Consider the following 54,182-nt stretch of genomic DNA (forward strand, 5'->3'; position numbering starts at 1 on the left):
CGGTTATGTCTGGCGGCCATAGCGATTTGGACCCACCCCTTCCCATCTCGAACAGGGCCGTGAAACGAATCTGCGCCAATGATAGTGTGCTTCTCGCATGCGAAAGTAGGTCACCGCCAGGCTCTTATATGCAATCAAGCCTCTTGTAAAAGAGGCTTTTTTGTTTGAATGTACAAAAGAGGGATGTTGTCTGCACCAGTGCAGATTCAGTAGTCGGGTCAGTCGAACTGAAACCTTGCTGTGCTAACATCATCCAGGGGCATGTTCCCTGGGATTTCAAAAGCCCTCACTAGAGGGCTTTTGCATTTGCAATATCAATTCGTTGACTGGATTGATATAATAACGGCACTGTTTTAAGCATGGATGGGCGTCAAGCCCATTTTTTGTTTCTGCCATTTGTTGAGGATGTCGTCGTATGCAGGATTTGCACACACTACTGGAGCGGTCAGTAAGCCAGCTGGGTTTCGAGCTGGTTGATATGGAGCTGTCCAATCGTGGCAAATTGATTCGCTTGTTCGTAGATAAGCCAGAAGGCATCACGATTGATGACTGTGTGCTGGTCAGCAACCATTTGAGTAATCTGCTCGCGGTTGAGACCAGCGTCGATTACGACAGGCTGGAAGTGTCTTCGCCTGGTATCGATCGGGTGTTGAAGAAAATAGATGATTTTGAACGGTTTTCCGGTCAGCGCGCGCAAATAAAAGTGCGTATGGCCATGCAGTTGCCAGATGCCAAAGAGCCCAGGAAAAAATTTCTCGGTTTGTTGCGTGGCGTCGAACAGGGTGACGTGCTGATCGAATGTGAAGAGGTGCACTATCGCATCGCCTTTTCCAATATCGACAAGGCACGTTTGGCCCCAGAGTTTTAAGCACTGAATATTAGGCGGAGATTACAATGAGTCGTGAAATCTTGTTATTGGTAGATGCGCTGGCGCATGAGAAAAGCGTGGCCAAAGAGGTCATCTTCACAGCGCTGGAGCTGGCACTGGCTTCTGCCAGCAAGAAACGCTTCACCGAAGAAGCGGACGTGCGCGTCGCCATCGATCGTGATAGTGGTGAATACCAGTCTTTCCGTCGCTGGCAAGTGCTGGCGGACGAAGCGGTTGAGAATCCGGCTGCCCAGATCGCCCTCAGTGATGAGCGTGCACAAGGTCTGGCAGAAGGCGAGTTCATTGAAGAACCGCTGGAATCGATCGAATTCGGCCGTATCGGTGCACAGGCTGCAAAGCAGGTCATTCTGCAAAAAGTGCGTGAAGCCGAGCGCGAGCAGATCCTCGAAGACTTCCTGGCACGCAAAGAACATCTGGTCACTGGCGTGATCAAGCGCATGGAAAAGGGCAGTGCCATCATTGAAGTAGGTCGTCTGGAATCCCTGTTGCCGCGCGAACACATGATCGCCAAGGAAAACCTGCGCGTGGGCGACCGCGTGCGTGCTTATCTGTCGCGTATCGAGCGTGGTGGCCGCGGCCCACAACTCATCCTGTCGCGTATCGCGCCAGAGTTCCTGATCAAGTTGTTCGAACTGGAAGTGCCCGAGATCGAAGAAGGTCTGCTGGAGATCCGCGCGGCAGCCCGCGATCCCGGTTTGCGTTCCAAGATCGCAGTCAAGTCCAACGACCAGCGTCTTGACCCGGTCGGTACCTGTGTAGGGATGCGCGGTTCACGCGTACAGGCGGTCACCGGTGAACTGGCTGGCGAACGCGTCGACATCGTGCTGTGGTCCATGGAGCCAGCGCAATTCGTCATCAACGCCATGGCACCTGCGGAAGTTTCCAGCATCGTGGTCGATGAAGATGCGCACAGCATGGACGTGGTGGTCGCCGAAGACCAACTGGCGCAAGCCATTGGCCGTAGCGGCCAGAACGTACGCCTGGCTTCGGAACTCACCGGCTGGACCTTGAACATCCTCACCGAAGAAGAAGCTGCGCAGAAGCACGAAGAGGAATACACCACCACCCGTCAGCTGTTCATGGAAAAGCTGGATGTGGATGAAGAAGTCGCCGATATCCTGGTGGAAGAGGGCTTCAGCACACTGGAAGAGATCGCCTACGTGCCGCTGGCGGAAATGTCCGAGATCGACGCGTTCGATGAAGACACTATCAACGAGTTGCGCAAGCGCGCACGTGCAGCCTTGCTGACCGAAGCGATCGCCAAGGAAGAAAAGGTGGAAGAAGCCTCCGAAGACCTGCTGACGATGGAAGGCATGGACGATGCCACCGCACATCAGCTGGCCGCCAAGGGCGTTTCCAGCATGGAAGACCTGGCCGATCTCGCGGTCGATGACCTGGTCGACCTGACCGGCATGGACACAGAACGCGCCAAACAACTGATCATGACGGCGCGTGCGCCTTGGTTTGCCTGAGTTTTACAGGCAGAAGCAGATTATCAGCAGGTGCATTAAGTAAAGAATACGGAGCAACACCATGGGACAAACGAGCGTAGCACAATTTGCCGGCGAACTAGGCTTGCCGGCAGAACTCTTGCTTGAGCAACTCAAGAGCGCAGGCGTGGGTAAGAGTGCGCTGACAGACCAGCTTAGCGAGCAGGACAAAACGTCGCTGCTGGAATATCTGCGCCGTGAACATGGTGCACAGGCCCCCAAGGAAAAGATCACCCTGATGCGCAAGCAAGTGACCGAGATCCGCAAATCCGATAGCACCGGCAAAGCACGCACCATACAGGTGGAAGTGCGTAAAAAACGTGTGCTGATGCGGCGCGACCCCAGCCTGCCTGGCAACGAACTCCCTAACGATGAGCTGCCTGAATCCATTGAGGCAGAGTTGACGCCAGAAGCCACCATTGAAGAGACGCCAGTTATCGAAACGGTGATCGAGACTCCAGTGGTAGAAGAGGTGGTGCTTGCCGAGCCTGTGGTCGAAATCGCGGAGCCTGTTGCTGCAGTCGCACCTGCTCCAGCACCGGTCGAAGAGGCCCCGGCTGTCGTCGTGCCTCAGGAAAGAACCATACGCAAAAGTGTGCTGAGTGCAGACGAAATGGCGCTGCGCGAACACGAAGCACGTCGCCATGCAGCGCTGGCTGCGGCACAAGCCGAAGACTTGCGCAAAAAGCAGGCGCTGGTACAAAAGCGCCTGGATGACGAAGCAAAGCGCGTCGCGGCAGCGGCCGCCGCCGCAGCAGCACCGACCAAGTTGTCTGAAGGCACGCTGCACAAGCCAGCGGCCAAGGAAAGCGCCCGTACCGATGACAAGGATGCCAAGAAGGGCGCCAAGAATCGTGAATGGGCGGATGCCGAGAATAAGAAGCGCGGGATCAAGGGACGCACCGATGCGCCAGTCGCTCAGGGCTGGCGCGCTCACAAGGGTAAAGGTAAAGCGAGCAAGGAGTCTGCCGAGCAGCACGCTTTCAATGCGCCGACCGAGCCTATCGTGCATGAAGTGCTGGTCCCTGAAACCGTCAGTGTGGCCGATCTTGCCCACAAGATGGCAGTGAAGGCCAGCGAAGTCATCAAGGCGCTCATGAAAATGGGCATGATGGTCACCATCAACCAGGTGCTGGATCAGGAAACGGCCATGATTGTGGTCGAGGAAATGGGCCACGTTGCCAAGGCAGCGGCGGCTAACGATCCGGAATCCTTCCTGGACGACACCGAACATGCAGAAGCCATTATGGAAACGCGTCCTCCGGTCGTGACCGTGATGGGTCACGTTGACCACGGCAAGACCTCCTTGCTGGATTACATCCGCCGCAGCCGTGTGGCTTCAGGCGAAGCCGGCGGCATCACCCAGCACATCGGCGCCTATCACGTGGAAACTCCGCGTGGCATGGTGACTTTCCTGGATACGCCGGGCCACGAGGCGTTCACCGCCATGCGTGCCCGTGGTGCCAAGGCGACCGACGTGGTGATCCTGGTGGTGGCGGCCGATGACGGCGTGATGCCGCAAACCATTGAAGCCATCCACCATGCCAAGGCCGGTAACGTGCCGCTGGTGGTGGCCGTGAACAAGATCGACAAGCCAAGCGCCGCACCTGAGCGTGTCAAGATGGAGCTGGTTGCCCAGGAAGTGGTGCCTGAAGATTTTGGTGGCGAAACCATGTTCGTCGAAGTCTCCGCCAAGACCGGCCAGGGCATAGACGCCTTGCTGGAAGCGGTGCTGTTGCAGGCGGAAGTGCTGGAATTGACCGCCGCCAAGAATACGCCAGCCAAGGGGCTGGTCATTGAAGGCCGTCTGGACAAAGGCCGTGGCCCGGTGACCACGGTACTGGTGCAATCCGGTACGCTCAAGCGCGGCGACATGCTGCTGGCAGGCACGGCTTATGGCCGCGTGCGCGCCATGCTGGATGAAGCAGGCAATGAAGTGAAGGAAGCCGGACCATCCATCCCGGTCGAGATCCTGGGTTTGTCCGATGTGCCGAATGCTGGCGACGAAGTCATCGTGTTGAACGACGAGCGCAAGGCGCGCGAGATCGCCCTGTTCCGTCAGGGCAAGTTCCGTGACGTGAAGTTGGCCAAGCAGCAGGCTGCCAAGCTGGAGAACATGTTCGAGCAGATGGGCGAGGGCGAAGTGAAGACTTTGCAACTGATCATCAAGTCGGATGTACAGGGTTCTTACGAAGCACTGGCGACCTCGTTGCAGAAGCTGTCCACCAGTGAAGTGAAGGTCAACATCATCCACACTGGCGTGGGCGCGATCAGCGAATCCGACGTCAACCTGGCGTCTGCTTCCAAGGCCGTGGTGATCGGCTTCAACGTGCGTGCCGATGCCGGTGCGCGCAAGCTGACCGAAAGCGCGGGCGTGGACGTGCGCTACTACAACATCATCTATGAAGCCGTAGATGAAGTGAAGGCGGCGCTGAGCGGCATGCTGGCACCAGAACAAAAGGAAAGCATCATCGGCATGGTCGAGATCCGCGAGGTGTACCGCATCTCCAAGGTGGGCTCGGTGGCGGGTTGTTACGTGCAGGACGGTATCATCAAGCGTGGTTCCAGCGTACGCGTGCTGCGCAACAACGTGGTGATCCATACCGGCGATCTGGATTCGCTCAAGCGCTTCAAGGACGACGTCAAGGAAGTCAAATCCAACTTCGAATGCGGCTTGTCGCTGAAGAACTTCAATGAGATTGAAGTAGGTGACTTGCTGGAAGTGTTCGAAGTGGTTGAAGTGGCGAGAACCCTGGCGTAAGGCATGGCAAAGACTTTTTCCCGCAGCGACCGTATTGCCGAGCAGATCCAGCGTGAGCTGGCAGATCTGCTGCAGTTCGAAGTGAAAGATCCGCGCGTCGGCATGGTGACGGTGACTGAAGTCGAGGTCAGCGGCGACATGGCGCATGCCAAGATCTTCTACAGCGCCAAGCAGGGTACTGCCGCTATCCAGCAAGGGCTGGAGAAAGCGGCAGGCTACCTGCGCACCCAGTTGGCCAAGCGCCTGTTGCTCAGAACGGTACCGCAACTGCATTTTGTCTACGACGTTTCGATCGATCGCGGTACGCATCTGTCGCGCCTGATTGATGATGCCATCGCCAATGATCAGCCGGCGAACAAGCCTGGCGACGCTAACTGAGTCTTTTTTATCGTGCAGTTCAAGCGAGTCAAACGCCCGGTCCACGGCGTGCTATTGCTGGATAAACCGTTCGGCTATTCTTCAAACCAGGCCCTGCAAAAAGTCAGATGGCTGTTTCAGGCCGCCAAGGCGGGACATACCGGCAGCCTGGACCCGATGGCCACTGGTCTGTTGCCGCTGTGCCTGGGCGAGGCCACCAAGTTTTCACACTTCATGCTGGATGCAGACAAGTGTTATCGCGCCAATATCCGGCTCGGCAGCACCACCACAACCGGTGATGCAGAAGGGGAAGTGCTGCGTACCCGGCCGGTAGAGGTTACTACAGAGCAGCTGGAACGCGTACTGGCGCAACTGACCGGCGAGATCGATCAGGTGCCGCCCATGTACTCCGCGCTCAAGCACGCCGGTAAAGCCTTGTACGAGTATGCACGTGCCGGCATCGACATCCCGCGCGAAAGCCGCCGTATCAGCATCTATCGCATGATGCTGGAGCAGTTCGAGGCGGACCATATTCAACTGGTGGTGGAGTGCAGCAAGGGTACTTACATACGCACTCTGGCTGAAGATATAGGCGAAGCGCTGGGCTGCGGTGCACATCTGATTGGCCTGCGTCGCCTGTTCTCCGGTCACTTGCATCTGCGCGACGCGGTGACCATCGAGCAGTTGGAAGCGCTGACATTGGAGGCGCGTGATCAGGCATTACTGCCTGTGGAAGCCACCATCCAGCACTTGCCAGCGCTGGAGCTGGATGCAGATAGCAGTTTTTACCTGCAACAAGGCCAGGCGGTATGGAAATCCGGTCTCACTGAAGCAGGCCCGTTTCGCCTCTACAGCCCGGCCGGTGAGTTCATCGGCACGGGCGTACAAACCGAGGATGGCAAGCTGGCACCCAAGCGCTTGCTGGTACGGGACCACTAAACTTTAACAAAAACATATTGTTAATCACGGGCGTTTGAGGTTAAAATACTCGGCTCAAAACGACTAGAGCGTATACAGGATATTACATGGCAACTACCACCGCTGAAAAAGCCGCAATTGTTGGCGATTATCAACAAGCCCAGAACGACACTGGCTCCCCTGAAGTACAAGTAGCGCTGCTGAGCAACCGCATCAGCTACCTGACCGAACATTTCAAGACCAATGCCAAGGATCACCATTCCCGCCGTGGTCTGCTCAAACTGGTAAGCCAGCGCCGCAAGCTGCTGGACTACCTCAAGCGCAAGAACGCTGGCCGCTATCAAACCCTGATCAGCCGCCTGGGTCTGCGTAAATAAATTTGCAAAAGCGCTTTACGCTCCTGAACCAGCGCTTTTGTGAATACCTGATAAGCCGAAAGCTGCGCTTCTAGCGTCGCTTCGGCTTTTTTATTGGCGTTTGTCCTAGAACAGCAAGGGCAAACCTTAAGAGTGAAGAGGATGATTATGTTTAACAAAGTGAAGAAAAGCATACAGTACGGTGCGCACGAGCTGGTTCTGGAAACCGGCGAGATTGCCCGTCAGGCCGATGGTGCCGTGATGGTGAGCTACGGTGACACCGTGGTACTGGTAAGTGTGGTCGGCAAGACCGAAGTCAAAGCTGGTCAGGATTTTTTCCCACTGACCGTGGATTATCAGGAAAAGACCTACGCCGCTGGCAAGATCCCTGGCGGCTTCTTCAAGCGTGAAGGCCGCCCTTCCGAGAAGGAGACCCTGACCTGTCGTTTGATCGACCGTCCGCTGCGCCCCCTGTTCCCGGATGCGTTCTACAATGAAGTACAGATCGTGGCGACCGTGATGTCGTCCGACAGCGAGATCGATTCCGACATCCCGGCCATCATCGGTGCATCTGCTGCACTGGCCATCTCCGGTATCCCGTTCTACGGCCCGATCGGTGCTGCACGCGTTGGTTACATCGAGGGTGAGTATGTGCTCAACCCGAGTGCCACCCAGCTCAAGGATAGCGAGCTGGATCTGGTCGTTGCGGCGACCGACAAGGCCGTGCTGATGGTGGAATCCGAAGCCAAAGAGCTGCCGGAAGACGTGATGCTGGGTGCCGTTGTGTACGGTCACGAGCAATTGCAGGCAGTGGTTGCCATGATCAATGAGCTGGCGGCTGAAGCGGCTAAGGATCCATGGGACTGGACGCCACCAGCCGTCAACACCGAGCTGGTTGCCAAGGTGGAAGCCCTGGCTGGTGCTGACATCAATGAAGCCTACAAGATCAAGGCCAAGGGTGCCCGTTCCACCAAGCTGGACGAGATCAAGAGCCGCGTACTGGGTGAGTTGATCACCGAAAACACCTCGACCTCCGAAGCCAACGAGATCAAGAACAGCCTGTTCAACCTGGAAGCCAAGCTGGTGCGTAGCCAGATCCTGAACGGCGAGCCACGTATCGATGGCCGTGACACGCGTACCGTGCGTCCGATCAGCATCCGTACGGGTGTACTACCACGTACCCATGGTTCTGCGCTGTTCACGCGCGGTGAAACCCAGGCACTGGTAGTGGCCACGCTGGGCACCGGCCGTGATGAACAGATCATCGATGCGCTGCAAGGCGAATACGCTGACCGTTTCATGCTGCACTACAACATGCCTCCGTACGCCACTGGCGAAACCGGTCGCGTAGGTACGCCCAAGCGCCGTGAGATCGGTCATGGCCGTCTGGCCAAGCGTGCACTGATCGCAGCGTTGCCTAGCCAGGAAGAGTTCGGCTACACCATTCGTGTGGTGTCCGAGATCACCGAATCCAACGGTTCCAGCTCCATGGCTTCCGTGTGTGGCGGTTGTCTGGCACTGATGGATGCTGGCGTACCGGTCAAGGCACATGTGGCAGGTATCGCCATGGGCCTGATCAAGGAAGGTAACCGCGTTGCGGTGCTGACCGACATTCTGGGTGACGAAGATCACCTGGGCGATATGGACTTCAAGGTAGCCGGTACCGATGCTGGCATCACCGCGCTGCAGATGGACATCAAGATCACTGGCATCACTGCCGAGATCATGCAGGTTGCCCTGTCCCAGGCCAAGGAAGGCCGTCTGCACATCCTCGGTATCATGAAGGATGCGGTTGAAGGTACCCGCCAGGAGCTGTCGGCATTCGCACCACGCATCATCAGCATGAAGATCAATCCGGAAAAGATCCGTGATGTGATCGGCAAGGGCGGTGCGGTGATCCGTGCGCTGACCGAAGAAACCGGTACCACCATCGACATCGAAGATGACGGCACCATTAAGATCGGTTGCGTCAATGCGGATGCGGGTGAAGAAGCCAAGCGTCGTATCGAAGCCATCACTGCAGAAGTAGAGATCGGCCAGACCTACGAAGGTACCGTGCTGAAGTTGCTGGATTTCGGCGCGATCGTATCGTTACTGCCCGGCAAGGACGGTCTGCTGCATATCTCGCAGATCGCGCATCAGCGTGTGAACGCAGTGGCTGACTTCCTCAAGGAAGGTCAGGTCGTGAAGGTCAAGGTCGTCGAAGCTGATGAAAAGGGCCGTGTACGACTGAGCATGAAGGCGCTGATCGAAGCGCCAGCAGCAGAAGAGAAGAGCGAAGCGGCGGAGTAATCGCTGACTTCAGGGCGGCAACGCCCAATAAAAAAGCCGGAAGCGATTCCGGCTTTTTTATTGTCTGCGCAGCGTGAAGCTGGCAGCTTATGGTTTTGCAGCGAAGCTTATTTAGCGACTTGACGCTCGCGCAGTTCGTCCAGCGTTTTGCAGTCTATGCATTGCGTGGCGGTTGGACGTGCTTCCAGGCGCTTGAGGCCGATCTCCACGCCGCAGCTGTTGCAATAGCCATAGTCGTCGTGGTCGATCTTGTTCAGCGTCTCGTCGATCTTCTTGATCAACTTGCGTTCGCGGTCGCGGTTGCGCAGTTCCAGCGCCATGTCGGATTCCTGGCTGGCTCTATCGTTGGGGTCCGCAAACATGGTGACTTCGTCCTGCATGGTGTGTACCGTGCGGTCGATATCGTGACTAAGCTCGGATTTCCATTCGTTCAGAATCTTGCGGAAATGGTCGAGCTGTTTGGGGTTCATATACTCCTCATCTGCGCTGGGCAGATAAGGAACGAAGTGTCTGGTTGTTACGTCAGCCATGGCTACCTTCAGTAGTGTTTCACTAACAGAAAATTAAAGCAGGCGCAAGTTTACACCGAATGCCACGGGCATGCAAAAGACGGCGTTGAATAAGTTCAGCGCAGTGAGTTTGTTTTAGTGCAGGCTAGCGCTTAAGCGCCTACATGCTGGCGAAAAGCCTGCAAGGTGTTGCGCATCAGTGTCGCGACCGTCATCGGCCCCACGCCACCTGGCACGGGGGTGATCCAGCCGGCACGCGTGCTGGCGACGGCATAGTCCACATCGCCACACAAACCGCCATCGGCCATGCGGTTGATGCCAATGTCCACGACGATGGCGCCTAGCTTGATCCATTCCCCTTTGATCAGGCCTGCTTTGCCGGCAGCAGCAACGACTAAATCCGCACGGGCAATATTGGCCGCCAGGTCTTTGGTGTGACGATGACAAGCAGTGACGGTACAGCCTGCCAGCAATAGCTCCAGCACCATGGGACGGCCTACGTGATTGGAAACACCGACTACGACAGCGTCCAATCCCTTCAGCTCTATATTGCAATGCCTTAATAAATGGATCACGCCAAACGGTGTGCACGAGCGCAGCGTGGGCTCACGCACGGCCAGGCGGCCGATATTGTAAGGATGGAAGCCATCCACGTCTTTGCTGGCGTCGATCTGCGCGATGACGGCAGCTTCTTCGATCTGTTCTGGCAGCGGTGATTGCACCAGAATGCCATCTACCGTGTCATCCTGGTTGAGCTGCGCGATCAAGGCCAACAACTCAGCTTGTGTCGTCGTGTCAGGCAAGTTGTACGACAGTGAACGAATGCCGACCTGCTCGCAGGCGCGGCGCTTGTTGCGTACATAAATGGCGGAAGCGGGGTCTTCGCCTAAAAGAATCACTGCCAGAGTAGGCGGGCGCTGATGGATGGTTTGCAAGCTGACAAGCTCTTGCTTGATTTCCAGCAGCAACGTCTCTGCGATCTGCTTGCCATTGATGATTTTTGCTGACATGAGAGGATACTGATGAAAATAATCTGACATTTTAACAGGCAATTTCAAAATGGGAATTGACCACATATCGGGTTTGCGCTATATTTCACGCCCTCGGGGTGTAGCGTAGTCTGGTAGCGCGCCTGCTTTGGGAGCAGGATGTCGGGAGTTCAAATCTCTCCACCCCGACCAGTTTATAAATCCATCAAGATTGCCCGACAATCTGCCCGTAGCTCAACCGGATAGAGCACCAGCCTTCTAAGCTGGGGGTTACAGGTTCGATTCCTGTCGGGCAGGCCAGTGTGCTGGTATCGATCAGTTCAGTGGTGGCTGTAGCTCAGTTGGTAGAGCCCTGGATTGTGATTCCAGTTGTCGTGGGTTCGAGCCCCATCAGCCACCCCAATTTTACGAATGTCATGCTTATGACATTCCGCAAGCAAGTTGCTATAATGCGCGACTTATAAATGGCTAGGTAGCTCAGTTGGTAGAGCAGCGGATTGAAAATCCGCGTGTCGGCAGTTCGATTCTGCCCCTGGCCACCAAAATTCAGCGCCCAACTGTTCTCAGTTGGGCGTTTTCATTTGTGCTTCCCGCATGACACGCGGGGTTCCCGCACATTCTGCGTGTGCGACCGGGGTCCAATGGCCTGGCAGAAACATCCCCGGTTGCCCTCTGTTCCGCCCTCTCTTCTCTCGGAATCGGCGCTAACTTCTTCGCCGTGGCACACGCAGACAGCGGTGTTCATCAACCACTTGTGCGCGCGCCGATGCGAATGGTTGGCTCGCGGGTTTGCATGGGCAAAGCAGAAGGGCAAACCCGCGAGGCGTGCTTCCATGTCAGCCCTTGGGCGGGAATGGATCGTCACCGTAGCTGTTGCGCTCACGGATCTGGCCGTTCCGCCCTTGGATGAGCATTTCGCTCTGCTGGTTGATGGCGATGCCCCGCGCACGGTCAATCGCCTGTTGCTGCGTGCCATGGATGGAGGTAAGGCGGTCGTTGCCTTCTCCCCGAACACCCCACTGATCACCGCCGTTGATGGGTACGACCCATTGGTTTTTTCCGCTCATTTCAATCTCTCCAAAAAATGAAAAAGTCAGGCTCTTGAAGTCGGCGCGAGCCGGGCGCTTCTGTGCTGAATTCATGTCATGACGGTCGCCCCCTTTCCAGTTGCCGCACACGGCATCGCATACAGTCCAGCGCGTTGCTGCGTGACGACGAGTGCCCCGTAGGCTGCCAGTCGAGCCTCGTGCTCCGGCTTGCCCTTGTCCTTCGACTTGATCTTGAACAAATCAATCGGCTTGTCGCTCTTCTGACCAGCGCGCTGCATGATCCTTTCGCCGTCCACCTCGGCCCCCTTGAACGACCAGAGCGCTTCGAACACCTTGGCCTGACCTTGGGTGAATCGGATTGGTGTGGACTGCACATCCGGCAGCGTTGCCCACTTGAAGTCGGCCGAGAACGGTCCGTTCACCGGCGCGGCCGGATCGGCCTCTGCTGGCGCTGCAGACGGTGCCGAAGGGATGAACGAGATCCCGCCGCCATAGAACGTGAACCGTTCTTCCAGTGCCAGCCATTCCACACCGGAGCCGAAGGGTGATCCACGCGTCGTGCGCGGCCTGGGAGTGATGACCCGGATGTTGCTTCCCGCCACCCGAATACGATCCAGCAAGGTCGGCTCATGCAGCACTCTCGTCAGATCTCGGGCCAGCACGACCGGAGAACTGCGGGCATTACCGAGCCGCCAAGCACCGTCGCCCAAGTCATCGATGTCGTCGCGGCTCTCAATGTCGAGGGAGAGGCGCATTTTCTGCCGCAGCCAGTCTTCATCCAGGGCCAACGCCGCACCGTCGCTTGCCTCCACGGGCACCTGGCCACACTCCGGGCACCGGCAGATCCGACCGCCCCGTCCATCGCCCCAGACCTGTGCCCGATGCTGCTGACAGTGGGGGCAGAGCACAAAAGATTGATCCACCACTGTTGGCCTGACGGCTTTGCCGAGCACAGACAAAGCAGATACCTCGCGTGGCGAGAGCGTGGCCCGCAGCACCGGCGTGCCGCCTGCGAACAGTCGGCAAACCAGGGCCCAGGCATCGTGCGTCGTCATTGGTCAGTCCTCGAAAGCGGATGAAGAACTGACTGGGTCGGTCTCCGGCGGCAACTCCTGGGCGCTGAGGGTCTGGCCCTTCTGCAAGATGCCCACCGCAACCAAGTAGCCTTCCAGCTGCGCCTGCATCTTGGCGTCGAACTTGTGCAGGTTCAGCCGCCCTTTGCTGGTCACTTCGATGGTGACCACCTTGGGGCGAGTCCTGCCCGGCTCGGGTGGGTAGTAGAGATTTACCTGCGCCGCTGTCACCGCCCACTGCCCCTCCAGCGGGCCCGGCAGCTTCTCCTTCAGCAAATCGTGCACCGAGCGTTGCTGGCTGGATTGCATCGCCGTGCATTCGATCTTCAGCGTCGTGTCAGGGCTGAGCAGGGTGAGTGCCTTCAACTGAACCATCGAGAAGCCGTCCTCGAACGCATCCGGCACATCGAACCCGGTGCGCAGCATCGACAGATCCAGCGTCGGCGACTTGATCTTGTGAGCGCTTGCTTTCACGCCCAGCACATGCTCCGCGAAGGCCTCGACCAGCATTTGCTGATACTTTGCGCCGCCGCGCACCAGCGTGCGTACCACACCGGTGGACTTGGCGTACTCCAGCACCATGTGGATGTTGGGGTTGCCGACCCGGCGCTTCAGGGTTGCGCCCTCGAACTCCAGACGCAGCATCGCCATGTCCTTGACATGGACCGACAGCAGGAACACGCCCGGGCTGCGCTCGACCAAGTGCGCCACGCTGCCGTCTCCGCATTGGAGTTCGCGCTTGTAGAAGGCTGAGATGGCGTGACGCAACGCAGTCAGATTGGCATCCGAACCGTTCGGCTGGCGCTTCAAGCCGAGATCGTATTGCTGCGTCTGTTGCCCATGCTGCTCCCAAAAGCTGAAGTCATAGGCACGCTCGAACAGTGCCGGGTGGTGGACGTAGAGCCAGAAGGAACGGTGGATGTCGCTTGCACACAGCGCCAAACCCGCAAGCGCAGCACCATCGGCCACGGCCGCCTCAAACATCGCCTGCTTACCAGCCGCATCGCCCAACTGAACGCTGGCCATGAGGTTGGCCGTCATCCGGTCGCGGGCAGCAATGTCGGGCCAGACTTTGACCGCTTCGACCAGAAACTGGCTGGTCTCCGGTGTGTCATCCCAGGCAAAGCCATCGGGCACAGGCAGGCTGTGGGTTGTCAGGAAGTCGCGCAGCGTGGCGTCCACCGGCAGCTCGAGCATCACGTCGACAAAGGTCTTCTTCATCTTGATCGTCCTTTCTGGATCGGCGTCGAAGGTCTGCGACCGATGTACGGACTGCACTGGCCAGCGACTAGGTTACTGAACACGCACCTCGCACAAGTAAAGCAGCGAGATACAAGCGCGATTCTGAACCTCAGATTTCCGCTTGTCAATCAAAGCGGCACATCTAGACCTCATTTGTATCTCGCGGCTATACTGGCGGTCTTGTTTTTGTTAACTGACTGTTTTCCCCTACAGGAGCATCGCTATGGCTTCAGCGTTCGGAGCACGCCTGCGACGCTTACGCGAGGCAAAGAAATTGACCTTGCAACAGGTCGCCGACGAAGTCGGCTGTACCAAGGCGTACATATGGGAACTGGAAATGAAGGACGGTCAGCGTCCCTCTGCTGAACGGGTCCAGGCCCTGGCCAGGGTGCTGGGCGTGACGATGGAGGACATCATGGGCGAGCCCATTGAACAGGTTCCTCAGGCCAGTCCAGAAGATGTGGCCTTCTTCCGCGAGTACGCTGGAATGACGGACGAGGAGAAGGATCGCTACCGTCAGGCACTCAAAATCATGTTCCCTGACAAGAACTAAGGCGGTCTGACAATTGAGCTCATCCCAGCCCCTAACCGGTTCCATCGTGGCCAGCACCGTCTTGAGATGGTTGCGGGCGTGGCACGCCGACGGCATGCCGGATGCCGTGGATCTGGAAGTCGTCCGGCAAATGCTTCCAGAGACGCCTTACGGCAAAGGGGTGCGGGAGATCAAGGCCCCGATGGTGCTGGACATCAATAGCTGCGAAGGCATGCTGGTGCGCAACCCACAGGACACCGCAGAGTGGGGCATCTTCTATAACGGCAAGGCAAACCCCGAGCGCCAGCGTTTCACCATCGCTCACGAACTGGGCCACTTCATCCTTCACCGCGATCAGCGGCAAAGTTTCAACTGCGACAAGGAAAGCGTGTACTCCGGCGCTGACACTATCCGTGTCATCGAACGTGAGGCGGACGACTTTGCCAGCAACCTGCTGATGCCTGGCGACTTGCTGCGCGAGTGGATCTCGAACCAGCGCATCGACTTGCATGTCCTGAGCGCCCTTGCCAAACGGTTCCAGGTGTCGTTCGAGGCGCTGTGCATTCGGTTCATCAAATTCACCACGCAGCGGGCAATCCTTGTCTATTGGGACAACGGTTTCGTGAAGTACGAATGGCGCAGCAGCAGCGCGGTCAAGACGCGCGCCCGCATTCGGCGCACTGACGATCCGCAGGAACCATTACCCGGCACCCTGGCTGCTGATTCCACCGTTGAGCAGGAGTGGGATGGCACGGAGATGTCTGCCGCGATCTGGTGCCCGGAGGAGGCACCACACATGAAGTTGCGCGAGTTCAAGCACAGCTACACCACAGGAGATCGCGTCCTGACCCTTCTGCTACTGGAAAGTGCTGAACCACGGTCATGGGATCGGTCTTGGCAAGACGGCGAGAGCTTTGACAGCTTCGATCAGTTCATTTCAAACGGCCAGATGCCCGTTCGCTGATTCAGAGTCGTATACCCCCAGCAGTTCAACTATTCGTTCAAAGTCGCTTCGAGTTCCGATAGCCCGCGCTTTTTGCTCCCGCATGAAGGTACGCCACGACTCATGGTTTTCAAGTAGTTCTTTAGCCATGACGATCGGAGTATGTCCAAAAACATTCCTCACTCCGACCAGCCCGGGAAATTCATCCAATAGAAGGCGCAAACCATCCACCCAGCCAAAACGTACCGCAGTATGCGCTGCCGTATTCTCTTCCCCATGGCTTACTCGCATAACATCGGGATTCAATGCCAGCACTGCTGCAAGGCAGTCCAAGGAGCGTCCCGCTACAGCGGCATGCAACGAAGTCCGACCAAGATAGTCTTGCACGTCAATTTCAGACAGCGGGAGCAACAGCTCAACCAGATGAAAGTCGGCATGGTTCGCCGCCATCATCAATGGTGTCTGCCCCTTGAAATCGACAAGTTTGGCTTGCTCTGGCCACGCATCAAGGAGCAGGCGAATTGAGTGTCTTCTGTTCCGAAGATGCTGTTCAATCTTGAATATCTCGCCCTGCAGCTCGGACGGTGTCATCGCGCGAAGTGAGGGTAGTTTGTCCTCAAATTCATAAAGCCATTTCAACGATTGCATAAGGGCGCTGCTTCGCCGCACATCTTTGAAATCGCTATGCCGAAGACAATTACCATTCTTGCTGAGCCAACGGTTGAAACCATCCCAGTCGGCTTTTTCGATCAGCCCGAACGTATCCTTGAATGCGCTATATAGGCCTTTTCGAGAGGCGTCAGCGAGAGAATCCAGCCCTGGATACGGGTGATAAAGCGTTCCCCAGAAAAACTCCTCAACCTCCGTTGCAGCATCCTCAAACGATGGGACACCATTTTCAAATTCGATGAAATGAACCATGTTTCGATAGTACGGTTCATGGTTTTTCCGATTGAGCGCAGATCGGGTAATCGAAACGGCAAATCCATCGCGGGCAATTTCGCCACGCAGACCACCAAAGGCGCGCTCTGAGCACGCGGCGAGTGCAGACTTAAAAAGCTTCTCAGCGTCATCAAACCGGTTTTCAAAAAGGGCATGCTTGGCTTTGAAGCGTAGAAATGGCGCTTTCCACTGTTCCCATGCTTCCTTATCCTCTTCGGCCGCAGCCAGTTTTTCTTTTACTATCGAGCAAATATCTGATGGCCAGGCAGATGGATTGCCGTTTAGCAAATTATTAAACTCAATTAATCGTAGAGTGCCTCGATCAAGGGCGTTCGACGCAACCTCGGCCATGCGATTCCATGCCATTTGCCGGATTTTCTCACTCAAGCCATTTGATTGGGCAAAACGCTCAAGTACAAAAAAATTTGCCTCGCTCTGTAGTGCGCGGTAGGGCGATGATCCCTTTACCCGCTGGCAAAGTGCCTGCGCCCGTTTGTCCTCGTCAAACTCGATTTGAATACGCTCAAGCCTGGGGCGCAACACGGCAGCTAGATCCTCCGCGCTCACTGGCAGGATGCTCTCAAGCTCTTGTTCTGGATCGAGTGAAAAGAAAAGACGGGTCAAGCGCTCCGCTAATAGCCGAACCCTGTCCTCCCAATTGATGGAGGACATAATCGCCAGCAACAGGTCGTAACGGTCCCATGGTGCGAACTGCTTTTCAAACCAAGCATCCTGCTCTGCCTCGGAGTGCCCGTGATGCCACGCCTGAATTGTCTTGTTGTAAATCGTTTCAAAGAGTGCAATCAACTGCAGAACCTTGTTCCGCTGTGGGTCATTCGCTTCTTCAGGCTTCAATTCTGGGCAAAGGAAACCGACAAGGTCTTGATAACCTGCCTGCGTCAGGCGTGCCACCCTCAGCCGTTGCCGAATATTAGCCATTGATGGCGCTGCGTATCGGGAGCCCACGTGCCGAACGAACGTCGACTTTTCTTCTTCGCTGGCAGTTTTCTCGAAAATTGGCAGCAGCCGTTCTGGCGTCATGGGGATTTGATTGCTCAATTGAGTAATCCCCAGCTTGCGATTAAGCACAAATGTCAGTGCGGAATCGAATTGCGCTTCTGGAGAGTCCTCGACATCAAGCTCAAATGCACCGCTAAACACCAGCTTAGCGTCATCCGAAAAAATCTCGCCGATCTTGCTGTCGCTTTTTGGAATGCCGCCAGATAGCCAATTGCGTAAGGTTCGAACCACGGCATCGTTGCCACCTTCCATTTCGCGCAGTCGCGCACTGCCAAGAGCATCACGCAGTGTTTCAAGGGAGGGCTCACCAAGTAAGTCCAGCAGCCAGTGCAGCACTTTTGGAACTGGTAAATAAACCTCACCTGTACTTTCGTTTCCGGTGGGCAAAAACCAGAATTCACCACCGGGCATACCAGCGTCGATTGGCGGTAAATCGTGCTCAACGTTTGCCAACGACCAGAACGCCACATTCCGCGCCCAAACTGGCACATGTAGGCAAATCAACAGATGCCAGAGGACTTGCTTCTGGTTGGCATTCCCTGTCCACGTGCGAAGTTCCAGCGCTTTCAGTATTCCTGCCAGTTTTTCTATGAGATGTGTCGCATCCCGACGAGCACGCTCATCCAGTTCGAGCGCATCAAAAATACCCAGAAGCAACTGCCCGAGCCGGTCAACGTGGCCATCAACCTCCAGTTCATAGCCGGTGAACCGGCCCTTGTTGGGCAATGCTTTGAGTCCAAAGCGGGAGTGGACTTCAGTGAGGATCTCCTCGAAGGAGGGGAGATGGGCCATGGCTTTCTCGGTGTTGTGCGTGGTGGGCAGATTAGACCAACTTGGGGACTCAGACGCCAAGGAAAGATCACGAACACACCTTTTGTCTCGTACCTGTGAGCGGGGAATCGGTGTGTTCGTGATCTTTCCGTGGCCAATTCTCTCGTCGCTTTGATACTGCTCGACATCGAAGGCAAATCGCCTCGATACCGCAGAGGCGCCCCCAGGCCTGGTGCGGGAAACATCGGGGACTACACAGGAGAAGCATCATGAGCAACAGCAACCCGAACTGGCCAAGCAAAACCGGCAACCCTTCAGGCGGCGGTCGCGGCAATAACCCGCCAGCGCCCAAGAAGTAATCGTTAAGGCAACTGACGGCTTGCACTAGCTGCAAGCCGTCTAAATTATTCAGGCTATCGGAGTGTGAAATGAGAAGACATATTGCCATGCTTGCAGTTCCGCTGTTTCTCGCCATAAGCGGATGTGAATCAACCGGGCCACGTTACAGAAATGTCCAGGCATACAGCGATGGACTTGCGGCAGTCCAGCATGCCAATGGACGATGGGGTTTTATAAACGAGCAACAAAACTGGGTCATCGCACCGAAGTACGAGGATGCAAAGCCATTTCAAAACGGCAAAGCAGCTGTTCGTCAGGGAGGGAAGTGGGGGTTCATCAATCGTCGGGGAGAATGGCAATGAAATACTGCTCGATGAAAGAGATCAATGAATTGGTGAGGCAGCAACTGAAGAAAAACTGGTCATTTTCTCGAAAAGGCAAGCATGGCCGCCTGATGCCACCCGGAGGGACGCCGTTTATCGTTGTCCCAGGTACTCCTAGCGACAGGCGCGCTTTTCTGAATTTCCGGCAGTCTATAAGGAACCTGGAAAGTCATCTTTACTACGTGCAGTCCGCGCACTCACGCTAAATCACGTTACGCGAAGTGCCCTTGGTTTCTAGCATGAGCAGCGTTTTCCATCGGAACGCTTACCATGACAGAAATCGAACCTATCTCCATTTGCACATCACCTGACCGGCCACGGCACGGGCATCAAGAAATCGCTGATCTGTTGGCTGCCGCGCTGCTGCGCCTTCGTGCCCGCCAATCGCGCGACATCCCCAAAAACAGCGAGCACGTTTGCCTTGGCTTCCCCGGCCAACAGCGCGTGAATGCGAACCCCGATCACAACAACGGAGTTCGCCCATGACAGCACACGCAACCTCACCCACGCCCGCCTCAGTCGCCGCCCGCGTCGCGGCTATTCCCCATCTTTCGATGGATGGTCTTTGGGCACTCTGGGACGACCATTTCGATGAACGGCCGAATCATCACCATCGGGTCTGGCTGGAAAGTCGCCTGGCCTACCGAATGCAGGAGTGCGCGTTTGGCGGTTTGAAACCGTCACTGCGCAAGAAGCTCGAGGAGGTTGGCGAAACCGGCATCTTGCCCAAGCAACTGCGCGGCGATAGCCAACGCCTACTGCCCGGTACCGTCCTGACACGCATCTACGACGACATTGAACATCGTGTGCTGGTGCGCGGATCGAATGATTTTGAGTACCAGGGGCAACGCTTCAAGAGCCTGTCCGCTGTGGCCAAGCGCATCACAGGCAGCCATTGGTCAGGCCCGGTGTTCTTCGGTTTGAAGGCACCAGCTTCGAAGAAGGGGGCAGCATGAGCTCAGTGCGTCGAAACCAGATTCCCGCAGTCACGCCAAAGAAGCGCTGCGCCGTCTACACACGCAAGTCCACTGACGAAGGCCTCGACCAGGAATACAACAGCCTCGAGGCACAGCGTGATGCGGGCTTGGCCTTCATTGCAAGCCAACGACATGAAGGCTGGATTGCCGTCGACGACGGATACGACGACGGCGGCTACTCTGGCGGAAACATGGAACGGCCCGGGTTGCGCCGACTGATGATCGATATCGAGGCGGGGAAGATCGATACCGTGGTCGTCTACAAAATCGACCGCCTCACGCGCAGCCTGCCGGACTTCGCAAAGCTGGTCGACGTTTTCGACCGCAACGGCGTCTCCTTTGTCGCGGTCACGCAGCAGTTCAACACCACCACATCGATGGGGCGATTGACGCTCAACATCCTTTTGTCATTCGCGCAGTTCGAACGCGAAGTCACCGGCGAACGCATCCGCGACAAGATCGCCGCCAGCAAGGCCAAAGGCATGTGGATGGGCGGAGTCCCGCCCCTCGGATACGACGTGGTCGAACGCAAGCTCGTCATCAACGACCGTGAAGCTGCGCTGGTACGTGACATCTTCCGCCGCTACGCCGAGCATGGCTCGGCTGCGCGACTCGTCCGCGAACTGGATATCGAAGGGCATACCACCAAGGCATGGGTCACCCAGTCCGGCCGGGAGCGATTGGGGCGCAGCATCGATCAGCAGTACCTCTTTACCTTGCTGCGTAACCGCATTTACCTCGGTGAAATCTGCAATCACGAGAAGTGGTACTCGGCCCAGCACGACCCCATCATTTCGCAAGAATTGTGGGACGCGGCACACGCCTTCATTGAGAGGCGAAAGCAGGCTCCGCGCGAACACCGAGCCAAGCATCCGGCACTGCTGGCGGGACTTCTGTTTGCACCGGATGGCCAACGGATGTTGCACTCCTTCGTCAAAAAGAAAAATGGTCGGCAGTACCGCTACTACGTGCCTTACCTGCACAAGCGGCGCAACGCCGGTGCCAGCCTGGCTCCGCATACGCCGGACGTGGGCCACCTGCCAGCCGCCGAGATCGAAGATGCCGTGTTGGCGCAAATCCATGCTGCGCTCTCATCGCCGCAAATGCTGATTGCAGTGTGGAGATCCTGCCAGCAGCATCCGGCGGGGGCGACGCTGGACGAGGCACAGGTGGTGGTCGCCATGCAGCGCATCGGTGACGTGTGGTCGCAACTGTTCCCTGCCGAGCAGCAACGGATCACACGGCTGTTGATCGAACGCGTGCAACTACACGGGCACGGCCTGGATATCGTTTGGCGAGAGGACGGTTGGATCGGATTCGGTGCGGACATCAGCACGCATCCCTTGATCGAAGAGTCCCAAGAGCGTGTCGAGGAGGCTTTGGCATGAATGCCACGACCCACCCGCGCCAGCGCGCCGTCCGCATCGAGATCGGAGCCGAGGCGCGCAGTTATGTCAGCGAGGGGCAGCGGGTTACCTTGGTGCCCCTGACGATCAAGCGCCGCCAGAACCGGAAGCTGCTGATACCGCCAGCCCCCGAGATCGCGGACCGAATCGGTGGCTTCGATGTGCCGATGATCAAAACGCTGGGCAAGGCCTTCTACTGGAAGCGCTTGATCGACGATGGCACCTACTCCACGACAACGGACTTGGCGCACGCCATGAAAGTGGAACCGGGCTGGGCTGCCGAGGTCCTGCGCATGACCATGTTGGCCCCCGACATCGTGGAGGCGATATTCGAAGGACGTCAGCCACGCCACCTGAATCTGCACACCTTGCGTGGCCGCCAAGAGCAACTGCCGCGCGATTGGGCTGCGCAGCGTCGATTGCTCGGTTTCTCCGACGCCTGATCTGCTTCCAGATACATCCGATGACGGCGAGCCATGTGCTCGCCGTTTGCTTTTCTGCACTGTGCCATTGGCGAACCCGGAGTTCCGTCGTGGTTCGCCATTGCGTCCCTTAAAGGTTCGCCACCCGAAGTTTGGAATGACACCTGTTACTCAACAACGTCACAGGAGCATTCCATGCAGACACCAACCAGCGGTATCCCCCGGTCGCCACAGCAGGCGATCAACACCATGTCACCCGGTGATCGCCGCGTGCTCAACGAAAACGAGCTCGCGCAACGCTGGGGCGTTAGCCCCAAGACTTTGCAGCGCTGGCGCAGTGAGGGTCGCGGTCCACGCTACCTGAAGCTGTCCAAGCGTGTCGGCTACCCGGTCGACGCGATCCTCGAGTTTGAGCGCGAAGCGCTGCACGACTCGACATCCGAACGCGCGGCGGTTTGAGGAGATATGCGATGAATGACATCACCATCTTTCCTGCCGACATCGCCGAGATGTCGGTCAGCCAACTGGCCGCATTGCCGCCCGCGCAGAAACACGAGATCGACAAGAACCTCGATGCAGCCATCGACTGGCTGAAGAAGGCGCGCACCAAGTTCGATGCGGCACTGGATCAGTGCTACGGCGAGCAGGCACGGACCGCGCTGCGCGAATCCGGCCGTGACTTCGGCACCGCACACATCAGCGATGGCCCGCTGCACCTGAAGTTCGAGCTGCCCAAGAAGGTCAGCTGGGATCAGAAGCAACTGGCTGAGATCGCTGAGCGCATCGTCGCCTCAGGCGAGAAGGTCGAGGGTTACCTCGACATCAAGTTGTCCGTCTCCGAATCCCGCTTCACGAACTGGCCGCCTGCTTTGCAACAGCAGTTCGCCGCCGCTCGCACCGTGGATTCCGGCAAGCCGTCTTTCACCCTTTCCATCGATTCGGAGTAATGACCATGAGCACCAATCTCATCGCCTCGCTGCGTAAACAGCTGCCGTCCATCTACGGCGAACACCTCCCTGACGAAATCCGGTATCGCCGCGCGGACGGTCAGGACGTCGTTGTCCCGCTCGAAGTCGCCACTGTGGACGAGCTGGCTTTTGCCATCCAGACAGCCAACGCGGAATCGCTGGCGCTCGGCCGCCGCCGCACCGCGCTGGAAGAACTCCACACCGAGGTGCGCAAACGTGCCGCGCGTGGAGCCGACCGTATCGCCGATGTGTCTTGGGAGGACTGATCATGAGCGCGATCATTCCCTTCCAGTTCGAAGCGCACGCCGTGCGCGTCCAGGTCGATGAACTCGGGCAGCCGTGGTTCAACGCCTCCGATGTCTGCGACGCCCTGGAGATGGGCAATCCGTCTCAGGCGATCAAGTCCCACGTCGATGCCGAGGATCTCCAGAAATTGGAGACCCTTACGGCGGGTGGCCGTCAACGCCAAAACCACGTCAACGAGTCGGGGCTTTACGCCCTGATCCTCGGTAGCACCAAGGATGCCGCCAAGCGCTTCAAGCGCTGGATCACCGGTGAAGTGCTGCCTGCAATCCGCAAGACAGGGGCGTATTCCGCCGCCACCACGATGGCTGCCTTGCCCGCACCGACCCAAGATCGCGTCACCGCCATCCTGCTGATCGGCGAAGCGGTCGCCAAGGTACCGGGCGTCAAGACCGGCATTGCAATGGCTGCCACGTTGACCTGCATTCAGGAAAACACCGGCCTGACCACGGAAGTGCTGCGCCGCGCTTTGCCTGCCGCCAACGAACCGATCTGCTCGCTCAACGCCACACAGCTTGGCAAATTGCTGAGTCGCTCAGCCAAAGCCACGAACCAGTTGCTGGCGTCCGGCGGCCTTCAGTTCCGCAACGACCGGGACGAGTGGGAGCTGACCGAGGCCGGTGAAGCATGGGCCGAAGCCATGCCGTACTCGCGCAACGGCCACAGCGGCTACCAGATCCTCTGGAATCCGGCGGTCGCGGAACAACTGAAGGAGGTGGCGTGATGTCCCTCCCGATCATTTCCGCGCAGCAGCGCTTGGCCGAGCGCAAGGGTGTGAAGTTGCTGATGCTGGGCAAATCCGGCATCGGCAAGACCACCCGGCTCAAAGACCTCGACCCTGCCACCACCTTGTTCCTAGATATCGAGGCGGGCGATCTCGCCGTGGCCGATTGGCCGGGCGACACCATCCGACCGGCATCGTGGCCGGAAAGCCGCGACTTTTTCGTGTTCCTTGCAGGCCCGGACAAGTCACTGCCGCCGGAAAGCGCGTTTTCGCAGGCGCATTACGACCACGTCATCGAGAAATTTGGCGACCCGACGCAGCTCGACCGCTACCAGACCTTCTTCCTCGACTCGATCACGCAGTTGTCCCGGCAGTGCTTCGCGTGGTGCAAGACGCAACCCGGAGCCACCAGCGACCGTTCCGGCAAGCCAGATCTGCGCGCCGCATATGGCCTGCTTGGCCAGGAAATGATCGGCGCACTGACTCATCTGCAGCACGCACGCGGCATGAACGTGGTGTTCGTCGCCATCCTCGACGAACGTCTCGATGACTACAACCGAAAGGTGTTCGTGCCGCAGATCGAAGGCAGCAAAACCAGCCTGGAGCTGCCCGGCATCGTCGACGAGGTCGTGACGCTGGCCGAGATCAAGGCCGAGGACGGCAGTACCTACCGCGCCTTCGTCACGCACACCGTCAATCCCTACGGTTTCCCGGCCAAAGACCGCAGCGGTCGCCTCGACCTGCTGGAGCCGCCGCATCTCGGCGCACTGATCGCCAAGTGCGCAGGCCAGTCGCCATTGCCCATGCCCGGCAGCACCGGCACCCCCACTACAGCAAACACCACCGAATCCAAGGAGTAATCGCCATGTCTTCCAACTATTTTGACTTCCAAGATGCCGATCCTCAACAGTCGGGCTTTGACCTGATCCCCAAGGGGGCTGTCGTGCCAGTGCGCATGACCATCAAGCCCGGTGGTTATGACGATCCGGAACAAGGCTGGGGCGGCGGCTACGCCACCGAGTCCTTCGAAACCGGCTCTGTCTACCTCGCCGCCGAGTTTGTCGTCACGGCGGGCGACCATGCCAAGCGCAAGATGTGGAGCAACATCGGCCTGCACTCCAAGAAGGGGCCGACCTGGGGTCAGATGGGGCGCAGTTTTATCCGCGCCGCGCTCAACAGCGCCCGCAACGTCCATCCCCAGGACAACAGCCCGCAGGCCGCCGCCGCGCGCCGCATCCAGGGTTTTCATGAACTGGATGGCCTGGAGTTTCTGGCGCGCGTGGACATTGAGAAGGATGGCAAGGGCCAAGACCGGAACGTGGTCAAGATCGCGGTCGAGCCTGATCACCCCGACTACGCAAAACTGATGGGCGTGCCGCCCAAGGCTCCGGGCAGTGGACATTCCGGCGCTCCGGCGCAGGCGGCTGCGCCTGCGTATCAGGCACCGGCTCCACAACGCGCACCGGTGACCGGCAAGCCGTCGTGGGCACAGTGAGGGAGGCCAATGAAATGCTGGGTCTGCAAACGACAGGCCCGGGGATTCGGCCACACCGACAACCGTCACGGTGTCGGCCATCCCCGGCGCTATCCCATCGACTGGGTGTTCTGCTCACAACGCTGCCAAAACGCGTTTCATGCGCTGTACGGCAACTGGCTGCGGGTCAAGGAAGGTCGCGTCGACAGTACGGAGGTCGCCATGATCGATCCATCTGATGTCGAACTAGCCGCGATGAAGAAGTGCCTCAAGGCCTTCGGCGAGGCTGCGGGCGAGATTGGCTTCACCAAGCCGCTGGGCGACTACTCCGAAGCCGAGGCGCTGCAAGTGATCGACGCCATCGTCACTTGCTACACCGAGGCAATGGTCGCGCACCACGAGGCGAGCAAGTACCCACCGGTACGCGGCATGACGCCTGCGCCCGACCCTCTGGCCAACCCGTTCGCGGATCTGGAGGACGACCTGCCCTGGGAAGAGCCGAAGGGGAAGAAGCCATGATCGACTTCAACTCCTCATCGAGCATCTCGGGTCAGGTCACCGCCCTGGTGGACACGGGCCTGCAGCAGGCTCGCGCCCGCCAGTCCGAGCGCCAGTACCTCGGGGCCTCGCGCCTCGGCGTGGCCTGCGAGCGAGCGCTGCAGTTCGAGTACGCCAAGGAACCCATCGACCACGGGCGTGACACCCCGGGCCGAATGCTGCGGATCTTCGAACGCGGTCACGTCATGGAGGACTGCATGGTCGCGTGGCTTCGGGACGCGGGCTTTGACCTGCGCACCCGCAAGGCCGACGGCGAGCAGTTCGGTTTCTCGGTGGCCGATGGCCGCCTGCAGGGCCACATCGACGGCGTCATCGTCGGCGGCCCCGATGGCTTCGCCTATCCCGTGCTCTGGGAATGTAAGTGTCTCGGCAACAAGTCCTGGAGCGATCTGGACAAGAAGGGCCTGACTCTCTCCAAGCCCGTCTACGCCGCGCAAGTGGCGATCTACCAAGCCTATCTCGAACTGCACGAGCACCCGGCGATCTTCACGGCACTCAACGCCGACACGATGGAGATCTACACCGAGCTCGTGCCCTTTGACGCAGCACTGGCCCAACGCATGTCGGATCGGGCGGTCAAGGTCATCACGGCGACCGAGGCGGGAGAGCTCCTGCCGCGCGCCTTCCATGACTCGACCCACTTTGAGTGCCGGATGTGCGCGTGGCAAGACCGCTGCTGGAGGACACAAGCATGAATACCTCGAATTTGAATTACGTACTGGGCGAGCAGCTGATCGACGTGCGCCAGGCTGCACTGATGTTCAATCTGCCGTCGTATTGGCTCTCTCAAGCCAAGGAGCGAAAGGAGCGTCGCATTCCGCATTACCGCGTCGGCAAACTGGTTCGCTTCAAACCCAACGAGCTGGAAGCCTGGATCGCTGCGCAGCAGACGTCACACGAGGGTGGTGCCGATGCTTGATTTCAATGACACATCACCACCGGGAGAAACGGGCCGGCGCAACGTCAATGACAGCGAGCGGGACGAGATTCGCACTGAACTGATCGCACGCATGGAATCAGTCCTGACCACGATGTTTCCGGCAGGAAAGAAGCGTCGTGGCAAGTTTCTGATCGGGGACATCCTGGGCAGCCCGGGCGACAGCCTTGAGGTGGTACTCGAAGGCGACAAGGCTGGTCTCTGGACGGATCGTGCCACGGGCGATGGCGGTGACATCTTTGCCTTGATCGCCGCCTACCTCGGGGCCAACGTCCACACCGACTTTCCCCGGGTGCTCGACGAGGCAGCTGATCTGCTCGGTCGTTCGCGATCAGTGCCGGTACGCCGCGCCAAGAAGGAAGCTCCGGTTGATGATCTCGGCCCGGCCACGGCCAAGTGGGACTACTTCGATGCCACCGGCAAACTGATTGCGGTCGTGTACCGCTACGACCCAACCGGGCGCAAGAAGGAATTCCGGCCGTGGGATGCCAAGCGGCGCAAGATGACTCCGCCCGATCCGCGCCCGCTGTACAACCAGCCGGGGCTGGCTGCCGCTGGTCACGTTGTGCTGGTCGAGGGCGAGAAGTGTGCGCAGGCCCTGATCGCCATCGGCGTGGTGGCAACCACGGCCATGCATGGCGCAAACGCTCCCGTCGATAAGACCGACTGGTCGCCGCTGGTGGGCAAATCCGTGCTGATCTGGCCTGACCGGGACGCGCCAGGCTGGGATTACGCTGACCGTGCATCGCAAGCAATCCTTAACGCGGGTGCGACCACGGTCGCCATCCTGGTGCCACCCGATGACAAGCCGGAAGGATGGGATGCGGCTGACGCCATTCCGGACGGCTTCGATGTGAGGGGCTTCCTCGCCGTCGGCGAGCGGATGCCGGTGATGCGGTCGGTCGAGGAGACGCCACCACCGGATCTGCTGACCGGTGTCGACTGGACTACGGAGGACGGCTTGTCCTCGGCCTTCACACGCCGCTATGGCGAGGACTGGCGCTACTGCGCGCTTTGGGGCAAATGGCTGGTTTGGACCGGCGTGCGCTGGAATCCGGATCAGGTGCTCTATGTGTCTCATCTGGCGCGTGGTATCTGCCGGATGGCGTCACTCAAGGCGGACAGCCCTCGGCTCACAGGCAAGCTGGCCAGCTCCGCCACGATCTCGTCCGTCGAGAAAATCGCACGCTCCGATCCCAAGCACGCGTCCACCGCCGAGGAGTGGGATGCCGACGTCTGGGCGCTCAACTCACCAGGCGGTGTGGTTGATCTGCGCACGGGCCGCATGCGACCGCACCGGCGCGATGATCGGATGACCAAGGTGACCACGGCCACACCGCAGGGCGACAGTCCGACGTGGCGCGCATTCCTGGCCGACGTCACAGGCGGTGACGCTGAACTGATTGCCTACCTGCAACTGATGGTTGGCTACTGCCTGACGGGCGTGACCAGCGAGCACGCGCTGTTCTTCCTGTACGGGACCGGCGCGAACGGCAAGTCGGTGTTCGTCAACGTCCTGACCACCATCTTGGGCGACTACGCGGCCAACGCGCCGATGGACACGTTCATGGAGGCGCGCACCGACCGACATCCGACCGATCTGGCGGGCCTGCGCGGCGCACGCTTTGTGTCATCCATCGAAACCGAACAGGGTCGGCGTTGGAACGAATCCAAGGTTAAGGCCATCACCGGTGGCGACAAGGTTTCCGCACGCTTCATGCGCCAGGACTTCTTCGAGTACGTGCCGCAGTTCAAGTTGGTGATCGCAGGCAACCACAAGCCATCGATCCGCAACGTGGATGAGGCGATGAAGCGGCGGCTGCACCTGATCCCGTTCACGGTGACGATCCCGCCCGAGCGGCGTGACGGCAGGCTGACGGAAAAGCTGCTCAAGGAACGGGACGGCATTCTGGCGTGGGCGGTCGAGGGCTGCAGCCTTTGGCAACGCCAAGGACTGAAGCCACCCGCCAGTGTGGTGTCGGCGACTGAGGAGTATTTCGAGGCCGAGGACGCGCTCGGGCAGTGGATCGAAGAGCGTTGCCTGCTGGCCAAGACCCACCGTGAAGGCGTTTCTGAGTTGTTCGCCGACTGGCGTGAATGGGCTGAGCGCGCGGGTGAGTACGTGGGCTCGGTCAAGCGCTTCTCCGAACTGATGGCGGCCCGCAAGTTCGAGAAGTGTCGGCTGACCGGGGGCGCACGTGGGATCACGGGCATAGCCCTCAGGCCCAAGCCGTATAGCCATGGCTACCCCTACCGAGATGACTGAGCAATCCGGGCGAGTGACGGATTTGACGGGTTTCCTGATTGACGCGCTACGCGTGCGCGCACGTAAAGGCTGTTTTCCAAAGAACCCGTCGCATCCGTCACTCGCCCCCGAACTGGAGCACGACGATGAACACGACAATCTTGGCCCTTGATCTGGGCACGCACACCGGGTGGGCTTTGCAGCACCTGGACGGCACTATCACTAGCGGCACGGAGCAATTCAAGCCGCAGCGATTTGAAGGGGGCGGCATGCGTTTCCTCCGTTTCAAGCGCTGGCTCAACGAATTGCTCTCGGCCAGCAATCACATCAACGCGGTGTTCTTCGAGGAGGTTCGACGGCACGCTGGCGTTGATGCGGCGCACGCCTACGGTGGCTTCATGGGACACCTGACCGCGTGGTGTGAGCATCACAACATCCCTTACCAGGGTGTTCCAGTCGGCACGATCAAGAAGCACGCGACCGGCAAGGGCAATGCGGGCAAGGACGACATGATCGCGTCCGTCCGCCTGCGTGGTCACACCCCAGTCGACGACAACGAAGCCGACGCCCTGGCCTTGCTGCACTGGGCTGTCGAGACGCAGGAGGTGTGACATGAAGGTGCCGACACCCCAATACCGCTGCCCCCTGGGGCGTCTGCAGCCTCAGGCCACGGATCTGGATGCGATCAAGGAACGTGGCTGGCGTGACCAACACATCCTGGTGGTCAATGCATCCGACGAACGTCTGGACTTCATCGAGCGCGAGATCGTGCGACGCATCGGTGACCGGCTCTACGGAGGGCGACGCAATGACTAAGTGGACTATCGAGGACGTTGCTGCTCGGTTTGAAGAGGCAGCAAGCACCAGTCGACGGTTGCCTCCTGTTCGAGTGCAGGGTTACTTCAACTGTTGGCCCGCCATTGTCCGAAGCGAATGGGAGACCTTTGCAGCGGACGAGAGGGTGTACCGATCCTTTCCGCCGAGTCCAGAGGCAATTGAACAAATGCTGGAGGTCATGCGCTGGGTGCAGTGGCTCACCATCGAGCAACGTCATCTCGTATGGATGCGCGCGAAGCGCTATGGCTGGCGGGACATCACGATCCGCTTTGCCTGCGACCGCACGACGGCATGGCGGCATTGGCAGCGGGCATTGCAGACGGTCGCAGATCAACTTAATGGTGTGGTGGTCGCGTAGGGTTTTGGCGTGATTTGGCGCGTATGGTCGGTGATGTGCGCCATCACGCGGCAATCAGCGGTTTTTGCCCCTGCAACAAAACGACCTGATCTTGCGTAGTATTCATCTATCGTCTGGACAGAGGTGACGGCAGAGGAAGCAGCCCAGAAATCAATGGGTCCTTCCTGGCCAAAAGCCAATGCGGGGGGCGCGAGCGCGGCGCTTTTTTAGCGTCAGGGTGCGAACCAAGGTTCGCACGGTTCGCAGTTCGCACCCCGTCAGTTCGCACCAACCCCAAAACCCGCCCACGGTTTGTCGTCGGCGGGTTTTCTATTTTCAGGACACCATCTTTGAATACGCTCAACGTCGAGTACCGCAAGGTCGAGGCGCTGATTCCCTACGCCCGCAACCCGCGCACACATTCCGAGGCGCAAGTCACCAAGATCGCCGCCAGCATCGTTGAATACGGCTGGACGAACCCGGTACTGGTTGATGGCGACAACGGCATCATCGCGGGCCATGGTCGTTTGGCTGCTGCACGCAAGCTGGGGCTGGATCAGGTGCCGGTGATCGAACTGGCTCATCTCACCACCGCGCAAAAGCGCGCCTTGGTCATCGCCGACAACCGACTGGCGCTTGACGCTGGGTGGGATGAGGAGATGTTGGCGCTCGAAATGGCGGAGCTGTCCGAAGCGGGTTTCGAACTGGCGCTGACCGGCTTCGAGAACATCGAGATCGATGCGCTGCTGGCAGATGCCCCGTCGACTGAAGGTGAACCGGCGGCGCAGGATGGTGCAAACGCCGATGAACCCGATACGACCGATGACGTACCTGACACGCCAGTGGTGGCGGTGTCGCGCGAGGGAGATGTCTGGGCCATCGGCTCGCACCGCTTGATCTGTGGCGACGCCACCGACCCAGCCGTGGTCGCCACGCTGATGCAGGGTGACACCGTGCAGCTTTGCTTCACCTCGCCACCGTATGGCAACCAGCGCGACTACACCTCCGGCGGCATTGCCGATTGGGATGCACTGATGCGCGGTGTGTTCGCACATCTGCCGATGGCGGGCGACGGACAAGTGCTGGTCAATCTTGGGCTGATCCACCGCGACAACGAAGTCATCCCCTATTGGGACGGCTGGCTGTCCTGGATGCGTCAGCAAGGGTGGCGGCGCTTCGCGTGGTACGTCTGGGATCAGGGGCCGGGCATGCCCGGCGACTGGCAGGGCCGATTGGCTCCCAGCTTCGAGTTTATTTTCCACTTCAATCGCAGCACCCGCAAACCCAACAAAATTGTTCCTTGCAAGCACGCAGGCCAGGAATCGCACCTGCGCGCTGACGGGTCGTCCACGGCGATGCGCGGTAAGGATGGCGAGGTCGGCGGCTGGACGCACAAGGGTCAACCGACGCAGGACACCCGAATCCCCGACTCAGTGATTCGCGTGATGCGCCACAAGGGCAAGATCGGTCAGGACATTGATCACCCCGCCGTCTTCCCGGTGGCGTTGCCGGAGTTCATCATCGAGTCCTACACCGACGCCGGAGACATCGTGTTCGAGCCGTTCGGCGGCAGTGGCACGACGATGCTGGCCGCGCAGCGCACTGGCCGCATTTGTCGCAGCGTCGAGATTGCGCCGGAGTACGTGGACGTGGCCATCAAGCGCTTTCAGCAAAACCACCCCGGCGTGCCGGTCACGCTTATCGCCACCGGCCAATCTTTCGACGAGATCGCCACTGAACGCGAAACGGAGGTGGCGGCATGAACTGGCTGGCCGACAAGATCGAGCAGTGGCCGACAGCCAAACTGCTGCCCTATGCCCGCAATGCGCGGACGCACTCGGATGATCAGGTGGCGCAGATCGCTGCATCGATTGCCGAGTTTGGCTTCACCAATCCGATTCTTGCGGGCAGTGACGGCATCATCGTCGCTGGGCATGGCCGCTTGGCTGCTGCGCAGAATCTCGGGCTGGAAATCGTGCCCGTGGTCGTACTAGATCACCTGAGCCCGACCCAGCGCCGCGCCTTGGTCATCGCAGACAACCGCATCGCGGAGAACGCTGGCTGGGATGACGCGATGTTGCGGATCGAACTTGAGGACTTGCAGCTGGAAGGTTTCGATCTGGACATCACCGGCTTCGACGCCGACGCGCTGGCCGAACTGATCGCGGGAGACGAGCCGCACAACGAGGGCCAGACCGATGAGGACGCGGTACCGGAGGTTGGCGAAATTCCAATATCGCGCCCGGGCGATGTCTGGATCATGGGCCAGCACCGACTGCTGTGCGGCGACTCGACTGTGCCAGAGAGCTATGCCCGACTGATGCAAGGCGACGTGGCAGACATGGTCTTCACCGACCCGCCGTACAACGTGAACTACGCCAACAGTGCCAAGGACAAGATGCGCGGCAAGGATCGCGCGATCCTGAACGACAACCTGGGTGACGGTTTCTACGACTTCCTGCTGGCAGCATTGACGCCCACCGTGGCGAACTGCCGGGGCGGCATCTATGTGGCGATGTCATCCAGCGAGCTGGATGTGCTGCAGGCCGCCTTTCGCGCCGCCGGTGGAAAGTGGTCGACGTTCATCATCTGGGCCAAGAACACCTTCACGTTGGGCCGCGCCGACTACCAGCGCCAGTACGAACCGATCCTGTACGGATGGCCCGAGGGTGGGCAACGCCACTGGTGTGGTGACCGCGATCAGGGCGATGTGTGGGCGATCAAGAAGCCGCAGAAGAACGATCTGCATCCGACGATGAAGCCGGTGGAGCTGGTCGAGCGGGCGATCCGCAATTCGAGCCGCCCGGGTAACGTCGTGCTCGATCCGTTCGGTGGTTCTGGCACAACGCTGATTGCGGCCGAAAAATCAGGTCGCGTCGCGCGACTGATCGAACTCGATCCGAAGTACGTGGATGTGATCGTGCGCCGGTGGGAGGACTTCACCGGCCAGACGGCCATCCGCGAGGCAGCAGACCAGGAAGTGTGCGCCAGTTGAATGGCTGGCCAGGCTGCTTGGCATCTTCTTCCTCGGCGATGCGCCGCAGGATTTGCAGGGTAGTGAGATCGCGCGGCAGTGCCATGCACATGACGCGCACAGCCTGCTCGATGGAGACCTCTGGACGTCGGTTGGCAATCTGCCAACGCAGCGCCTGCTCCCGTTCGGTGGCGGACGTTGTCATCAGGCAGCCATCTCTTCGCAGATTTCGCAGTGGATCACAAAGCCTGTCAGGTAAGGCAGGCCGCGCGGGATGCCATACTGCTTGCTGGCCTGGCGGCCAATCGTCCAGCCCATCCAACGTTGGGTGGCGGCGTTGATCGCATCCTGCAACGCTTGGCCTTGGTACAAACCGTTCTGGACGTCGTCGGCAAAGTGGCGTCCGTGACGGCTGTCGAGGAAGGTCCGCACCGATTCGAGGGGCTGATGGGCGGCTTCCGAAATGGCGTTCATGGCCAGGGGCCATGCGGCGCTGGCGTGTTCGTTCATCGTGCCCCAAAAACCCCAGGCTTCGTTCTGGGTGGTGGGGATCTGGTTGGTGGTCATGGTGTCTTCTCCGGGTTGATCGTTGCGCCACCTGTAGTAACGCGCTGTTTGATTGAGAAGCCAAGCTGTTCCTAGCTTCTTTCTCGATCAATTTCGATCACCCGAGACGGGCTACGTAGCGGGCGTAATCACCGCCCTCGGGATTGACGTAGAGGTAGGGGCGTCCGGGAGCGATGACCTCGATGCAGAGGTAGCCGTCGCCAGTGCCGCCACCCTTGCCACGCAGCCAGTCACGTGACACCAGCAGGCTGCGCCCAAAGGCGTCGAATTCGGCAGGGGTGAGCTCCTTGGTCTCGGTGACGTAGACCTTGTGCTGGTCGCTCCCGCCCAGTTCGCCGAGGTCGGCAGGTTTGCGTGCAAACGGTAGGCGGATGCTCAACTCTTCGACCTGGAGGATTTGGCCTGCGAACTGCAGAGTGCGTGGGGTGCGTTCGATGGTGATGGTCATGGTGCTCATGGCGGTTTTCCTGGTATGGCGTCGTCAATCACGACAACTGTATGAACGCGCTGGTGGGGAGAGAAGCCAAGCTATTCATGGCTCCTCTCGCCATCTTTTTGGCATCGCCGAAACTCGCTGTGCTCGTTTTCAGGCGATGCGGTAGATCCGCTCGCCACCCTGCGGCTTGTCCGAGACGATGTTCAGGCCGAGCTTTTTCTTGAAGGCTCCAGCGAAGGTGCCGCGCACCGTGTGCGCCTGCCAACCGGTGGCGGTGCAGATCTGGCCGATGGTTGCGCCCTCAGGGCGTTGCAGCATCCGGATCACTTCGGCCTGCTTGCTGTTCTCGCGGGTGCGTGGCTTGACCCACGTTGCTTCGGCGGCGGTTACGGCGGCCTCCAGTTCGGGATCGCTCGCCGTCGCTGGCGCAGCTTCGGCGTTGGCGATGATCCGGTCGAGATTGGCTTCGAATTGACCGACTCGCTTCTTGTTCAATCCGGGGCGCGCAACGCCCAAGGCGTCGTAGCCCTCCGCAGCGACAAACCAGTCGGTGCCCTCGGTAGTAATCAGTGCGCGGTTGAAGAGTCCGTCGAGCACCTTCTTGCGTGCGCCGCCTTTGATGTTGTCGGGGAACCATTCGATCTTGCCGCTGGTGTGTTCAACCGCGTGGGCCAGGATCGCGTGCTGGGCAGGGGTCAGTTTGGTGGTGGTCATGTTTTGCTCCTTCAATGTGGTGGACGGTGATGTGATGAACGCGCTGTTCCCAAGTGAAGCCAAGCGCTTTCTGCTTGGCTTCTTTGCTTCGCAATCAGGTGTTGGCCTTGTCTGACAGGTTGGCATTGCGTCCCTGCTCGAGACCCGCGTTGAAGGCAGCTTCAAGCGCATCGCGTAGGCACCAGACCGCTACATCGTGGAAGTCGAGGCTGTCCGAGCGGCGGGTTTCCAGGGTTTCGATGCCCAGCTTGTTTTGCGCGATCTGGGTCAGGAGTTGTTCGAGCTTGCTCATGTCCGTGTCCTTTCATGGTGTTGATGACGAACGTATGAACGCGCTGTTCCAGATGGAAGCCAAGCTCAATCCGCAGGAATGACGAATAAATGATTGAAGGTGCCCCGAAGGGGAAATATGGGTATTTCGATTCGTGCCTACGCACGCCACCGAGGGGTGTCCGATGCAGCGGTACGCAAGGCCATCGCTGCTGGTCGGATCACGCCGGAGGCAGACGGAACGATTGATGCCGAGCGCGTCGACCGCGAGTGGGCGCGCAATTCCGATGCACCGCGCAATGGCACGGCCACCCGCGCGGTCAAGGTCGCCGTCCCGGAACCCAGCGGTGCCGCAGGAGACGGCACCGCCGCATTACCAGCAGGTGGCACGTCCTTGCTCCAAGCGCGGACGGTCAACGAAGTGGTCAAGGCGCAAACCAACAAAGTGCGCCTGGCCCGCCTCAAGGGCGAGCTGGTAGATCGGCCACAGGCCATCGCCCATGTTTTCAAGCTAGCGCGCTCCGAACGCGATGCCTGGCTCAACTGGCCCGCACGCATCTCGGCACAGATGGCAGCCAAGCTCGGCGTCGATCCTCACACGATGCACATCGCCTTGGAGGCGGCGGTGCGTGAGCACCTGCAGGAACTGGGCGAGATGCGCCCGAGGGTGGATTGATGGACATGGACTACGAAGGCGCTGCCGAGATCGAACGCGCGTGGCGCGAAGGACTGACACCAGACCCGCTGCTCACCGTGTCCGAATGGTCGGATCGCCACCGGATGCTCTCCAGCAAGGCGTCTGCCGAGCCCGGACGCTGGCGCACCAGCCGCACGCCGTACTTGAAAGCGATCATGGATTGCCTGTCGCCGACCTCGCCGGTCGAACGCGTGGTGTTCATGAAAGCGGCACAGCTTGGCGCGACCGAGATGGGATCGAACTGGATCGGCTATGTGATCCATCACGCACCCGGGCCAATGATGGCGGTGTGGCCGACAGTGGAGATGGCCAAGCGCAACTCCAAGCAGCGGATCGATCCGCTGATCGAGGAGTCGTCCGCACTGGCTGAACTGATTGCACCGGCGCGCAGCCGGGATTCCGGCAACACCATCCTGGCCAAGGAGTTCCGGGGTGGCGTGCTGGTGATGACCGGGGCCAACAGTGCGGTCGGGCTGCGCTCGATGCCGGTGCGGTATCTGTTTCTCGACGAGGTCGACGGCTATCCGTTGGACGTCGAGGGTGAAGGAGATGCAATCTCGCTGGCCGAGGCCCGTACACGCACCTTCGCGCGGCGCAAGATCTTCATCGTCTCGACGCCGACGATCTCGGGCGCTAGTGCCATCGAACGCGAGTATGAAGCCAGCGATCAGCGCCGCTACTTCGTGCCGTGCCCTCACTGCGGGCATCGGCAATGGCTGCGTTTTGAGCAACTGCGCTGGGACAAAGGGCAGCCGGAAACGGCCGCCTACGTCTGTGAATCGTGCGACACCGCCATTGCCGAGCACCACAAAACGTGGATGCTGGAACACGGCGAGTGGCGCGCCATGATCACCGATAGCGTGGACAAAACGGCTGGTTTCCACCTGTCGTCGCTGTACAGCCCGGTGGGTTGGCGTTCATGGCGCGAGATTGCTGCCGCATGGGAAGCCGCCGTCAACAAGGAATCCGGTTCGGCGGCGGCCATCAAGACCTTCAAGAACACCGAGCTAGGCGAAACCTGGGTCGAGGAAGGCGAAGCGCCGGACTGGCAACGCCTCGTCGAGCGTCGCGAGGATTATCGGATTGGCAGCGTGCCCGCCGGTGGTCTGCTGCTGGTCGGCGGTGCCGACGTCCAGAAGGATCGCATCGAGGCGTCCATATGGGCCTTCGGACGCGGCAAGGAATCGTGGCTCATCGAACACCGCGTGCTGATGGGCGACACGGCGCGTGACACAGTATGGAAACGCCTTGCTGAAATGCTCTCCGAACACTGGACGCACGCCTCGGGTGCGGCGATGCCGCTGGCCCGCTTTGCGCTCGATACTGGCTTTGCCACGCAGGAAGCCTACGCGTTCGTGCGCGCCTGTCGCGACAGCCGGGTGATGGCGGTCAAGGGCGTGGCCCGCAGTGCCGCGCTGATCGGCACGCCGACTGCCGTGGATATGACGCAGGGCGGCAAGAAGCTGCGCCGGGGCATCAAGGTGTTCTCGGTCGCTAGTGGGATTGCCAAGTTGGAGTTCTACAACAACCTGCGCAAGAGTGCCGATGTCGGCGAGGATGGATTAACCACGGTGTTTCCGGCCGGGTTTGTCCATCTGCCCAAGATCGACGCCGAGTTCATTCAGCAGCTCTGTGCCGAGCAACTGATCACCCGCCGCGACCGCAACGGCTTCCCAGTGCGCGAGTGGCAAAAGATGCGCGAGCGCAACGAGGCGCTGGACTGTTACGTCTATGCCCGCGCCGCAGCATCGGCGGCAGGACTGGATCGTTTCGAGGAACGCCACTGGCAGGAACTGGAGCGACAACTCGGGATGGGACGGCCGCCAGATGAAATGCCACCGATTCAAACCTACCACCCAGACGAGGCCACCCACAGCGGTGGCCTCGGTGTTTCTGGCAGCCGCAACACAGGGCGGCGCGTAATCAAGAGCCGTTGGCTGACGCGATAAACACCATTGGATAAGCAATGACCTACACCCTTGCCCAACTCGACGTACTCAAGTGCGCGCTGGCTACCGGCGAGCGTCGCGTGAGCTTTGGCGACAAGACGATCGAGTACCGATCGATCGAAGAACTGCAAGCGGCGATTCGTACCGTGGAGGATGAACTGGCCCGTGCTTCAGGCGTGCCGACCACGCGCCAGATTCGCATCGACACCCGGAAAGCAACCTGATGAAATGGTTCTCCAGAATTCGGCGTGGCCTCTTTGGAACTCCGTCGCCGATTTACGATGGCGTCGGCGGGGGCCGGCGTGCACTCGCCTGGCAAGTCGGCAATCCCGGCGCAGTCGCCGCACTGGCGTATACCCAGAACGAACTGCGCGCCAAGAGCCGTGATCTGGTGCGGCGCAATGCCTGGGCGGCGGCGGGTGTCGAAGCCTTCGTGTCGAACGCGATTGGGACCGGCATCAAGCCGCAGAGCATGCTGGCGGATCAGCCGCTGCGCGAAGCCATCCACAGCCTGTGGTGGGATTGGTGCGAAGCAGCCGATGCCGCAGGACTCACTGATTTCTACGGACTGCAGGCTCTGGCGTGTCGCGCCATGCTCGAAGGTGGGGAATGCCTCGTGCGGCTGCGCTACCGCCGCCCGGAGGATGGCCTGCCGGTGGGACTGCAACTGCAATTGCTCGAACCCGAACACCTCCCAGCCACGCTGAACCAGGAATTGGCCTCGGGAAACGTGATCCGTGCGGGCATTGAATTCGACAAACTCGGACGGCGTGTGGTCTACCACCTCTACCGTTCGCATCCTGGCGACGGTTCCTTGGCACCAATGTCCGGTATCGGCGGCATTGACACGGTGCGGGTGCCGGCCAGCGAAATCATCCATCTGTTTCGTCCGCTTCGTCCGGGACAGATTCGCGGTGAACCGTGGCTCGCCCGCGCCTTGGTCAAACTCAACGAACTCGACCAGTACGACGATGCCGAGCTCGTACGCAAGAAAACCGCCGCGATGTTCGCGGGCTTCATCACGCGCCTTTCGCCCGAAGACAACCTGATGGGTGAAGGACTGGCGGACGCCAGCGGGGCGGCATTGGCCGGACTGGAACCGGGCACGATGCAGATCCTGGAGCCCGGCGAGGACGTGAAGTTCAGTCAGCCCGCCGACGTCGGTGCGAGTTACGCCGAATTCCTGCGCATGCAGTTTCGGGCGGTCGCCGCGGCAATGGGGATCACCTACGAGATGCTGACGGGGGATCTGACGCAGGTGAACTACTCGTCGATCCGTGCCGGGTTGCTCGAATTTCGCCGTCGGTGTGAGGCTATCCAGCATGGCGTGATCGTGCATAAGCTGTGCCGTCCGATCTGGCGTGCCTGGATGGAGCAGGCCGTACTGGAAGGCGCACTAACGTTGCCGGGGTTCAGCCGTCGTCGTGGCGAGTACCTGTCAGCCAAGTGGATTCCACAGGGCTGGCAGTGGGTGGATCCGCAGAAAGAATTCAACGCAATGGTCACCGCGATCCGTGCCGGCCTGCAGTCGCGTTCGGAAGCGATCTCGGCCTTCGGTTACGACGCCGAGGACATCGATCGCGAGATCGCGGCTGACAACCAGCGTGCTGACGAACTCGGTCTGGTATTCGACTCCGACCCGCGCCACGACAAATCACCGCTCAACGCAGCTGCCCCGGTCACGGGGTCTGCGCAGCCAGACAACCAGGATAACTGACATGCCCCTCGTTCATCTGGCGTCCCGCATCATCGGGACGCCACTCCTCATTGCCCGTCCGAAACTCGACGTCATCCTGTCCGTGCTCGGTTCGCGGATCGGACTGCCCGAGATGGAGTTGGCACTCCCGATGCCGGCGCCGAAAATTGCCGGTACGGCATTGCCGACGGGAATCGCCGTGATTCCCGTCGTCGGCACCTTGGTCAAACGGGTGATGGGCATCGATGCCGCCTCGGGTTTGACGTCCTACGACGAGATCGGCGCGCGTCTGGACGCCGCACTGGCCGATCCGCAGATCGCTGGCATCCTGCTCGATATGGACTCGCCCGGCGGTGAAGCGGGTGGCGTATTCGAACTCGCCACTCGCATTCGCGCCGCCAGCCAGATCAAACCCGTCTGGGCACACGCCAACGATGCCGCGTACTCCGCCGCCTATGCGATCGCTGCCGCGAGTGAACGCCTGACGCTGTCGCAGACCGCCGGCGTCGGCTCCATTGGCGTGATCGCGCTGCACGTCGATCAATCGGTCAAGGATGCCAAGGACGGGCTGAATTACACCGCCATATTTGCCGGTGGCCACAAAAACGATTTTTCGCCGCACGAAGCGCTGACGCCGCAGGCCACCACGGCCCTGCAAACGGAAGTCGACCGGCTCTACACGATCTTCACGTCGCAAGTGGCCGCCATGCGCGGCCTCGACAGGGATGCCATTTGCGCCACCGAGGCTGGCGTGTATTTCGGTGAACACGCCGTGGCCGCGGGACTGGCCGATGCTGTGATGCCGCTCGATCAGGTGCTCGCCGAATTCACCGAGGCGCTGGCCGCCAAACGTCGGTTGGCCACCCTGCAAGCAACGCGCAACTGTGCAATTTCCTCTGTCCATTCCAACCTGGAGAATTCCATGAATGACCACGAAACGATTGAACACCTCGAACCTGTCGGTGAACAGACCGACACACCGACGGACGCCGCGCCGAGTGAGGATCCCCCGCACACGGACGGCGCTCCGCAACCCGAAGCAACTATCCGTACACCACTCGCGCAGCCGGCAGCCAACGGACGCATCGAAGCCCAGGCGATCGCCGAGTTATGCCTGATCGCTGGCCAGCCACAGCGCACCGCCGAGTTCCTGGCGTCCGGGGCCAGCGAAGCACAAGTGCGGCGTGCCTTGCTCGAGGCACGGGCCGATCAGCCGGAGATCACTTCCCGCATCACCGCCGATACCGGCACCGGAACCACCCTGCGCCCGGAAGACAGCCCGGTAGTCGCCGCCGTCAAAAAACTCACCAACAACAAGGAGTAAGCCATGCCCAGCGTTACGCAACCGAACAATCTCGGCGACCTGCTGAAATACGAAGCCCCGAACCTGTACTCGCGCGAGCAAGACACCGTCGCGGCGACGCAAGTCCTGGCATTGGGTACGGTGGTTGGCCGTGAAACGGCGACCGCGAAGCTCAAAGCGCTCGATCCGGCTGCCACCGACGGTTCCGAAGCTGCCGTGGGCGTACTCGGCAACGACATCGACGCCACGCTGGCGGATCGCACCGATGCCATCCTGATCGCCCGGCACGCCATCGTCGCACGCGGCGCAGTCGTCTGGCCCACCGACATTACCGCGCCCCAGCAAGCGGTGGCCATCGCTCAACTGGCGGCACTGGGCATTCTGGTACGCGATAGCGCCTGATTCCGTCCGACCCCTCCCATTCGCTTTTCCGCAAAACCCGCTTACCCAGCGGGTTTCGTCATTTTTGGAGATCCCAAATGCAAAACCCCTTTGAAAACCCCGGCTTTTCCGTGGCGAGCCTAACGGCGGCCATCAACCTCATTCCCAATCGTTACGGTCGGCTGGAGTCGTTGAATCTATTTCCCGCCCGGCCCGTGCGCACGCGGCAGATCATCGTCGAGGAGTACGCGGGCCGCCTGAACCTGCTGCCAACCCGCGCGCCCGGTTCGCCCGGCACGGTCGGCGAGCGTGGCAAGCGCAACCTCCGTTCCTTCGTTGTTCCGCACATCCCGCACGACGATGTGGTGCTGCCGGAGGAAGTCCAGGGGTTGCGCGCGTTCGGCTCGGAAACCGAGATGGAAGCGATTGGTGGGGTGATGGCCCGGCATCTGGAGACCATGCGCAACAAGCATGCGATCACGCTGGAGCACCTGCGCATGGGGGCGCTCAAAGGCAAGATCCTGGATGCCGATGGGAGCGAACTGATCAACCTGTTCGACGAATTCAAGATCACGGCGCAATCGGTTTCCTTCGAGTTCTCTACCAAGGAAGACGAAGGCAATCTCAAAGAGTCCTGTTTGGAACTGCTCAGTTTGATGGAGGATGGGCTCAATGGCGAGTTCTCCACCGGGACCCATGTGTTGTGTTCGCCGGAGTTCTTCCGGGCACTGGTCACGCACGCGGAAGTCAAGACCGCCTACCAGAACTGGCAGCAAGGCGTGGTGCTGATCAACGACATGCGTTCAGGCTTCAACTACAGCGGCATCACCTTCGAGGAGTACCGGGGTCAGGCGGCTTTCGTCCAGGACGATGGCATCCTGGGCACACGTCGCTTCATCGCGGCGGGCGAGGCGCACGCGTTCCCGATCGGCACGGTGGATACCTTCGCCACCTATTTTGCGCCGGCCGACTTCAACGAAACGGTGAATACGCTCGGGCAGACGCTGTACGCCAAGCAGGAACCGCGCAAATTCGACCGGGGCACCGATCTGCACACGCAGTCGAACCCGCTCCCGATGTGTCACCGCCCCAACGTATTGATCAAGCTGACCTCGGCCTGATGAATATCGAGGTGTTTTACGACGCGGCCCAACGGTCGGGATTGCTGACGGCCGTGATCGCCGCGGGGAACACGGTGTATTGCGCCTTTCGGGCCCCGGACGAAACCGTGCTCGATGGCTTCGCGCTCTCGCGGGACTACCAGATCGACTACCCGGCGTCCGCGCTGACGCTTGCCATCGGCGACGCGGTCGAGATTGCCGGGGCGGTCTATCAGGTGCGTGACGTGCGCGCCATCGGTGAGGGTTCCGAGCGGCGCGCCGCCTTGACCCAACTCGTTTCTCCAATTTGAGGATTGTTGTCCATGAATTCCATTCGCGAACGGATTCTGCGTGAGGTCGTCACTCGCCTCGCCGCAGCAATCGCTCCTTGTCCGCTGTTACGTCAGCCCACCGCGCCGGTGCCGCGCGAAGCCAGCCCGGCCGTGTTGTTGTTCGCTGAAAGCGATCACATCGACATGCACGTCAATGATCTGGTCGAGCGCAGCTTGCAGTTGCGCCTGGTCGTTCTCGGTCGCGGCGAGGCGGCGTTTGATCAGGCCGACCAGTTGCTGGTCGCGGCGCATGCGGCTTTATTGGCCGATCCCAACCTCGGCGGCCTGGCCTTGGGCATCAGCGACGTCGACTGTGATTGGGAGGCCGAAGACGCCGATGCCGGCGCCGTGGCCCTACCGGCGCGCTACGAAATCCGCTACCGCACCTACGCCCGCGATCTGACGCGCGCCTGATCCCTTCTCATCTCATTTTTTGGAGTCTGACCATGCCGTATTTTTCTGGGCAGGGCCGCGTCTATGTCGGCGCGCGTGATAACAACGGCCAGCCCCTAGGGCTGAGCTACGTCGGCAACGTGCCGGAACTCAAGGTCTCGTTGTCGGTGGAGACGCTGGAACACCAGGAGTCGAGCAGCGGCCAGCGCCTCACGGATCTGCAACTGATCAAGACCAAGAAAGGCGAGTTTTCCTGCACGCTGGAAGAACTGATCGCCGTCAATCTGGGCCTCGCACTTTACGGGACGACCATCGAGCAAACGAGCGGGGTGGTCAGCGGTGAAGTTCTGCCCAATCCGGTGACGGTCGGCAGCCTGTATTTGCTGGCGCATCAGAATGTCTCCGCGGTCGAGATCAGCGATGCCTCGGGCAGCCCGCAGACGCTTGCCGCCGAGCAGTACCGTCTGAATGCCAAATACGGTTCGCTGGAAATTCTGGACAAGACCACGGGTGGTCCGTATGTCGAACCGTTTTCGGTCGACTACGCCTACGGCGCCGCGCAAACCACCGCGCTCTTTACCCAACCGCTGCCGGAGCGCTGGGTCCGGTTCGAGGGGCTCAACACGGCAGATAGCAACCGCGAAGTGGTGATCGACTTGTACCGTGTGGCGATCAATCCGGCCAAGGAACTCTCCCTCATCACCGATGAACTGCTCAAGTTCGAATTGTCCGGGCAAGTGCTGGCCGACACCTTGAAATCCGCGACCGGCGACCTCGGGCAATTCGGTCGCATCGTCTTGCTGTGAGGATGGCCATGAACCCCTTTACAGCCTTTCCCTCGCAACCCGTCGTGCTCGAGATGGCCGGCGAGACGCTGTCGATCACCCCGATTCGCGTCGGGGAAGTCCCGGCCTTGCTGGCGACCATCCAGCCGTTTGCTGATCAACTGGCCAGCGCGGAGCCCGACTGGCTGGCGATCCTGAGTACCCACGGTACCGCCTTGTTGCGCACGCTGGCCTTGGCCTCGCGCCAGTCGCAGGACTGGATCGACGCCTTGCCGCTCGACGCGGCCATTGCCCTGGCGACGACGCTGTTCGAGGTCAATGCCGATTTTTTCGTGCAAAGGGTGAAGCCGGCCGTGCAAGAGGCGAGCCTGAGAATTCACGCCTGCCTGGACCCGGTGCCGCCTGGACGCACGCCATCCACCGCCTCATCCACGCCGGACACCGATTCCCCGACATCCTGATCTACTCCGTGGTGCAGTTCGAGGCCTTCCTGGTCGCCGAAGCGGTACGGGAAGGCGAATCACTGGGGTTGCAACTGACGGTCATGGCAGTCGCCAGTCAGGGCGACAAACGGGCGATCGAGCGGTTGCAGCGGGAACTGACCACGGACACGCCCTCATGAAAATCAACCTGACCACCGCCGGCCTGTTCGAACCACGCCAGTTTGCCGCCTGGTCTACTGCGCGCCGCCAGGCCATTCATCAGGCCGTCGCCCGGGGCATGCAGTCGGGTGGCCGCGAGGTACGCGACGCCGCCCGCGCGCAGATGCGCAGCGCCTTTACCGTCAAGCGTAATAGCTTCGTGTCCTCGATGCATACCAAGGTGCTGGACAAAAAAACCGATCGCCTGCCGGCGTTGTGGGTTGGCAGCAAGATCCCCTGGCTCGGTCTGCATGAGAAAGGCGGCACGGTCGCCGGCAATCTGCTGATCCCGCTGCTGCCCGGGCGGATTGGCCCCAAGCGCTTCAAGGCCGTGATCGACGGACTGATGCGTTCGGGCAATGCGTTCTTCATCCAGAAGAACGGCAAGGTCCTCCTGATGGCCGAGAACATCCGGGAGAACGCCTCCCAACTCACCCGCTTCAAACGGGCCGAGCGAGGACGCACCGGCGCCAAGCAGATCAAACGCGGCCAGGAGATCCCGATCGCGGTACTGGTGAAGTCCGTCACCCTCAAGCGGCGACTCGACCTGGCCGGTGCCGTCCGTGGCGCGCTGCCGCGACTCGCCCGTGCCATTCAATACGAACTGGTGAAATCCTGATGGTTTCCAACCGCGCCCAACTGCTGATCACCGCCGTCGATGAGACCCGGGGCGCCTTCGACTCGATCAAGCGCAACCTCGGCGATCTCGGCAACGTTGCGCGTTCCCTCGGCGGACTGCTGAGTGGCCTGGGCGTCGCTGTGTCGGCCGCTGGCCTCGCCTCGATGGTCAAGTCCTCGCTCGAGTCGGCCGATTCGCTCTCGAAACTCTCGCAGCGGGTGGGCATCACTGTCGAGTCGCTGTCGACACTGATCCCGGCCGCGGATCTCTCCGGCGTTTCGGCCGAGAAATTCGAAGGCGGTCTGCGCAAGCTCGCGACCCGCATGCTCGAGGCCGCCACCGGGTCGGAGGAAGCGGCGCGCAGCTTCGCGGCGATCGGCGTTGCCGTCAAGAACCAGGACGGGACGCTACGCGCGACGGATCAGGTGCTGCTCGATCTCGCCGACCGTTTCAAGGCGATGCCGGACGGCGCCGAAAAAACCGCGCTCGCCGTCGAACTGTTCGGCAAATCGGGCGCCGACCTCATTCCCTTCCTCAACCAGGGGCGCGAGGGCGTCGGGGCGCTGACGACTGAACTGCAAGAACTGGGCGTGCAGATCGGCGGCGATACGGCGGCGCAAGCCGAGGTGTTCAACGACTCGCTCGCCAAGGTGCGGCTGGCGATTTCCAGTATCGGCAACCGCATCCTCGAAGCCTTCCTGCCGGCGATGAATGCGATGGCCAATGGCATGGTGGACTCGGCCAAACAAGGCGGCACCCTGCGCGCGATTCTCGATGGCATCGTGCTGGCCCTGAAGGTGTTGGCCCTGGGGGCCGCCACGGTCGGTAAGGCGTTCGTGGCGCTCGGTGAAACGATCGGGGCTAGTATGGCGGCGGCGGTCGAGGCGCTATCCGGCCACGTGTCGAACGCCAAAGCGATCATCACCGAACTCAAGGGCCGCCTCGTCCAGCGCCTGGACGAACTCGCCGAATTCCGCGACAGCCTGTTCGAACCGAAGCCGATCGAGGTCAAGGCACCGAAAATTCAAGCCGACCCGGAACTGCTGCAACGGCTGACGAAACCCAACGCGGCTAAAGCAGCGCAGGACACCACCGGCGCGCAGACCGCGCTGCTGAAAGCGCGTCTCGACGCTGAGTTCTCGCTCCTGAAAGACGGACTGGTCCGGCAGCAAACGGCGCTCGATGCGGCCCTCGACGAGCGTCTAATTTCCGTTCGTGATTACTACGCTCAGAAAACGACCCTCGAGCAGCAAGCGATCGATGCCGAGATCGCACGCACGCGGCAGGCCTTGGCCCGCAGCCAGTCGGTCGCCTCCACTGGCAAATCAGAAAACGATCGCCTGCGCGCCAAGGCCGAGGTCGCCAAATTCGAAGCGGACCTGACCGTCCTCAACAATAAACGCGCCGATGTCGAAGTCGCCAACGCCCGCAAAGCCACCCAGGCCGAGCGCGAACTGCGCGACGAGCTCACCAAGGTTCGCGAGGAACAGCTCGATCTGACGGGAGCGGCCACGAGCGAGGATCGCCGTGCCGCCATTGAACGGCAATACCGGACTTTGCTCGAGAAACTTCGTGCCGAGGGCGATCAGGAAGGCGTCGCCACCGTCGGCCGACTCATCGACGTGAAGGCGGCGAGTGCCGATCTCGCGGCGTATGAAGCGCAGTTCAACGCGGCGCTCACGCGGATGCGGGCGAGCGAGGAATCAGTCAATATTCAGCGTCAGTCGGGCTTGTTGACCGAAGCACAGGCGCGGCAGCAGATCCTGGCACTGCATCAGGACACCGGGCAGGCGCTGGACGCCTTGCTGCCGAAGCTGGAGAGTGCCGCAGCTGCCATCGGGCCGGAGGCGGTGGCGCGGGTGCAGGGCTGGAAGAACGAGATTGCCAACGTGAAATTGGTTGTCGATGACGTGGCGACCAAAATCGACGGCTCGATCCAGGATGGGCTGGCCGAGGCTTTTACCGGCATCATCGACGGCAGCAAATCAGCGGCGCAGGCGTTCGGGGACTTTGGCCGCTCCGTTCTCGCGACGATCCAGAAGCTTCTCGCGCAGAAACTCGCCGAATCGTTGTTCGGCAATCTGTTCAAGGCCGGCGCCGGTACGGGGTCCGGGCTGGGTTCGATGATCTCCGGCCTGTTCAAGGGATTCGCCGGGGGTGGTTTCGTTTACGGCCCCGGCACATCGACCAGTGATTCGATTCCGGCACGCCTGTCAGCGGGTGAATTCGTCGTCAATGCCCGTGCCGTCAGCCGGGTTGGGGTGGCGTTCCTCGATGCGCTCAACGGGGTCGCGGCGGGACCGCGGGTGAGGACCGGTCGACTGGCCTTTGCCAATGGAGGTTTCGTTGCGGATGCCCTCACAGATGCGCCAAAACGAAACACGTCGTCGGCACCGACTGTCCTGGACTTCCGCATCGCGCCAGATGCCCTGCATATGACGCTGCGCGACTGGTTCGAGGGCGAACTGGCCCGGATTGGAGCGACCCGATGACGATCTCTGCCATGCCCGCCACGCCACGAGCCGATGCGTCGGCCTTGCTCGCCTTCGACGGTCCGGCCCACGTGATCGTCGAGTGGTTGGTCGTAACGGGGCCGGGAACCGTGACGCCATTGAGCGATGCCACCGATGTCACCGGGCGGGCGTGGGCGGTCTATCGGCCGAACGGCGCGTCCGGGACTGCCACGATCCGGGTGCAGCATGGCGCTTGAATGTCTGGCGGGTCCGTTCACGATCACGAACCGTCTGGCCGAGGCGCCGGTCGGCAGGACCATCGCCGGTGCGCCGATCTGGGTCGATGGGCGCGGGCTGCTGCTGCCGATTTCGAGCGAAGGCGTTTATCTCGTCCAGATGGACGGTGCGGCGTATCCGGTAGCCACCGAATCGAACGACTACGGCCTGGCCCTGATCGGGTCCGGCAGCACGCCGAGTACGCGGTCGCGGCGGTACGGCCTGTCCGATTCGCTCGGTACGTATGGGGAATGGGATATTGACGTCGTCACGCTGTTCAAGACCGACCGGGTCGGCGATTCCTACGTCACGCTGGGTCGCAATTACGCCCGGTTGCACGACCGCTACGTCTATCCCCTGGCCGGGAGAATGTACACGCGGCCGCTCGATCTATCGGCGTCCGGTGTGATTGAGGCAACCGTGGACAATCTCGCGCACGGTGTTAGCTTGTCCTGGGCCGCGGGAAACGAGATCGTCGTCGGCAGCAGCGATGGACTGGTCGCCCGTTACGACTGGATCAAGAAATCCTTCGTCGGCGAACTGCGCACGATCGGCATGACTTGCCTTGGCCTGTGGTGGAGCGAGAAGCACGGCATTTATCTGTCGCTGCACAATACCGGAACGACGCTGGCCCTGCGGGTCTGGGCAGCCACCGTGCAGCCCGCCGTTGTCGGTACACCAACGTCGGACGAAACACTCACGGCAGGTCACCGCACCCGTATTCGCGCCCGCATCCGCGGCGCCCACGCCGATCCTTGCGCCGGCGAAGTCGTCGCCTGGTCACTGACCGGGCCTGGCAGGCTCGCGCCGCTGGCCAGCCGCACCGACAACGAGGGTGTAGCCGAAACCTGGTACGACGCGCCCTTGAACAGCGGTGGAGAAGACATCCAGATTGGCGCGGAGGTAGCGGTCTGATGCTGTGCCCAACCTACGTTTCTGAGGTCATTCCGCATCGCAGTCTGGACGAGATGGTCGGCACGGCGCACCTGATTCCGAGCGCCCTGTATAACGCAGACCTGCTTGGCGAGGACGGTTTCGAGTGTGTGGATCGCATCGACGGTCTGTACGCGGCCAACGACGGCGGGGCGCTGACCGATTCCGGTGTGGTCATCGCCACCGGCTGGACCCGGCAACGCTGGTGGCCGAGTTGGGCACGCTTTCGCTGGGAGTTCGACGCGGAAACCGGCGCGTTCCTGCGTCGCGACACGGCGCCAGGCGGCTACTACGCCCAGGATATTTATCAGGGCGCCGGCGGCGAACTGTGGCTCAAACTCGTCACCGGACCCTTGCAGCTGCTCGGCCCGGACGATCAGCCGAGCGGGGTGGCGCTGTTGCCGGCCACCTTCGGGGCGATTGCCTTTCGTGCCGTGCTCGTCGACCGGCTAGCCAACCGGGTCGTCATGACCCCGGACGTCGACCGGATCCTCGAGGTGCGCGCGCTGGACACTGGGGCGCTGCTCCATACGCTGCAGGTTCCCAACCGACCGCGCGACATCTGTTATGAAGAAGGCACCCGCTGCTACGTGCTTACTGACAGCCGCGACCTGTTCATCCTCGACTATCTGACCGGGCGCTGGTTCGGCGCCGTGAAACTGACCACGCTGAGTGGCGATGCGGCGCGCATCGCCTGGGACCGGCGCTATCGCCGGCTGCTGGCCATCGAGCAAGTCACCTCGCCGAATTACCTGAATCAGGTGGGGATCAGCGGTTTTGCGATGCGCCCGGTGATCACGCATCTGTGCGCACCGATTCCGCTCACACGGCTGCGCGCCGGGACCACCGTGCCGGTGCTGGTCAAAGCCGTGGGTGATCTCGGGGAAGGGATTGCCGATGGCGTCTCTGTTGCCGCGGCTGGCCCCAACCTCGTTGCGCCACAGAATTTCGTCGCCCTCGATGGCGCGGGCGAGAGCGTTCCTCAACTCCAGTTGCTGGCTGCGGGGGACGATGTGCTTTCTCTTTCGGTGAGTGTCCCATGCCCACGCTGACCGCTTCGGCTACCTTCACGATCGGTGCCGCCTCGCCCGCGGTAGACGAGATTTCCCTCACGATCCTGCCGGCGGCGGTCGGGAGCGGCGGCAAGGGGCGGCTCATCCATCCGACGCTCGGCACCTTCGATTACGAGTCGGCCCCCGATCAGTGGTCGGGCATCGATACCGACATTCTGATTCCGCCGGTGTGGGCCAGCAGCAAGACACTCGCCGGCACAGCCAACGCTCTGTGGCGCGGCACGGTCCGCGACGCGGTATGCGTCGAAACCTGGACTGCCGAGCGCGGCATCGCGATGTCGATGGCCCAGTTCCGGATGCTGCTCGCCTTCTGGCAGAACCCGCCGGATCCGGCCAACGGTTTCATCCAGTGGTGGCCGTCCTATACCTCGGCCTTCGGCTTCGAGGTGATCCTGACCAATCTGACCGCTGGCGGCAACGGAATCACCATCGATGCCATCGCGGCGCAGGGCTATCTGGCAAGCCCCGTCGAACTCACGCTGCGCGTCGTCAGAAAACTCTGAGGGAGTTCTGTGGATGGACACCCGTTTCTCGGCCGCGACGAGTGTGGACGACGAGCGTAGCGTAGCGGTGGTGGCCTATCCAGTCGGCACGCCGATTGCCGCGGTCGTCGCCGGCACGGCCCCTTCACCTCTGGACCTGTCGCCGTATGCGACGCGCGTGCAGCAAAGCACCGGCGAACTGACGGTCGGCTTGTCGTGGCATCACGAACTGTACGGAGTGGCGCAGCCGGTCCCCGGACAGGTCCTCGCCGTCTTCGTCGAAGGGGTGCTGCTCGTCGCGACTCTGATCGAGTCGCTGAACGATTACAGGCTTTCCTCGGGCGAGCGGCGGATGACGCTGACCGCACGCAGCCCGGACGCGTTCTCGGTCTGGCGGGAGGTCAAACGCGTTACCGATATTTACCCGTTGGGCACGCGGCTCGATCAGATCGCGCGGGACATCGCCTTGGATGTTGGACTCACCCCCGCGGAAATCGCCTTGCCACCGATCATGTACGCGGTACCGCACAGCAATCTGCAACTCGCGGATCTTACGGCCTGGGACATGCTCGAAACGCTGTTGCTGCCGGCCGGTCTTGCGCCATGGATCGATGGTTGTGGCCGCTTGCGGGCGAAGAGTCGGGATCTGGCGCGTCGTGCCGACGTTGCGTTGACCAACGATCGCATCGTAGCGGTCACCCGTGGGCGGGCCGCCGTGCCGTTGTCGAGTCTGCGTCTCGCCTGGCAGGACCCGGACTTTACGGAGGTGGTGCAGCAGGACCAGAGCCTGGCGTCGGCGAATATCACGGCTGGCTTCTTCCAGATGCGCCAGGAGCAGGACGTCTATTGGAGCGACGATCGCACGCAACGGGCGCGCAACACCCGCCTGGTGATCAAGCAAAGTGCCAATAGCGGTCTGTTTTCGGTCTGCAGCGAAGACTATTCGGCCACGGCGCATACCGGTGGCCGCATCACACTGGAAACGGCGGCCTGGGTGCCGGGGCTGATGGGCGTCTTTCTGGCAACGAAGGCGGCTGGCCTGATCCCGGACATCGCGCCGCCCTTTGGTGGCCCGACGACGCCGGTCGGCAAGGCCGTGCATGCCGCGCTCGAACTCTCCGTCTTGCTGACGATGGCCAGTATCGGCACCGGTAGCTATGAGGTGTGGGGCGCGCCCTACGACTATGTGCATGCCCGGCACACGACCGAAGCCTACGACGCCGCCGCCCCGGCGTGGCTGGACAAGGTCGAGATCATCGAAAGTGATCTCGTGCAGAACGACGCGCACGCGCAGGCCTTTGCCGCGCGGGAACTGATTTATCGGGCGCATGCGGCGCAACGCTACGGCGTGACGATCGTCGATGATCTGCGCCTCGAACCGGGCGACATCCTTGATTTGCCGGATGGCTCGCGGCTCTATGTGACGGGACTGACGCGCGATCTCACGCGCGACGCACCGGCGCGTCTCGAGGTGGAGGGCTTTGTCGCATGAGTCTGCTCACACACATCACGCAAGCGCAGATCGACGCGAGCCAGACCGAACTTGATGGCAAGATCCTGACGCGGCCGGCACTGCTCGTCACTGACGGCATCGCGCTCGTCTATGCCGTCGATGTGGACATCGGCGAAAGCGGTCGGGTCCTCAAGAACGTGCCGTTGGCCCGCGCCAACCGGGATCTGCTCTACGCCGAAGCGGGGAATGCCTGCCGCTTGCGGCGATCGGCCAACGGTAAATTCGAGGTCGTTGGGTTCTCGAAGGAACTGCCGGGTCGCTATGACCGTTTTGCGGTCGATCTTGGCACCTTCGCCATCGGTCCGACGCAGTCCTTCGGGCTCGATGCGCGCCCCCTGTCTTACGGCGAACTCGCCGACCGGCCCGGTGGCTACGGAGTTGTCCCTTACGGGGCCACCGGACTCTTCCGCGGCGGAATTCTGCTTGAGGTGAAATTCGGATGAGTCTCTCTCTGCAACGCTTCACGAACGGCGACACCAACTACGTCGCCAAGCACAATGCCAATGCTGCGTCATTGGAAGCGGAACTGACGTCGCTGCGCAGTCTGCTCGGCGCGAGCTTTGGCGGCGCCGTGTCGATCGGTGCGGCACTGCAGGCCTTGCTCGGCAGCACCGTGGCGGTGATCGGGGCCGATTCCTATCGGGCAACTGGCAGTGGAACGACACTCACCGTGGGTGCAGGCTGGTGCTGGCGGCCGTCGCTCGGTCTCGTGCTGGCCAGCGCGGCACCGGTGACCTTGAGTTTCAGCGGGCAACCGCCCGGCACCTATTATCTGCAGGCCGACAGCAACGGCACGCCGACGCGCAGCACGAGCGCGACCGAGGCGCTGTATCAGATCGTCTGGAGCGGCAGTGCGTTCACTGCGATCACGCGCCTGGCCAAGGTAGTGTGGGGTGCGGCCGACCAGATCGCGGCGCAGGCCAGTGCGGCTCTGGGGCAGACCTTCGAATCGTTCGATGCCCGACTCGAAGCCGGGGAAACTGGCGCGGTGGCCGGAGCGCTCGCGCGGGCGGCGCAGACCGGGCGCACAATTAAAACGGTGGCCGGTGGTGCCAACGTGACGCTGACGGCGGCGGAAGCCAACGCGGCGGTGATCGTCCTGACCGGGACCGTCACGGCAGCGATCCAGGTCACCGTCCCCCTGAGCGGACCGCGCGTGTGGCTGCTCGAAAACGCCACGACCGGTGGCCGGGAAATCACACTCAAGGCTGCCGGTGGGGCTGGCGTAAAACTCCCGCCCGGCGCGACCTTCGTCTATCACGACGGCGTCGCGGTGCTGGCTGTCGGGGCGCGGCCCTATCGACCGGCCGTACTGACACTCCCCTATGCGTCGACACTGGTCGCGGACTTTGCGCGCGCCGACACGGTGCGGGTCACGCTCGGCGGCAGCCCTACGATCACGCTGACCGGCGCGGCCGACGGACAGCGCTGTGTGCTGGAACTCACCCAGGATGCGCTCGGCGGACGAGTCGTCAGCTTTGGTCCGAATGTGCGCCTCGGGTCGGAGATCGGTGCGATCGATTTGTCCAGTATGCCCGGGCTCACCGACAGGCTCGGCTTCATCTACTCCACCGCGAGCGCCACCTTCGACCTCGTGGCGATTGCCAAAGGATTCTGACATGGCTCTGCTCTTCATGGATGGCTTCGACCATTACAGCTTCAACGAGATCACGCAAAAATGGACGGCGCGTGACTCCTCGTCGATCTATAGCAACGATATCAAGCCGACCAGTGGCCGGCGAGGCGGCGGCGCGTTGCTGGTCGGCAGTTCCGGGGGGCTCTATAAGTCCGTTCCCGCGCGGGCGACCTTCATTCTGGGTGTCGCCATTTATCCGGTGACGATGCCGAGTACTGGTGGCGGCCAGCCGCTCTTTGAGTTGCGCGATGGTTCGACGCAACAGATCTATGTGTTCATCGACACGGCAGCGAAACTGCGCGTCTATCGGGGCGGCGGTGTGCTACTCGCCACCTCCGATAATCCGCTCCCGGTCGCGACCTGGAGCTATGTCGAGTTCAAGGCGACGATCGACAATTCGGTGGGGGCATATGAACTACGGGTCAACGGGCAGACCTGGCTCACCGCAAGCGGCATCGATACGCAGAATTCCGCGAATGCTTTCGCCAATTACGCGTGCCTGGGCATCAGCGGAGCGAACGACGCGAACATCTATTACGACGACTTTTACCTGTGCGACACGAGTGGCGCGGCGAACAACGACTTTTTAGGGGATGTGCGGATCGATGTGCTTGTGCCCACCGGGCCAGGGACCTACCAGGACTGGACGCCCTCGACCGGCACCGACCACGCCGCGCTCATCGACGAGACGGCCCCCAACACGACCGACTACCTCACCGGGGCGACCCCGGGAGCCAAGGAAACACTGACGCTTGGCGATCTACCAGTGCAGGGATCGGTCGTCGCCGTTCAGGTGTGCAACTACCTCGCAAAAGCCGATTCCGGCTCTGCCAAGGCGCGCAATCTGATCCGCTCGGGGACGACCGACGCCTACGGCCCGGAATCGGCGCTGTCCACGAGTTACGTCTATAACCTC

At 60.7% G+C, this 54,182-nt stretch carries 62 protein-coding genes, 4 tRNA genes and 1 rRNA gene (1 of these 67 running past the window's edge); 56 read left to right on the top strand and 11 right to left on the bottom strand.

Annotated elements, in window-relative coordinates; all coding sequences use genetic code 11:
• Positions 1-8: 8 nt before the first annotated feature.
• The 8 genes from rrf to pnp all read left to right on the top strand — a co-directional run bounded on the left by rrf (position 9) and on the right by pnp (position 9,063).
• Positions 9-122 (top strand): 5S ribosomal RNA (rrf, locus tag ED236_RS08010).
• A gap of 293 nt (positions 123-415) precedes the next feature.
• A complete protein-coding gene (gene rimP, locus ED236_RS08015; RefSeq protein ID WP_123237466.1) occupies positions 416-868 on the top strand; it encodes a ribosome maturation factor RimP in 453 nt (150 codons plus the stop codon).
• A gap of 26 nt (positions 869-894) precedes the next feature.
• The gene (gene nusA / locus ED236_RS08020; protein ID WP_123237467.1) at positions 895-2,361 is read left to right on the top strand and encodes a transcription termination factor NusA; all 1,467 of its coding nucleotides are present in this window, start codon (positions 895-897) and stop codon (positions 2,359-2,361) included.
• A 61-nt stretch (positions 2,362-2,422) separates the two neighbouring features.
• A complete protein-coding gene (infB, locus tag ED236_RS08025; RefSeq protein WP_123237468.1) occupies positions 2,423-5,140 on the top strand; it encodes a translation initiation factor IF-2 in 2,718 nt (905 codons plus the stop codon).
• Positions 5,141-5,143: 3 nt separating this feature from the next.
• A complete protein-coding gene (gene rbfA / locus ED236_RS08030; RefSeq protein ID WP_123237469.1) occupies positions 5,144-5,518 on the top strand; it encodes a 30S ribosome-binding factor RbfA in 375 nt (124 codons plus the stop codon).
• A 12-nt stretch (positions 5,519-5,530) separates the two neighbouring features.
• Positions 5,531-6,436 (top strand): tRNA pseudouridine(55) synthase TruB, encoded by a 906-nt coding sequence (gene truB / locus ED236_RS08035; protein WP_123237470.1) that lies wholly within the window; start codon positions 5,531-5,533, stop codon positions 6,434-6,436.
• Positions 6,437-6,522: 86 nt separating this feature from the next.
• Positions 6,523-6,792: a 30S ribosomal protein S15 gene (rpsO, locus tag ED236_RS08040; protein WP_123237471.1), complete on the top strand. Its 270-nt coding sequence runs from the start codon at positions 6,523-6,525 to the stop codon at positions 6,790-6,792.
• Positions 6,793-6,939: 147 nt separating this feature from the next.
• Positions 6,940-9,063 carry a polyribonucleotide nucleotidyltransferase gene (pnp, locus tag ED236_RS08045; protein WP_123237472.1) on the top strand — a complete coding sequence of 708 codons (2,124 nt, stop codon included), beginning with the start codon at positions 6,940-6,942 and terminating at the stop codon, positions 9,061-9,063.
• A 107-nt stretch (positions 9,064-9,170) separates the two neighbouring features.
• Here pnp and dksA read toward each other — a convergent pair whose 3' ends face one another.
• Both dksA and folD read right to left on the bottom strand, forming a co-directional pair.
• Complete coding sequence (gene dksA / locus ED236_RS08050; RefSeq protein WP_123237473.1) at positions 9,171-9,593, bottom strand: RNA polymerase-binding protein DksA; 423 nt, start codon at positions 9,591-9,593, stop codon at positions 9,171-9,173.
• A gap of 131 nt (positions 9,594-9,724) precedes the next feature.
• A complete protein-coding gene (gene folD / locus ED236_RS08055) occupies positions 9,725-10,582 on the bottom strand; it encodes a bifunctional methylenetetrahydrofolate dehydrogenase/methenyltetrahydrofolate cyclohydrolase FolD (protein ID WP_123237474.1) in 858 nt (285 codons plus the stop codon).
• A 94-nt stretch (positions 10,583-10,676) separates the two neighbouring features.
• On the opposite strand from folD, the gene ED236_RS08060 reads away from it, so the two are divergent.
• From ED236_RS08060 to ED236_RS08075, 4 genes are all read left to right on the top strand, one after another.
• A tRNA-Pro gene (locus tag ED236_RS08060) sits at positions 10,677-10,753 on the top strand.
• Between the two features lie 31 nt (positions 10,754-10,784).
• Positions 10,785-10,861 (top strand) — tRNA-Arg (locus ED236_RS08065).
• Positions 10,862-10,887: 26 nt separating this feature from the next.
• Positions 10,888-10,963 (top strand) — tRNA-His (locus ED236_RS08070).
• 64 nt (positions 10,964-11,027) lie between these two features.
• Positions 11,028-11,103 (top strand) — tRNA-Phe (locus ED236_RS08075).
• Positions 11,104-11,397: 294 nt separating this feature from the next.
• On the opposite strand, the gene ED236_RS08080 is transcribed toward ED236_RS08075, so the two are convergent.
• From ED236_RS08080 to ED236_RS08090, 3 genes are read right to left on the bottom strand one after another with little or no spacing between them, the layout of a single operon-like run.
• Complete coding sequence (locus tag ED236_RS08080; RefSeq protein WP_240032082.1) at positions 11,398-11,703, bottom strand: DUF2188 domain-containing protein; 306 nt, start codon at positions 11,701-11,703, stop codon at positions 11,398-11,400.
• Positions 11,700-12,665 carry a hypothetical protein gene (locus ED236_RS08085; protein WP_123237475.1) on the bottom strand — a complete coding sequence of 322 codons (966 nt, stop codon included), beginning with the start codon at positions 12,663-12,665 and terminating at the stop codon, positions 11,700-11,702. The genes ED236_RS08080 and ED236_RS08085 overlap by 4 nt, the downstream gene beginning before the upstream one ends.
• A gap of 3 nt (positions 12,666-12,668) precedes the next feature.
• Complete coding sequence (locus ED236_RS08090; RefSeq protein WP_123237476.1) at positions 12,669-13,904, bottom strand: hypothetical protein; 1,236 nt, start codon at positions 13,902-13,904, stop codon at positions 12,669-12,671.
• A gap of 244 nt (positions 13,905-14,148) precedes the next feature.
• Between ED236_RS08090 and ED236_RS08095 the strand changes: the two genes are divergently transcribed.
• Together ED236_RS08095 and ED236_RS08100 are read left to right on the top strand one after the other, a co-directional pair.
• Entirely contained in the window at positions 14,149-14,478 is a 330-nt protein-coding gene (locus ED236_RS08095; protein ID WP_020200576.1) for a helix-turn-helix domain-containing protein, read from the top strand.
• 46 nt (positions 14,479-14,524) lie between these two features.
• A complete protein-coding gene (locus tag ED236_RS08100) occupies positions 14,525-15,421 on the top strand; it encodes an ImmA/IrrE family metallo-endopeptidase (protein ID WP_205125662.1) in 897 nt (298 codons plus the stop codon).
• Here the strand turns inward: ED236_RS08100 and ED236_RS08105 are convergent.
• Positions 15,395-18,154 carry an ankyrin repeat domain-containing protein gene (locus ED236_RS08105; RefSeq protein ID WP_123237478.1) on the bottom strand — a complete coding sequence of 920 codons (2,760 nt, stop codon included), beginning with the start codon at positions 18,152-18,154 and terminating at the stop codon, positions 15,395-15,397. The genes ED236_RS08100 and ED236_RS08105 overlap by 27 nt on opposite strands.
• A 407-nt stretch (positions 18,155-18,561) precedes the next feature.
• Here ED236_RS08105 and ED236_RS08110 point away from each other — a divergent pair, with 407 nt between their 5' ends.
• From ED236_RS08110 to ED236_RS08210, 20 genes are all read left to right on the top strand, one after another.
• Entirely contained in the window at positions 18,562-18,834 is a 273-nt protein-coding gene (locus ED236_RS08110; RefSeq protein WP_123237479.1) for a WG repeat-containing protein, read from the top strand.
• Between the two features lie 291 nt (positions 18,835-19,125).
• On the top strand, positions 19,126-19,341 hold the full coding sequence (locus tag ED236_RS08120; protein WP_123237481.1) for a hypothetical protein: 216 nt from the start codon (positions 19,126-19,128) through the stop codon (positions 19,339-19,341).
• Positions 19,338-19,811, top strand: a complete 474-nt coding sequence (locus tag ED236_RS08125; protein ID WP_123237482.1) for a DUF2924 domain-containing protein — start codon at positions 19,338-19,340, stop codon at positions 19,809-19,811. Before ED236_RS08120 ends, ED236_RS08125 begins: the two co-directional genes overlap by 4 nt.
• Positions 19,808-21,220, top strand: a complete 1,413-nt coding sequence (locus tag ED236_RS08130; RefSeq protein ID WP_123237483.1) for a recombinase family protein — start codon at positions 19,808-19,810, stop codon at positions 21,218-21,220. The genes ED236_RS08125 and ED236_RS08130 overlap by 4 nt, the downstream gene beginning before the upstream one ends.
• A complete protein-coding gene (locus tag ED236_RS08135; RefSeq protein WP_123237484.1) occupies positions 21,217-21,681 on the top strand; it encodes a hypothetical protein in 465 nt (154 codons plus the stop codon). Before ED236_RS08130 ends, ED236_RS08135 begins: the two co-directional genes overlap by 4 nt.
• Positions 21,682-21,855: 174 nt before the next feature.
• Complete coding sequence (locus ED236_RS08140) at positions 21,856-22,119, top strand: helix-turn-helix transcriptional regulator (protein WP_020200569.1); 264 nt, start codon at positions 21,856-21,858, stop codon at positions 22,117-22,119.
• Positions 22,120-22,130: 11 nt separating this feature from the next.
• Positions 22,131-22,607, top strand: a complete 477-nt coding sequence (locus tag ED236_RS08145) for a hypothetical protein (protein WP_020200568.1) — start codon at positions 22,131-22,133, stop codon at positions 22,605-22,607.
• Between the two features lie 5 nt (positions 22,608-22,612).
• Positions 22,613-22,894, top strand: coding sequence for a hypothetical protein (locus ED236_RS08150; RefSeq protein ID WP_123237691.1), 282 nt, complete (start codon positions 22,613-22,615; stop codon positions 22,892-22,894).
• 2 nt (positions 22,895-22,896) lie between these two features.
• Entirely contained in the window at positions 22,897-23,655 is a 759-nt protein-coding gene (locus tag ED236_RS08155; protein ID WP_123237485.1) for a BRO-N domain-containing protein, read from the top strand.
• Positions 23,655-24,515: an ATP-binding protein gene (locus ED236_RS08160; protein ID WP_123237486.1), complete on the top strand. Its 861-nt coding sequence runs from the start codon at positions 23,655-23,657 to the stop codon at positions 24,513-24,515. The genes ED236_RS08155 and ED236_RS08160 overlap by 1 nt, the downstream gene beginning before the upstream one ends.
• Before the next feature lie 5 nt (positions 24,516-24,520).
• Positions 24,521-25,150, top strand: coding sequence for a hypothetical protein (locus tag ED236_RS08165; RefSeq protein ID WP_088861529.1), 630 nt, complete (start codon positions 24,521-24,523; stop codon positions 25,148-25,150).
• Positions 25,151-25,159: 9 nt separating this feature from the next.
• The gene (locus tag ED236_RS08170; RefSeq protein WP_123237487.1) at positions 25,160-25,648 is read left to right on the top strand and encodes a DUF6511 domain-containing protein; all 489 of its coding nucleotides are present in this window, start codon (positions 25,160-25,162) and stop codon (positions 25,646-25,648) included.
• On the top strand, positions 25,645-26,382 hold the full coding sequence (locus ED236_RS08175; RefSeq protein WP_123237488.1) for a PD-(D/E)XK nuclease family protein: 738 nt from the start codon (positions 25,645-25,647) through the stop codon (positions 26,380-26,382). Before ED236_RS08170 ends, ED236_RS08175 begins: the two co-directional genes overlap by 4 nt.
• Positions 26,379-26,606 carry a helix-turn-helix domain-containing protein gene (locus ED236_RS08180; protein ID WP_123237489.1) on the top strand — a complete coding sequence of 76 codons (228 nt, stop codon included), beginning with the start codon at positions 26,379-26,381 and terminating at the stop codon, positions 26,604-26,606. The genes ED236_RS08175 and ED236_RS08180 overlap by 4 nt, the downstream gene beginning before the upstream one ends.
• Positions 26,599-28,890 (top strand): phage/plasmid primase, P4 family, encoded by a 2,292-nt coding sequence (locus ED236_RS08185; RefSeq protein WP_123237490.1) that lies wholly within the window; start codon positions 26,599-26,601, stop codon positions 28,888-28,890. Before ED236_RS08180 ends, ED236_RS08185 begins: the two co-directional genes overlap by 8 nt.
• 125 nt (positions 28,891-29,015) lie before the next feature.
• Positions 29,016-29,480, top strand: coding sequence for a crossover junction endodeoxyribonuclease RuvC (locus tag ED236_RS08190; RefSeq protein ID WP_123237491.1), 465 nt, complete (start codon positions 29,016-29,018; stop codon positions 29,478-29,480).
• A 1-nt stretch (position 29,481) separates the two neighbouring features.
• A complete protein-coding gene (locus ED236_RS08195) occupies positions 29,482-29,685 on the top strand; it encodes a hypothetical protein (RefSeq protein ID WP_020200558.1) in 204 nt (67 codons plus the stop codon).
• Positions 29,678-30,064, top strand: a complete 387-nt coding sequence (locus tag ED236_RS08200; RefSeq protein WP_123237492.1) for a DUF6362 family protein — start codon at positions 29,678-29,680, stop codon at positions 30,062-30,064. The genes ED236_RS08195 and ED236_RS08200 overlap by 8 nt, the downstream gene beginning before the upstream one ends.
• 329 nt (positions 30,065-30,393) lie before the next feature.
• Complete coding sequence (locus ED236_RS08205) at positions 30,394-31,806, top strand: site-specific DNA-methyltransferase (RefSeq protein WP_123237493.1); 1,413 nt, start codon at positions 30,394-30,396, stop codon at positions 31,804-31,806.
• Positions 31,803-33,038, top strand: a complete 1,236-nt coding sequence (locus ED236_RS08210) for a site-specific DNA-methyltransferase (protein WP_123237494.1) — start codon at positions 31,803-31,805, stop codon at positions 33,036-33,038. Before ED236_RS08205 ends, ED236_RS08210 begins: the two co-directional genes overlap by 4 nt.
• Here the strand turns inward: ED236_RS08210 and ED236_RS08215 are convergent.
• The 5 genes from ED236_RS08215 to ED236_RS08235 all read right to left on the bottom strand — a co-directional run bounded on the left by ED236_RS08215 (position 32,983) and on the right by ED236_RS08235 (position 35,026).
• Positions 32,983-33,222, bottom strand: coding sequence for a hypothetical protein (locus ED236_RS08215; RefSeq protein WP_123237495.1), 240 nt, complete (start codon positions 33,220-33,222; stop codon positions 32,983-32,985). The two genes, ED236_RS08210 and ED236_RS08215, sit on opposite strands and share 56 nt — an antisense overlap.
• Positions 33,222-33,584, bottom strand: coding sequence for a hypothetical protein (locus ED236_RS08220; protein WP_123237496.1), 363 nt, complete (start codon positions 33,582-33,584; stop codon positions 33,222-33,224). The genes ED236_RS08215 and ED236_RS08220 overlap by 1 nt, the downstream gene beginning before the upstream one ends.
• 97 nt (positions 33,585-33,681) lie before the next feature.
• On the bottom strand, positions 33,682-33,963 hold the full coding sequence (locus ED236_RS08225; RefSeq protein ID WP_240032083.1) for a hypothetical protein: 282 nt from the start codon (positions 33,961-33,963) through the stop codon (positions 33,682-33,684).
• A 207-nt stretch (positions 33,964-34,170) separates the two neighbouring features.
• Positions 34,171-34,734 carry a DUF3489 domain-containing protein gene (locus ED236_RS08230; RefSeq protein WP_123237498.1) on the bottom strand — a complete coding sequence of 188 codons (564 nt, stop codon included), beginning with the start codon at positions 34,732-34,734 and terminating at the stop codon, positions 34,171-34,173.
• 94 nt (positions 34,735-34,828) lie between these two features.
• On the bottom strand, positions 34,829-35,026 hold the full coding sequence (locus ED236_RS08235; RefSeq protein ID WP_123237499.1) for a DUF6900 domain-containing protein: 198 nt from the start codon (positions 35,024-35,026) through the stop codon (positions 34,829-34,831).
• Between the two features lie 117 nt (positions 35,027-35,143).
• Here ED236_RS08235 and ED236_RS08240 point away from each other — a divergent pair, with 117 nt between their 5' ends.
• The 22 genes from ED236_RS08240 to ED236_RS08345 form a co-directional block, all read left to right on the top strand.
• Entirely contained in the window at positions 35,144-35,680 is a 537-nt protein-coding gene (locus ED236_RS08240; protein WP_123237500.1) for an elements of external origin, read from the top strand.
• Positions 35,680-37,650 carry a phage terminase large subunit family protein gene (locus ED236_RS08245; protein ID WP_123237501.1) on the top strand — a complete coding sequence of 657 codons (1,971 nt, stop codon included), beginning with the start codon at positions 35,680-35,682 and terminating at the stop codon, positions 37,648-37,650. Before ED236_RS08240 ends, ED236_RS08245 begins: the two co-directional genes overlap by 1 nt.
• 17 nt (positions 37,651-37,667) lie before the next feature.
• Positions 37,668-37,874, top strand: a complete 207-nt coding sequence (locus ED236_RS08250) for a phage head-tail joining protein (protein ID WP_123237502.1) — start codon at positions 37,668-37,670, stop codon at positions 37,872-37,874.
• A complete protein-coding gene (locus ED236_RS08255; RefSeq protein WP_123237503.1) occupies positions 37,874-39,367 on the top strand; it encodes a phage portal protein in 1,494 nt (497 codons plus the stop codon). The genes ED236_RS08250 and ED236_RS08255 overlap by 1 nt, the downstream gene beginning before the upstream one ends.
• Position 39,368: 1 nt before the next feature.
• Positions 39,369-40,670 carry a S49 family peptidase gene (locus tag ED236_RS08260; RefSeq protein WP_123237504.1) on the top strand — a complete coding sequence of 434 codons (1,302 nt, stop codon included), beginning with the start codon at positions 39,369-39,371 and terminating at the stop codon, positions 40,668-40,670.
• Positions 40,671-40,673: 3 nt separating this feature from the next.
• Positions 40,674-41,051 carry a head decoration protein gene (locus tag ED236_RS08265; protein ID WP_123237505.1) on the top strand — a complete coding sequence of 126 codons (378 nt, stop codon included), beginning with the start codon at positions 40,674-40,676 and terminating at the stop codon, positions 41,049-41,051.
• A 77-nt stretch (positions 41,052-41,128) separates the two neighbouring features.
• A complete protein-coding gene (locus ED236_RS08270) occupies positions 41,129-42,151 on the top strand; it encodes a major capsid protein (RefSeq protein ID WP_123237506.1) in 1,023 nt (340 codons plus the stop codon).
• Positions 42,151-42,441, top strand: a complete 291-nt coding sequence (locus ED236_RS08275) for a hypothetical protein (protein WP_123237507.1) — start codon at positions 42,151-42,153, stop codon at positions 42,439-42,441. Before ED236_RS08270 ends, ED236_RS08275 begins: the two co-directional genes overlap by 1 nt.
• A 12-nt stretch (positions 42,442-42,453) precedes the next feature.
• A complete protein-coding gene (locus ED236_RS08280; RefSeq protein WP_123237508.1) occupies positions 42,454-42,876 on the top strand; it encodes a hypothetical protein in 423 nt (140 codons plus the stop codon).
• 32 nt (positions 42,877-42,908) lie between these two features.
• Positions 42,909-43,661, top strand: a complete 753-nt coding sequence (locus ED236_RS08285; RefSeq protein WP_123237509.1) for a phage tail tube protein — start codon at positions 42,909-42,911, stop codon at positions 43,659-43,661.
• Positions 43,662-43,669: 8 nt separating this feature from the next.
• On the top strand, positions 43,670-44,101 hold the full coding sequence (locus tag ED236_RS08290) for a DUF6631 family protein (protein WP_205125663.1): 432 nt from the start codon (positions 43,670-43,672) through the stop codon (positions 44,099-44,101).
• A gap of 8 nt (positions 44,102-44,109) precedes the next feature.
• Entirely contained in the window at positions 44,110-44,262 is a 153-nt protein-coding gene (locus ED236_RS12495) for a hypothetical protein (RefSeq protein ID WP_162299595.1), read from the top strand.
• On the top strand, positions 44,259-44,900 hold the full coding sequence (locus tag ED236_RS08295) for a DUF6441 family protein (protein ID WP_123237510.1): 642 nt from the start codon (positions 44,259-44,261) through the stop codon (positions 44,898-44,900). Before ED236_RS12495 ends, ED236_RS08295 begins: the two co-directional genes overlap by 4 nt.
• Complete coding sequence (locus ED236_RS08300) at positions 44,900-47,392, top strand: phage tail tape measure protein (RefSeq protein WP_193726082.1); 2,493 nt, start codon at positions 44,900-44,902, stop codon at positions 47,390-47,392. The genes ED236_RS08295 and ED236_RS08300 overlap by 1 nt, the downstream gene beginning before the upstream one ends.
• Positions 47,389-47,610, top strand: coding sequence for a hypothetical protein (locus ED236_RS08305; protein ID WP_123237511.1), 222 nt, complete (start codon positions 47,389-47,391; stop codon positions 47,608-47,610). Before ED236_RS08300 ends, ED236_RS08305 begins: the two co-directional genes overlap by 4 nt.
• Positions 47,600-48,544 carry a hypothetical protein gene (locus tag ED236_RS08310; RefSeq protein ID WP_123237512.1) on the top strand — a complete coding sequence of 315 codons (945 nt, stop codon included), beginning with the start codon at positions 47,600-47,602 and terminating at the stop codon, positions 48,542-48,544. Before ED236_RS08305 ends, ED236_RS08310 begins: the two co-directional genes overlap by 11 nt.
• Positions 48,544-49,614: a hypothetical protein gene (locus ED236_RS12500; RefSeq protein ID WP_162299596.1), complete on the top strand. Its 1,071-nt coding sequence runs from the start codon at positions 48,544-48,546 to the stop codon at positions 49,612-49,614. Before ED236_RS08310 ends, ED236_RS12500 begins: the two co-directional genes overlap by 1 nt.
• Positions 49,602-50,138 carry a hypothetical protein gene (locus tag ED236_RS08325; RefSeq protein WP_123237515.1) on the top strand — a complete coding sequence of 179 codons (537 nt, stop codon included), beginning with the start codon at positions 49,602-49,604 and terminating at the stop codon, positions 50,136-50,138. The genes ED236_RS12500 and ED236_RS08325 overlap by 13 nt, the downstream gene beginning before the upstream one ends.
• 13 nt (positions 50,139-50,151) lie before the next feature.
• Complete coding sequence (locus ED236_RS08330) at positions 50,152-51,609, top strand: hypothetical protein (protein ID WP_123237516.1); 1,458 nt, start codon at positions 50,152-50,154, stop codon at positions 51,607-51,609.
• Positions 51,606-52,073: a hypothetical protein gene (locus tag ED236_RS08335; protein ID WP_123237517.1), complete on the top strand. Its 468-nt coding sequence runs from the start codon at positions 51,606-51,608 to the stop codon at positions 52,071-52,073. Before ED236_RS08330 ends, ED236_RS08335 begins: the two co-directional genes overlap by 4 nt.
• Positions 52,070-53,248 carry a hypothetical protein gene (locus ED236_RS08340; RefSeq protein ID WP_123237518.1) on the top strand — a complete coding sequence of 393 codons (1,179 nt, stop codon included), beginning with the start codon at positions 52,070-52,072 and terminating at the stop codon, positions 53,246-53,248. The genes ED236_RS08335 and ED236_RS08340 overlap by 4 nt, the downstream gene beginning before the upstream one ends.
• A 1-nt stretch (position 53,249) precedes the next feature.
• Positions 53,250-54,182, top strand: partial view of a hypothetical protein gene (locus tag ED236_RS08345; RefSeq protein WP_123237519.1) — the 5' portion only. 90 nt of this gene lie beyond the right edge of the window; the window shows 933 of its 1,023 coding nt (coding positions 1-933); its start codon is at positions 53,250-53,252; the stop codon falls past the right edge of the window.

The sequence above is a fragment of the Pseudomethylobacillus aquaticus genome (assembly GCF_003730115.1).
Taxonomy (GTDB): Bacteria; Pseudomonadota; Gammaproteobacteria; order Burkholderiales; family Methylophilaceae; genus Pseudomethylobacillus; species Pseudomethylobacillus aquaticus.

Excerpts from the sequence above, each read along its gene's own strand:
- ED236_RS08175 (WP_123237488.1), top strand. The coding sequence starts at position 25,645 with ATGATCGACTTCAACTCCTCATCGAGCATCTCGGGTCAGGTCACCGCC.
- ED236_RS08255 (WP_123237503.1), top strand. The coding sequence starts at position 37,874 with ATGAAATGGTTCTCCAGAATTCGGCGTGGCCTCTTTGGAACTCCGTCG.
- ED236_RS08235 (WP_123237499.1), bottom strand. The coding sequence starts at position 35,026 with ATGAGCAAGCTCGAACAACTCCTGACCCAGATCGCGCAAAACAAGCTG.
- ED236_RS08190 (WP_123237491.1), top strand. The coding sequence starts at position 29,016 with ATGAACACGACAATCTTGGCCCTTGATCTGGGCACGCACACCGGGTGG.
- rbfA (WP_123237469.1), top strand. The coding sequence starts at position 5,144 with ATGGCAAAGACTTTTTCCCGCAGCGACCGTATTGCCGAGCAGATCCAG.
- ED236_RS08325 (WP_123237515.1), top strand. The coding sequence starts at position 49,602 with ATGCCCACGCTGACCGCTTCGGCTACCTTCACGATCGGTGCCGCCTCG.
- ED236_RS08335 (WP_123237517.1), top strand. The coding sequence starts at position 51,606 with ATGAGTCTGCTCACACACATCACGCAAGCGCAGATCGACGCGAGCCAG.
- ED236_RS08090 (WP_123237476.1), bottom strand. The coding sequence starts at position 13,904 with ATGAAGAAGACCTTTGTCGACGTGATGCTCGAGCTGCCGGTGGACGCC.
- ED236_RS08140 (WP_020200569.1), top strand. The coding sequence starts at position 21,856 with ATGCAGACACCAACCAGCGGTATCCCCCGGTCGCCACAGCAGGCGATC.
- ED236_RS08200 (WP_123237492.1), top strand. The coding sequence starts at position 29,678 with ATGACTAAGTGGACTATCGAGGACGTTGCTGCTCGGTTTGAAGAGGCA.
- dksA (WP_123237473.1), bottom strand. The coding sequence starts at position 9,593 with ATGGCTGACGTAACAACCAGACACTTCGTTCCTTATCTGCCCAGCGCA.
- ED236_RS08150 (WP_123237691.1), top strand. The coding sequence starts at position 22,613 with ATGAGCACCAATCTCATCGCCTCGCTGCGTAAACAGCTGCCGTCCATC.
- ED236_RS08240 (WP_123237500.1), top strand. The coding sequence starts at position 35,144 with ATGGGTATTTCGATTCGTGCCTACGCACGCCACCGAGGGGTGTCCGAT.
- ED236_RS08130 (WP_123237483.1), top strand. The coding sequence starts at position 19,808 with ATGAGCTCAGTGCGTCGAAACCAGATTCCCGCAGTCACGCCAAAGAAG.
- ED236_RS08195 (WP_020200558.1), top strand. The coding sequence starts at position 29,482 with ATGAAGGTGCCGACACCCCAATACCGCTGCCCCCTGGGGCGTCTGCAG.
- rpsO (WP_123237471.1), top strand. The coding sequence starts at position 6,523 with ATGGCAACTACCACCGCTGAAAAAGCCGCAATTGTTGGCGATTATCAA.
- ED236_RS08265 (WP_123237505.1), top strand. The coding sequence starts at position 40,674 with ATGCCCAGCGTTACGCAACCGAACAATCTCGGCGACCTGCTGAAATAC.
- ED236_RS08095 (WP_020200576.1), top strand. The coding sequence starts at position 14,149 with ATGGCTTCAGCGTTCGGAGCACGCCTGCGACGCTTACGCGAGGCAAAG.
- ED236_RS08275 (WP_123237507.1), top strand. The coding sequence starts at position 42,151 with ATGAATATCGAGGTGTTTTACGACGCGGCCCAACGGTCGGGATTGCTG.
- ED236_RS08180 (WP_123237489.1), top strand. The coding sequence starts at position 26,379 with ATGAATACCTCGAATTTGAATTACGTACTGGGCGAGCAGCTGATCGAC.
- ED236_RS08110 (WP_123237479.1), top strand. The coding sequence starts at position 18,562 with ATGAGAAGACATATTGCCATGCTTGCAGTTCCGCTGTTTCTCGCCATA.
- ED236_RS12500 (WP_162299596.1), top strand. The coding sequence starts at position 48,544 with ATGCTGTGCCCAACCTACGTTTCTGAGGTCATTCCGCATCGCAGTCTG.
- ED236_RS08135 (WP_123237484.1), top strand. The coding sequence starts at position 21,217 with ATGAATGCCACGACCCACCCGCGCCAGCGCGCCGTCCGCATCGAGATC.
- ED236_RS08300 (WP_193726082.1), top strand. The coding sequence starts at position 44,900 with ATGGTTTCCAACCGCGCCCAACTGCTGATCACCGCCGTCGATGAGACC.
- ED236_RS08245 (WP_123237501.1), top strand. The coding sequence starts at position 35,680 with ATGGACATGGACTACGAAGGCGCTGCCGAGATCGAACGCGCGTGGCGC.
- ED236_RS08280 (WP_123237508.1), top strand. The coding sequence starts at position 42,454 with ATGAATTCCATTCGCGAACGGATTCTGCGTGAGGTCGTCACTCGCCTC.
- infB (WP_123237468.1), top strand. The coding sequence starts at position 2,423 with ATGGGACAAACGAGCGTAGCACAATTTGCCGGCGAACTAGGCTTGCCG.
- ED236_RS08340 (WP_123237518.1), top strand. The coding sequence starts at position 52,070 with ATGAGTCTCTCTCTGCAACGCTTCACGAACGGCGACACCAACTACGTC.
- ED236_RS08120 (WP_123237481.1), top strand. The coding sequence starts at position 19,126 with ATGACAGAAATCGAACCTATCTCCATTTGCACATCACCTGACCGGCCA.
- pnp (WP_123237472.1), top strand. The coding sequence starts at position 6,940 with ATGTTTAACAAAGTGAAGAAAAGCATACAGTACGGTGCGCACGAGCTG.
- ED236_RS08305 (WP_123237511.1), top strand. The coding sequence starts at position 47,389 with ATGACGATCTCTGCCATGCCCGCCACGCCACGAGCCGATGCGTCGGCC.
- ED236_RS08220 (WP_123237496.1), bottom strand. The coding sequence starts at position 33,584 with ATGACCACCAACCAGATCCCCACCACCCAGAACGAAGCCTGGGGTTTT.
- ED236_RS08250 (WP_123237502.1), top strand. The coding sequence starts at position 37,668 with ATGACCTACACCCTTGCCCAACTCGACGTACTCAAGTGCGCGCTGGCT.
- ED236_RS08085 (WP_123237475.1), bottom strand. The coding sequence starts at position 12,665 with ATGACGACGCACGATGCCTGGGCCCTGGTTTGCCGACTGTTCGCAGGC.
- ED236_RS08230 (WP_123237498.1), bottom strand. The coding sequence starts at position 34,734 with ATGACCACCACCAAACTGACCCCTGCCCAGCACGCGATCCTGGCCCAC.
- nusA (WP_123237467.1), top strand. The coding sequence starts at position 895 with ATGAGTCGTGAAATCTTGTTATTGGTAGATGCGCTGGCGCATGAGAAA.
- ED236_RS08330 (WP_123237516.1), top strand. The coding sequence starts at position 50,152 with ATGGACACCCGTTTCTCGGCCGCGACGAGTGTGGACGACGAGCGTAGC.
- ED236_RS08290 (WP_205125663.1), top strand. The coding sequence starts at position 43,670 with ATGAACCCCTTTACAGCCTTTCCCTCGCAACCCGTCGTGCTCGAGATG.
- ED236_RS08285 (WP_123237509.1), top strand. The coding sequence starts at position 42,909 with ATGCCGTATTTTTCTGGGCAGGGCCGCGTCTATGTCGGCGCGCGTGAT.
- ED236_RS08165 (WP_088861529.1), top strand. The coding sequence starts at position 24,521 with ATGTCTTCCAACTATTTTGACTTCCAAGATGCCGATCCTCAACAGTCG.
- ED236_RS08080 (WP_240032082.1), bottom strand. The coding sequence starts at position 11,703 with ATGAATTCAGCACAGAAGCGCCCGGCTCGCGCCGACTTCAAGAGCCTG.
- ED236_RS08105 (WP_123237478.1), bottom strand. The coding sequence starts at position 18,154 with ATGGCCCATCTCCCCTCCTTCGAGGAGATCCTCACTGAAGTCCACTCC.
- ED236_RS08270 (WP_123237506.1), top strand. The coding sequence starts at position 41,129 with ATGCAAAACCCCTTTGAAAACCCCGGCTTTTCCGTGGCGAGCCTAACG.
- ED236_RS08170 (WP_123237487.1), top strand. The coding sequence starts at position 25,160 with ATGAAATGCTGGGTCTGCAAACGACAGGCCCGGGGATTCGGCCACACC.
- ED236_RS08155 (WP_123237485.1), top strand. The coding sequence starts at position 22,897 with ATGAGCGCGATCATTCCCTTCCAGTTCGAAGCGCACGCCGTGCGCGTC.
- ED236_RS08145 (WP_020200568.1), top strand. The coding sequence starts at position 22,131 with ATGAATGACATCACCATCTTTCCTGCCGACATCGCCGAGATGTCGGTC.
- ED236_RS08215 (WP_123237495.1), bottom strand. The coding sequence starts at position 33,222 with ATGACAACGTCCGCCACCGAACGGGAGCAGGCGCTGCGTTGGCAGATT.
- folD (WP_123237474.1), bottom strand. The coding sequence starts at position 10,582 with ATGTCAGCAAAAATCATCAATGGCAAGCAGATCGCAGAGACGTTGCTG.
- rimP (WP_123237466.1), top strand. The coding sequence starts at position 416 with ATGCAGGATTTGCACACACTACTGGAGCGGTCAGTAAGCCAGCTGGGT.
- ED236_RS08185 (WP_123237490.1), top strand. The coding sequence starts at position 26,599 with ATGCTTGATTTCAATGACACATCACCACCGGGAGAAACGGGCCGGCGC.
- ED236_RS08125 (WP_123237482.1), top strand. The coding sequence starts at position 19,338 with ATGACAGCACACGCAACCTCACCCACGCCCGCCTCAGTCGCCGCCCGC.
- ED236_RS08310 (WP_123237512.1), top strand. The coding sequence starts at position 47,600 with ATGGCGCTTGAATGTCTGGCGGGTCCGTTCACGATCACGAACCGTCTG.
- ED236_RS08160 (WP_123237486.1), top strand. The coding sequence starts at position 23,655 with ATGTCCCTCCCGATCATTTCCGCGCAGCAGCGCTTGGCCGAGCGCAAG.
- ED236_RS08260 (WP_123237504.1), top strand. The coding sequence starts at position 39,369 with ATGCCCCTCGTTCATCTGGCGTCCCGCATCATCGGGACGCCACTCCTC.
- ED236_RS08295 (WP_123237510.1), top strand. The coding sequence starts at position 44,259 with ATGAAAATCAACCTGACCACCGCCGGCCTGTTCGAACCACGCCAGTTT.
- ED236_RS08210 (WP_123237494.1), top strand. The coding sequence starts at position 31,803 with ATGAACTGGCTGGCCGACAAGATCGAGCAGTGGCCGACAGCCAAACTG.